Source organism: Pseudomonas sp. B13(2017), assembly GCF_002113245.1.
GTDB lineage: Bacteria > Pseudomonadota > Gammaproteobacteria > Pseudomonadales > Pseudomonadaceae > Aquipseudomonas > Aquipseudomonas putida_Z.
On the sequence record NZ_NEJX01000019.1, the window covers coordinates 57117 to 111900 of the forward strand.

Genomic DNA, 54784 nt, shown 5'->3' on the forward strand with positions numbered 1-54784 from the left:
TTGCGTGCGGGGACCACTGCCACCGTGACCATTCTCGAATAGCTGGGGGTGGGCGATGAGCATGATGTTCGATTTGAATGAGCTGTACCTGTATACCAAGGTGGTCGAGTGTGGCGGTTTCGCATCGGCCGGGCGCGCGCTCGGCCTGCCCAAGTCGCGGCTGAGCCGGCGAGTCGCCAATCTGGAGGACCGCCTGGGGGTGCGCCTGATCCAGCGCTCCACCCGGCAGTTCGCGGTCACCGAAGTGGGGTTGGAGTACTACCATCACTGTATGTCGATGGTCGATCGGGCATTTGCTGCCGAGGACGCGATCCAGCGCAGCCGCGCCGTGCCCAGCGGCATTGTCCGGCTGGCCTGCAGCACCTCGCTGCTGGATGCACGCCTGGCGCCGATGCTTGGGCAGTTCATGGTGCAATGCCCGGCGGTGGAGTTGCTGGTGAAGAGCTACAACCGGCGGGTCGATGTGATCGGCGAGGGCTTCGACCTGGTCCTGAGCGTGCGCCATCAACCGCTGGAAAGCAGCGAGCTGGTGATGCGCAAACTGGCGCAGAGCCGCCAGTGCCTGGTGGCTTCGCCCGGCTTGCTGGCGCAGTACGACCGCCCTCTGCAGCCTGCCGACCTGTTTGAACTGCCCAGCCTTGGCTGGGGGGCGAATGTTCAGGAGTACGTCTGGGACCTGGACGGCCCCGAAGGCGGGGTGGCGTCCATTCGCTTCCGCCCACGGTTGGTCTCCGACGATATCGCGGTGCTGTACCAGGGCGCGCTCGCGGGCGTGGGCGTGGTGCTGCTGCCAGCGGATATGGTGAAGGATGACCTGGCCGCCGGGCGTTTGCTGAACGTGCTGGAGAGCTGGGTACCCAGGATGGGCGAGATAATCGCCCTGTTTCCTTCGCGGCGAGGGCTGACGCCTGCGGTGCGGGAGTTGATCGACTTTCTTGCGGTGGCGTTCGAGCGGTCGGCGTAGCGCCTTTGACCGGGCGCAGCGTTCACCAGGCAGAACGCTGCGGCGCATTTCATCACCTACCGTCCGTTGCGTCGTGCAACTATCATTCAGGCTTTGCAGCCTGTGCAGCAGGGTGGCCACAGGCAATCGTCAATCAGGAGTTTCAATGTCAGAGCGAGCAATCCGCGCTTCGTTTGCAGGCGTGGCGTACCAGGTGAACGTGACAGATGGCCAGCACCAGTGGGCCAGCGATGTTGATGCGGCGGCAGGCGGCGGGGATGTCGGGCCGTCACCCCATGGGCTGTTGCTGTCATCCCTTGGCGCCTGCACCTCCATCACGGTTGCCATGTACGCACAGCGCAAGGAAATGCCGCTGCAAGCCATCGATGTGGATATCCGCATCGAGCAGGAACAACTGGGGCGCGAACCTCGGATCCAGATCGCTCGTGACATTCGCTTGAGCGGGCCGCTGAGCGAGGAGCAACGCACGCGCTTGCTGGAAGTTGCCAATGCCTGCCCCATTCACAAGGTGTTGAGCGGCGAAATCATCATCGCCAGCAAGCTGGTTGGATGAGGCCAGGCGCAGCGTTGCGCCTGCCGGCTGCCGGTTAGAGGAGCAGCACATGGGCACATGCGCCAACTATCCCTTGGCGGGCATGAGGTGCACGGCGATGGCGACCCTCGACGCGAATCGGCGCCTGCTGCTTTGCCCGTTGGGGCTTGGCCTGGTGCTTGCGGCGCCTGCCCAGGCCGACAACGCCCTGGGCCAGAAGGACAACATCTTCACCGGTGTCAATGACCGGCAGGCCGTGGAACTGGGCATCCCGCCCGGGCTGGTCGAAGGCGCGCGCCTGGATGCGCTGGTGAGGAACTACTATTTCCAGCGCGATAACCACTCTGACCTGGTACCCCGCGACCCGACCGAATGGGCCCAGGGTTTTCTGTTTTCGTTCCGCTCGGGCTTCACCGATACGCCTGTCGGGTTGGGCGTGGATGCGCACGCCTTCCTCGGCATCAAGCTCGATGGCGGCGGTGGAAGTGGCGGCGCTGGCTTGCTCCCGCTGGACTCATCGCTCAAGCCGGGTGACACGTTTTCCAGTGCCGGCGCGGCGCTCAAGCTGAGGTACCTCGACACCTTGGTGAAGGCCGGCGACCAATTGGTCGAGAACCCGGTGGTGGCGAGCGGCACAAGCCGCCTGTTCCCGCAGACGTATCGTGGCGTCACCCTGAAGAACCATGGCATCGACGACCTGTGGCTGGATGCCGGGTTCGTGGAATCTACCCGGCTGCGCAACCAGAGCGGCCACTCTCACCTGGTCACCGCCTACGGCGCGCGCAACAGCGCGGGTGTGGCGGCGGACCGCGAAAGCCCTCATACCGGCTGGCTTGGCGCGGTGTATGGCCGGCCGCAAGGGCTGCAGCTGACCGTTTATGGCGGCCAGCTGGAAGACATCTGGAATCAGTACTACCTGGGGGTTTCGCAGGTGTTTCGGGTCAATGATGCGCTGCTGCTCAAACCCTACCTGCACTACTTCAAGACCCAGGACCAAGGGCGCAGCCAGCTGGGTGACATCGATAACGACACCTACAGCGCCGGTATCTCCGCGACAGCCTATGGCCAGACCCTGACCCTGGGCTTGCAGAAGGTCGACGGCCGAACGCCGTTCGACTACATCACGCAGAACGACCGTGTCTTCCTTTACCTGAGCAACTCCCAGCAATTTGCCGATTTCAACGGCCCGGGTGAAAAGTCCTGGCGCCTGCAGTACGAAACCAGCCTGGCGCCGCTGGGGGCGCCCTCGCTGCAGTTCATCGCGGCCTACACCCGTGGCGAGGCCGACCTCACCCGGGTCGACCCAGCAAGCGTCGGTTATGGCTATATCTACAACCCGGACGGCAAGCACGCCAAGCACTGGGAACGCGACCTTGCCCTCAAGTACCAGGTGCCAGCCGGCCCGGCGAAGGACCTGTCGTTGACCCTGCGCTGGGCAACGCACCGCGAGGGTGATGGCTATACCGCGCCCGGCAATACCCGCGGCAACTCCAGTGCCGATGAGTACCGCCTGATCGTCGATTACCCGATCAGCCTGTTCTGATTGCGTGATGTGCGTCGGCCACGACGCACAGGCCCGCTGAAGGGATGATGCTTGGTCATGCAAGTCTGATGTGACATCGATTGGGGCTGCTTTGCAGCCCTTCGCGGGCACGCCCGCTCCCACAAGTACGGTGCAGGCCTCAAGGAATGCACCATCCTGTGGGAGCGGGCGTGCCCGCGAAGGGCCGCAAGGCGGCCCCGGCCTGACATCGGCCAGGCGCCGGCATAGCGCCGGTCATTCCCAGATATGTTCGGCCAGAAAGTCGATCAGGTTGCGCACTGAGGGCAACAGGCCGCGGCGGGAAGGGAACACCGCATGGACGATGCCGCAGCGCGGTTCCCATTGCGGGTTGAGCTCCACCAAGCGGCCGTTTTCCAGGTCCTGGTCAACCACCATGAACGGCAATTGCACGATGCCTACACCGTCAAGCGCCGCCTGCCGCAGTGCGCTCATGTCATCGGTGATGTAGCGCGGCGTGTGGCGGATTTCGGCATGCGCGCCGTCGAGCCCTTCAAGTTGCCAGATGTGGTCCCTGGGTGGCCCCCAATCCAGGCTCGGCTGCTCACCCAGATGCTCTGGTTCGACGGGCAGTTGCAGCGCCAGCCGCTCCACCAGCGAGGGGCTCGCGACCAGCCGCTGCGGGCTCCTGGCCAGTGTGCGCATGACCAGGTCGCTGTCCTCCAGCGGCGGGAAGCGCACCCGCAGCGCCAGGTCGAGGCCTTCGCCCAATACATCCACACGGCGGTTGGTGGGTTCCAGGTGCACCTTCACTTTCGGATTTTCGGCCATGAATCGACTGACCAGCCCGCCAACCCGGTAATGCAGCAGGGTTGTCGGGCAGCTCATGCGCACGGTGCCCTGGGGCTCGGCGCGGGTGCGTTCGACCACCCATCGGGCCGCTTCCGCTTCCACCAGCATGGCCCTGCAATGCTGGAAGAACTCCTGGCCCGTCTCGGTCACCGAAAAATGTCGGGTGGAACGCTGGAGCAGGCGTACGCCCAGGCGCTCCTCCAGCTGCAGGATGCGCCGGCTGAGTGTTGATTTCGGAATGTTCAGTGCCCGCCCGGCCGGTGCGAAACCGCCGTGCTCGACGACTTGGGCGAAGTAATACAGGTCGTTCAGGTCTTCCATGTTCGATCGTTCACCAGATGGAACTCTGTGACCAATCTATCAGCTCTACCGCATGCAGCGTGAGAGCTGCCGCCGTTGCCGCTGGGCAACACCAGCTTCCTGGATGGGGTCGTACGGCCAGGCATGCTGTTCGAACTGCCGCGAAGGGCCGCAAAGCGGCCCCAATTTGCTTAGCCTCACTGCACCTCGCACGCTTCCTGCGAAGGCACACCGTAGGACACGTAGTACGCCAACCCCACGAAGATCGCCCCACCCACCGCATTCCCCAGGAACACGGCCACCAGGTTCTCCGCCAACTGCCCCCAGCTCAGGTACCCGGCAAAGATCGCTGCGGGAATCAGGAACATGTTGGCTACCACGTGCTGGAAACCGATGGCGACGAACGCCATGATCGGGAACCAGATGCCGAGAATCTTGCCGCTCATTTCACGGCTGGCATACGACAGCCACACTGCCAGGCACACCAGCCAGTTGCAGCCGATTCCGGACACGAAGGCGTGGAGGAAGTCGGCGTTGGTCTTGCTGGTCGCAGCCGCCAACATCTTGTTCAGGTAGGCCCCCTCGGTCAGGCCCAACAGGTGACCGAAGCACCCGGCAACGAACAGTGCACCGAACAGGTTGGCGACGGTCACCAGCAGCCAGTTGCGCGCCACGGCGCCTGGGCCGATACGCCGGGCGAACATCGCCAAGGGCAGGCTCATCATGTTGCCGGTGAGCAGTTCGCCACCGGCCAGGATCACCAGGATCAGGCCGATGGGAAATACCGCGGCACCCAGCAGTGTGCCGAACGAGGCCCACTGTACCGGGATCATGGTGCTGACGTGGATAGCCAGGAGAAACCCCAGCGAAATGAATGCACCTGCGAGAAACCCCAGGACCAGTGTCGCATGGGTGGATAGATGGGCTTTTTTGACGCCGCTCTCGATGACGAGCTCGGTGATACGGGTGGGGCTATTGACGGACATTTTTGCAAACTCGAACACAGTGACGGCGACGCAACTGGCAGGCACGCCGTGGTGGGGCTTGATCAGTACGGGGTAGGCTGCGCAGCTGGCGCAAAGGTGTAACGCGCACCTTTGGGCCAGCGGCGAAGAGGGCGGCAAGCTACATGAGGCAATTTGACGCGGTCAAATCGATGGAATGGATGAGCTGATAGACCGCGTCGATGAGGCCCGCAGGTCAGCGCGCGTAGATCAGCTTCCCGGCAAACCAGGTCTGCAGCACTTGGGTATCGCGCAGCGTTTCGGCATCGACGTCGAGCACGTCGCGGTCGACCACGATCATGTCGGCCTGCTTGCCAACCTTGAGCGAACCGATCTGCTGCTCCAGGCGCATGGTGCGGGCGGCGTTGAGTGTATAGGCCTGGAACATCACCTGGCGGTCGATGGCTTCAGCGGCGTTGAGCACACCTTTGGGCCCCTTGCGGCTGATGGCCTGGTAGATCGCCTGCCAAGGGTCCGGGGTGGTGATCGGCCAGTCGCTGGCGCCGGCAAGGGTGGCGCCATGCTTGAGCAGCGAACGGGCCGGGAAGGTGTGCATGAAGGCCATGGCGTTCACGTACGGCTTGACCAGCTCCATGTTCGATTGGTCGGCGCTGGCCCAGTACAGCTGCATTGCTGCAATCACGTCGAGCTGCTTGAAGCGGGCGTATTCCGTGGGGTTGACCATCTGCAAGTGGGTGATGGAATGGGGGATGCCGCTGTGGCGATCACGCCGTGCCTGCTCGATGCCGTTGAGCGCCTCGCGCACGGCGCGGTCGCCGATGGCATGCACGTGCACCAGCCAGCCACGGGCGTCGGCGGCACTGACCAGCTCGCCAAAGTGCTTCGGGTCCAGCAGCAGTTCGCCGTGCTTGCCGGAGTTGCTGTAGGGCTCGAGCATCGCCGCCGTTTGCGCTGGCGCTTCGGCAACGCCGTCGGCAAACACCTTGATGCCCGGCAGGGTGAGGTTGTGCACGCCGAGAAATTGCCGGCGTACCTTGTCCAGTTCGTCCAGCTCGGCAGGGCGGGCCCTGGAATCGGCCATCAGCAGGGCGGCGACGTGGGCGGTCAGCTCGCCGCGCGCGGAGAGGTCCTTGTACACCGGCAGTACGCCCAGCGAATGGTTGTTCACATCAGCCCCCGGCAGCTCGTTGGCCAGCGGGTCCATCCAGCCGGTGATGCCCAGCTGCTTGTAATGGTCAAGGGCCATGCGCCCTGCGCTCAGCAGGGTGGCGTGGGGCAGCGCGGGCAGCAGGTCGGTCACCGGGTAGTAGCTGGCATCGGCGAGGAAACCGTTTGGGGTTCCGTCCGGGTGTTGGCCGATGGTGTTGCGTGCCTCGGCAGGCAGGGCAGCGATGGTGTCGGCATCGATTGCGGTGCGCTTGAGCATGGCCTGGTTGGCCCAGCCGGTGTGCATGTCGTTGGCGGCGAACAGGATCGGTTGCTCGGCCCATTCGCCGTGGTTGAAGCGCTGTTCCAGCGCCGGAATGTCATTCCAGTAGGTGCCCGGTACACCACCGATGACAAGGAACTCGCCGCGCACGGCCTTGCCGTCGCTGCGCCACTGGCGCAGGCGCCGTTCCAGTTCGTCCAGGGCAACCTGCTCGCCGGCGAGGTCGGCCAGCACCAGTTGCAGGCCACCCTTGATGGCATGCGAGTGGGCGTCGAGCATGCCCGGCATCAGCACCTTGCCACCCAGGTCGATGACCCGGGTGCCTTTGGCCTTCAGGCGTAGCACGGCCTGGTCGGAACCTACCGCGACGATTTTCTCGCCTTCGACGGCCACGGCCTGCTGCAAGGGCTGGCCGGGCTCGGCGGTGTAGACCTTGGCGTTGTGCAGGATCAGGTCCACTGCCGCGAAACCCGGCATGCAGGTGCAGGCCAGGCCGGCGCTGATTGCCATCTTCAGGAGCTGCTTCATGCTGTGCCTCGTTGTTGTCGTGATGGCGCCGCAGCCTAGCCAGGGGGCCAGGGCGGATAAAGGCGAGGGCAGGCACAACTTTTTTCGTGATGGGGAAAGAATCCCGAGCCCGTATTTGCCAGGCTGCAAGCAGCGGACCTTGCCGTGCCTATTCAAATCGCCGGCATTTGCGGGTTTGATAGGAGGGGCAGATACTCGCCACCCTCGCATCACTCCCACCGTTTGTGCCGAACAGGAAGAAACCATGGACAAGATGATGGCCCTGACCATCTTCGTCGCTGCCGCCGAACACGGCAGCTTCAGCCGTGCGGCCGAGCAACTGGGCAAGACGCCGTCTGCCATCACCAAGGCTGTTGCGCACCTGGAGAGCGAACTGGGCGTGCGCCTGTTCGAACGCACCACCCGGCGCATGGCGCTGACCGAGGCCGGTACCTTGTACCTGGAAGGCGCGCGCCAGGCGTTGATGCACCTGCAACGGGTGACCGAGGAAGTGGAGCAGTTGCAGCACGCGCTGCGCGGTACCCTGCGCATTACCGCGCCACCGTCGTTCGGCCCCGCGTTTCTCAACCAGGTGTGTTGCCGCTTCATGCGCGAGCACCCGCAGGTGCGCCTGGAGGTCAACCTCAACGATGCCAACGAAGACCTGATCGATGGCGGCTACGACCTGTCGCTGCGCGACGGCCCCACCGACCAGCCGGAGCTGATCGCCCAGCCGCTGATCGAGAACCGCGTGATCCTTTGCGCCAGCCCTGCCTACCTGGCCCGACACGGCGAGGCGATCACTCTGGAGAACTATGCCCAACACGACTGGCTGCTGTTGCGCCACCCGCTGCTCAATCGCAGCTTCTGGTGGATCGAACACGGCGGCCAGACGCTGCGTGTGCGTCAGCCCACCCCTCGACTGGTGAGCGACAACTTCGACTTCCTGCTGGCTTGCCTGCTCGATGGGCAGGGCTTGCAGTTCGTACCCACCTGGTGTGCCGCCCCCTACCTGGCCAACGGGCAGCTGGTGGAGGTGATGCCCGACTACTGGCGGGCGCTGAGCGCATTCGGCCCCTGGGTGCACGTGCTGTACCTGCCGCACCGGCGCAATACCCGCAAGGTGCAGGCGTTCATTGCCTTGCTGCATGAGCACCTGCACGGGCAAGGCGCGCAGGCGCTGGCACGGGGCTGAGTTTTTCCGTCGGGGCACAAAAGTTGTGCGGGTTGTGGCGATGATCGATTGGGGGAGGCCTCGTTAGGCTAGCGGGGCTTGCCTGACCACCGCGGCCTGTACCAGGAGTTCTCCGCCTTGAAGATCCACACCCATGTCAGCGACATCCGCAACCCCCTCGAGCGTGGCCGCCAGATTGGTGCGCGCTTCGCCGAGCAGATCCGTACCACCACTGCACTGTACCTGGGCTTTTTCCCGCGGGTTGGCGTGCCCTTGAGTGAGGCGCAGCGCATCGGCGAAAACAGCTTGGCAGCCCTGGAAGCCTGGAGCCCGGGCCTGGCCGCTGAAGTGGCCGGTATGGCCAGCGGTGCCGAGCTGCCGCTGTGGCAGCTGGCGAGCCTGAACGCCCGCACTGAAGTACTGGCGGCCCGAACCCGCCACAGCGAATGCTCCACCACCGTGCATGCACCCCGTGGCGCGCGTGCGCCGCAGACCCTGCAGACCTGGGATTGGCATGACAGCCTGTGCCCCCATGGCCTGATGTTGGCGCTGCACACCGAGCGCGGCATGAACGTCAAGCTGTTCTGCGAGTTCGGCATGCTCGCCAAGCTTGGTGTGAACAGCGCGGGCCTCGGCCTGCACTTCAATATCCTCCACCACACCAGCGACAACGACAGTGGTGGTGTGCCGGTACACGCCATCGCCCGGCGTCTGCTGGAGGAGGCCAGCAGTGTCGAGGAGGCCATCGAGCTTGCTCGTTCGGCGCGGGTCAGTGCCTCCACCGTGCTGACAGTGTTCTCCCGCCAGGACCGCAGCCCGCGCGCGGCCAGCATCGAATTGAGCCCCGCTCGCACCGCCTTGGTCCTGCCACGGGAAGACGGCTGGCTGCTGCACACCAATCACTTCCTCGACCCACAGCTGAGCCTGGGCGAGCAGGTCGCCGACCGTGCCGATACGCAATGCCGCCTGGGCCACCTCGAGCAGGTGGTCGGCCAGATGGCCAGCGCTGACCTGCGTGCCCGGGCCGAGGCCATGTGCGGCGCCGAGGGCGACAGGGCGCCGATCTGCTTCCACCCGGACATGGCCATGCCCGATACCGAACGCTGGGAAACCTTGCTCAGCGTCGGCATCGACACCGAACGCTGTGCCCTGCAGTACGTGGCCGGCACGCCTGTGCAACTGGCCAAAGCCGGCTTCGACACTTTCTGAGCCAACCCGGTGCCGCCAGCTCAAGGCGGCGCCGCTGAACGAGAACAACAACAATGCATGCGCAACATTCCCACCCTGCGTCATCCCGTTCCGCCTTGCGAACCTTCTGCGTCTCCGGACTGGGAACGGCGCTGGAGTTCTATGACTTCATCATCTACGGCACCGCCGCCGCACTGGTGTTTCCCCAGGTGTTCTTCCCGCAGATGGACCACCTTACAGCCACGTTGGTGGCCTTCAGCGCTTTCGGTGCGGGCTTTCTTGCCCGACCGTTGGGTGGCCTGGTGTTCGGCCACTTCGGTGACCGCATCGGCCGGCAGAAGGTACTGGTTGCCACCTTGCTGCTGATGGGCATGAGCACCTTCCTCATCGGCTGCCTGCCCGGCCATGCCAGCGTCGGTGTGGCCGCGCCGATCCTGCTGGTGCTGCTGCGCCTGGTCCAGGGCTTTGCGGCTGGCGGGGAGTGGGGCGGTGCCGCGCTGTTCGGCATCGAGTCTGCGCCACCGGGGCGGCGCGGGCTGTGGGGTAGCTTCACAAGCATGGGGATTGGCGTGGGTGGCATCCTCGGGGCTGGGGTGTTCGCCATCGTCAGCGCGGCCTTTGACGACAACCTGGTCGATTTCGCCTGGCGCATCCCGTTCTGGCTGGGCGGTACCTTGGTGCTGATCGGCCTGTACGCGCGCCTGAAGGCACCGGCGGCGGCCACCACGCCCGTGACCAAACCTGTACATGCACCGTTGGCCGCGGCCCTGCGCCAACGTCCGCGGCAGCTGTTGCTGTGCACCGGGATCGCCTTCGGTTACTGCACCATCGCCTACATCGGCAGCACCTTCTTCCTGACTTACGCCACACAGGTGGGCTTTGGCAGCACCGAGGCGTTGATGTTCGACCTGGCGATGTCGGTCGCCATCGTGCTGTCTGCGCCGTTGTTCGGCTACCTGTCGGACCGTTTGGGGCGGCGCACGGTGATGTGCTTTGGCGCAGTGGCAATGGCCGTGGGGCTGTTCGTGTTCTTTTCCCTGGTGGGCATGAAGAGCTTCGCCATCGCCTTGTGCGCCTACAGCCTGACCGGCCTGCTGATGGGCGCGACCCAAGGGCCTATCCCGGCCTTCCTCGGCGAGCAGTTCCCGCGCAGCATGCGCTACTCGGGTATCTCGGCCAGCTACCAGATCGGCGCCGCGCTGGGCGGCGGCACCGCATCGAGTATCGCCACGGCAATCCTGATCCTCACCAACCATGACCCGTTGGGCGTGGCGCTGTATGGCGCGGGGGCACTTGCACTGGTTGCGGTGTGCTCGCTCATGCTGCGCGAGACATCGCGGTTGAGCATGGCGCAGATCGATGAGGAGGTGCCGGGGCGCGTGGCGTCTGTGGCATTGGGCAGTCATTGAGGATATTTTCGCTGCCTGCCATCACCCAGGACAAATTTGAGGGTGTTGGCAGGCTGAAGGCGACAGACGGGCTGCTGGCCGCGCGAGGCGATCGAAATGGGTCTGGTCTTGGCCTGACTGATGCCACTTCAGCCACGGCCACTTGCAAAACGAGATCTGCGAAACTGCGGAATAGAGCATTCAAAGTCACTTGCGAAGTTTGGATCCAGTTGTCGATAAAACTTTCCACTCGGTCAAATTACAACAACTTAGCAAACTAACTAACTTGATTTAGTGTACCGCCTGTCGGTCGTTTTGCTCGAGAAATGAACGATTTGGGTGACGCTGACTCCTATTTGCCAGCAGGTGCCTTCAATGTGATTGCACCTCGCGCCTTTCCCCCAGAACTTATGGACGTTCAACCTCATCGGCATCGCAGGGATGCTCATGGGGCTTTTTTTTTCCTGAATAGTGGAGCAATGCCATGCCCAACCGAGGCTCTTCGGGTGAGCCACCGTGTGTATTGAATAATGATCTGCTTTTTCATTTAACGATTCGAATTTGGCTTTGCCGCTGCGATTAAATCGTTCGCACGCCTATTGCAAGGTCATCTAGCGCTAACGCATTACGTGGAGAAAACGTCGTGGAGATTAATACAATTATTAGCCTGTTCGGGCAGAAAGAATCCATGGAGCTGGTGCGGTTGTCGGTGATTTACGTTCATTTACTGGCCTGTTGCATTGCCATCGGCCTGGTATTCGCCAGTGACGCCGAGATGGTCAGGAACTTGTTGAAAGGTCAAAAAGAGGCCGGGCATGACAGTAAGCATATGACGAGCTTGCAGAAGTCCGTGGCCAATGCCCTGATATTCTTGTGGCTCACGGGCGCCGCAGTGATTGGAATTGACTACCTTGATAAAGGTATGAACTATTTTGCCAATCCGAAACTTCAAGCGAAGGTCATTATTGTCATGTTGCTGACCTTCAATGGCATGCTGTTGCATCGTTATGTATTGCCTGCCCTGCTCAAAGCGGGCAACTTGCTGGACCTTAATTTTGGCGTGCGGATGTTCGCACTGTTCTCCGGCGCGCTGTCGGGTGTGTCCTGGTTGTATGCAGCCATGCTGGGCGTTGGCCGGCCACTGGCCTGGAAATACTCGCTGACCGAGTTGCTGCTGGCTTATCCGGTACTGATCCTGCTTGGCTTTGCCATGATGGCTGCCCTGACCCAGTGGGCACGCAACCGCAGCCAGGCCGAACCGGTTCCGGCGCCTGTCTGGCGACTGGCTGGCATTCCTACCTGATTGCCTGAGTAACGCTTCAATTACGCCGCGAGCCGGGAAACCTGGTTCGCGGCGAGCTCGTTTCAGGCGCAGCCTCTGGGCGGTTCGGCTGGCGGTTGGTAAAGGCCCGAAGTGATGTGTCGCCTGATCCGGCCTCTTCGCGGGCGCGCCCGCTCCCACAAGGTCCCGGTTAATTCAATGAGTTATGTGCAGTTCTGTGGGAGCGGGCGTGCCCGCGAAAGGGCCGGAACAGGCAGTCGAGAAATTTCAGGACTTTCACTTCTACCAAGATTGCGAACCAGCCCCATCCGCTGACGGGTCAGGCGCGAACCAATTGAAATATCGCCGGTAGCAGTTGCCCATCGTCAGGCGGCAGGCCGCCTGCATTGGTTTTTTGCGCTCGTTGCAGCGTGGTGGCGATGGTGATTTCCGTTCGCGACTCGATACTCCGCGCCACACCTCCCACCGAGCCTTCACCGAAGCCCAGCAGCGAGCAGCCGTTGTTGATGAGCACGAAGAATACGATCACCCAGAATGGGCCGCAGTTCATGGTGCAAGCCCTAGGGCGTCGATGGCTGCGCAAGAAACGATGGAAACTCTATCGCCAAGGTCCGCTACATCAGCGCCTTGTCTCATTGAGTTGAAAATGGGGGAAGCCATGTACCCGCTCCAGATGTTGCTTGTGGAGCTAATGGTGACGGCGCGGTGATTCAATGAAAAACGATGCTCAGTGATCCAGGATATCGATCCGCTTGATCATAGAACGTAGCGATCAGCGTTGGATTTGAACGTCGCTGCATGGTTGAGGCTCTTAATGCAAAGGACACCGTGAGGGCTCCCTTATGAGCATTGAACGCAGTATCCCCGAGCTCGAGGCCTGGTACGCCCAGTACGACGACATCAGTTACCGCCGTGAGTCGCCGGATGCCTACCACCATGAACTGCTGCGCACCGCCGAGGCTTTGCGTGACGATGGCGCCATCGATTGGGACGACTGGCTGGCACTCAAGGCATTGGCCGATGACGCCCATGTGCGTGCTCTGGAAGATGCCGTGCAGGCCCACGTCAGCGACCCCGACGCATGAAAGCGCTGAAGATTGCCACGTTCAACATCAACGGCATTCGTAGCCGGCTGCCGGCACTGCTGGCCTGGCTGGAGCGGGAAAAGCCCGACATCGCCTGCCTGCAGGAACTCAAGGCGGCGGATCAGCAGTTTCCTCGCCAGGCGCTCGAAGCGGCGGGTTATGGATGCCTCTACCAAGGGCAGCCTTCGTGGAATGGCGTGGCCATTATGGCGCGGGGCAGCGAACCGCTGGAAGTACGTCGTGGCCTGCCTGGCATGGAGGACGACAACCAGAGCCGCTACCTCGAGGCAGCGGTGCAGGGAGTGCTGGTGGCATGCCTGTATCTGCCGAACGGCAACCCGCAACCGGGGCCGAAATTCGATTACAAGCTCCGCTGGTTCGAAAGCCTGATCGCCCATGTGAAAGGGCTGCATGACAGTGGTCATCCCGCGGTGCTGGCGGGCGATTTCAATGTGGTGCCTACCGACATGGATATCTACAACACGCGCTCCTGGATGAAGGATGCGCTGCTGCAGCCCGAATCACGTGCGTGCTACCAGAAACTGCTGAATCAAGGCTGGGTCGATGCCATTCGTCATCTGTATCCGGACGAACGCATCTATACCTTTTGGGATTATTTCCGCAACCACTGGGCCCGCAACGCCGGGTTGCGTATCGACCACCTGCTGCTCAACCCCGAGCTCGCGCCTTACCTGAAGCGGGCTGGTGTCGATGCCTGGGTGCGTAACGAACCCAAGGCCAGCGACCATGCACCAGTCTGGATCGAGCTGAGCACGCGTCGTCGGCCGTAGGGCAGTTCGAGCGAACCTTCAACTACCGGAACTACCGCTGGAGCCCGAACCACCGGAGCCTCCGGTCCCGTTGCCGCGTTCCGATCCATTGCTGTCACTACCCGATCGGTCGGTAGTGCCATCGCCACCGGTATTGTCAGTATCATTGCTATCGGTGCCGCCAGAGCCCGTCCCCATGGCATCCGCAGGCGTGCCGGAGCCGGTCGCTCCGCCTTGGCCGTTCATGTGCCCACTGTCATGCGGCTGCGTACCAGGAGCACGCTGATCGTTAAGGTCGGTGGCTGCCAGCACCACAGGTGCGCTGACCCCCAGGTACAGCGCGAGCAGTAACGAATGAGGCTTCATGATCTTCATGGCGATACTCCGTTGCGGGTTGGTCACCTTCTGTTCGGCCTGCATCACCCACGGGCGTGCCGTGAAATCGACGGAATGCATGGAGCGCTGACATGCACGGGGGCGGGTTACCCCACGTGAATACTTTGAGGCCCGCGCTTCGATTCCTCTGGCAAGGCCGTGACCTTGATCGCGCGTACCGGTACGGCGAATTTTGCACCGACCTTCGAAAAGCGCTCGAGCAGGTGGAAATTGATCGCTTGCTGGATGTCCATGTACAGGTTGTAGCCCGGGTCTTTGACGATATACACGCACTCGAATTCCAGCGCCTCCTTGCCGAAGCCGCGCAGGTGGGCACGGTCGAAGCGCACCTGCTGTTGTGCCTTGATCGCTTCCTCGACGATGGCGGGTGCCTTTTTCACGGCCTCGGTTGGCGTGTCGTACGACAGGCCGAACTCGAACACGATCCGTCGTTCCTGCAGGCGCTTGTAGTTCTGGATGGTGCTGCTGATCATGCTGGCATTGGCCATGACGATCTGCTCGCCGCCCAGGCTGCGGATGCGTGTAGTCTTCAGCCCTACGTGCTCCACCGTGCCGGCCAGCGGGCCGATGACGATGAAGTCGCCCACCTCGAACGGCTTGTCGACGGCTATGGACAACGAGGCGAACAGGTCGCCGAGGATGTTCTGCACGGCCAGTGCAACAGCGATACCGCCTACCCCCAGGCTGGCGACGAAGGCGGTGATGTTCACGCCCAGGTTGGACAGCATCGCCAGTAGCACCACTGACCACAACAGCACCCGCGCGCCCCATGCCGACAGCGTGGCCAGCGCGCTGCCCTGGTTCAAGCCGTCGGTGCGATGCCGGGCGAAGTAGCGACTCAGGCCCAGGCCGATGGCGCGGTTGGCCCACAGCCCGATCTGCAATGCCGCGACCACGAACCACAGGCTACCGACCCGGGTCAGCCAGCGCTCGGGCAGGTCGAGCATGCTCAGGCCCACCAGCAGCGAGGCAAGGAACAGCAGAAAATTGCTGGTCCCGGCGAGCACCTTGGCCAGCACCTGGCTGAGCGCACCGTCACGCTCGGACCAGCGCCTGACACGATGCAGCATGAAACTGATGGCCGCCCGCGCCACGAGGAATGTCAGCAGCGCTACCGTCAGTGCCAGCAACAAATTGAGAACGGAAACTCCGAACAGTGTGGTATCGGTGAACAAGGCGATGATGCGATCACTCATGAGACACTTGCCTCCTTGCGCAGGATTGGGTGACAGGGGGAGCGGCATTGCCGGCGAAGCAGGCAACGCCACTCGTTAGGTGAGCCTCAGCCGTCGGACTGCTCCTCTGGCGGCACCTGGCCTTCGGGCCAGTCGGGCGCTTCCTGCTCCTGTTCCTGTTCAGGCACAGGCTCGCCTGGGTTGTGGGGTACTTCGTCCACGTACGGGTCGGGTGTGTTGGGTTCGATCATGGTCTGGCTCCTCGCCGTTGGGCTTTCAGGCATGGGCCGGGCTTTCAGCCCGACTCCACGGCAGTGTTTTTCTTCCAGCCCCGCAGGTTCATGGCGCACAGGCAGCCCTGCAGGAGGATCAGCGCCCAGGCTTGCGCCTGCCACCCCCAGGCGGCCCACAGCACGTTGCTGGCAATGAAGCAGCAGAAACCCAGCTTGCGCCGGCCTGGGCGCCGTGAGCCGATGCACCAGGCGGCAAGTACCGTCAGGACCATGGCGGGCCATTCAAGAAAGTCGATCCAGGCCTCCATCACGCGGCACGCTGTTCGCCCTTGAGCAGTTTCTTCTGCGCTTCCATGGCCTGGCCGAGCTCATCCAGTTCCTGCTTGCCCAGCAGCTTGCGGGCGGTCGGGAACAGCTCGCTTTCTTCCTCCTCGATATGGTGTTCCAGCAGTTCCTTCATCACCTTGACCCGCCCGGCGAACTCGACGGTACCGGTCTCGGTTTGCAGCAGGTCCGGCAGCACCAGCGAGTCGACGGTGCGGTGCTCTTCCTTGGCTTCGTAATACATCTTCGCTTCTTCCTTGCCGCCGGCCTGCTTGATGGCCGGGTACAGGAGCTCTTCTTCCAGGGCGGTGTGGATGCTTACTTCCTGCTTGATGCGTTCGAGCAACTCGGCGCGCTTCTTCACTGCGCGCTCAGTGGTGGAGGACAGTTCCTCCAGCAGCTTCTTCACCAGCTCATGGTCCTGGATCAACAAATCGATAGCGTTCATGCAACACCTCTTAGGGGCTGGAAAAATCACGATTGCCTTCGATGGAGTAGGGCCCGCGCGCCAAGGTTCAAAGCGGATGATCAACGTACTGGTTTCGCGAAAGGCTGCACCCACAAGGAACCACGCAGGTTGCACCAGCCCGGCAGGGTCACTCCTGCGGGATGATCGAGATCTTGCCGTTGCGCTCGACGATGGCGAACTTGATCTGCCCGACGCTTTCGATGCCCTGGCTGTCCCGCGCCGATTCGAGAATGTCGTCTTCGGTCAGCCGCGCCCGCCGCATTCGGTGGTGGAGAAAGCGCCCATGGTCCACGACCAGTGTCGCGTGGCCGTCGACCAGCCGGGCCAAGCGCTTGGAGTTGAGCTTGGCCAGCGACAGGCCGACATCCAGGACGATCAGTGTGGCGATCACCAGCATGGCGTTGGTGAACGAGAAGTCCTCGCCGAGCAATGCCTGCTGGGTTGCTTCGCCGATGATCAGCAGCAGGACGAAGTCGAAGGTGGTCAAGTCTGCCAGCGAGCGCCTGCCAGCCACGCGAAACAGCAGCATCAGCGCGATGTACATGCCTGTCGCACGGAGAATGGAGTCCATGTCGCGCTCCTACGGGTAGAGAAAGGTCGAGAAATGCACTGCGCTGCCCGGGCCGGCGCTGACAACTCCTTCGAGCGTGCCGACGTATTCGCTGCGCAGGGTGAGGTAGAGGGTGGCGATACCCTCTTTGCTGGTGCCAAGCTGGAGCAGAAGCGACCTGCCATGGGAACGCGACACTTGCGGCTCTGGCTGCAGCGTTTCGATGCTGGCTTCGCGTAGCAGGGTCCCCCCGAGCAACAACATCACAGGCTCCCCGGCAGTACCGCGAACCGTGATGCGCAGGTTGTCGGTGGTGCCGCTGCGGCTGAGGCGCTGATACTCCACATGCACCCGGCCGTCCTCACTCATGACCTGGGCGTCACTGAGCGGACCGTTGCCGAACAACCCGGCCAGGCCCAGCAGCACGACCAGCACCAGCGCGTACCATCCCACCCGTTCGAAACGCCAGACCCGCTGCTGCATTCGCATGTCTTCTTCGACGGGGTGGTGCCTTGAAGCCAACTCGTCTTCGTCCATGCTCGTAGCCCTTCACGTAGCCCCTCAGGCGCGCTCACCGCGCAGCCAGCGTTGGTGGTAATGGGCCAGGTGCGACAACCCGTAGAGCGCGCCTTGGCGGATTACCTCCGCGCGCTCGCCAAAAAAGCGCTGGCTGCGAGTGAACACGGCCAAGGGCTCGCCGGCAAAGGCCCAGGCAAAGCACACCGTGCCCGGGGCGATGGCATCCTGCGGCTCCGGCCCGGCGACACCCGTGCTGGCGATGGCGACGGTGGCGTCGCTGTCTTTCAATGCGCCGAGCGCCATCTCCCAGGCTACCGCCTCGCTGGTCAGGCCGTAGCGTTCGATAGTCTGCGGGCTGACGCCGAGCAGGCGTTTCTTGGCACTGGGCGAGTACACCACGTAGCCGCTTTCCAGTACCTCACCGGTCCCCGGCACTGCTGCCAGCAGCGCAACCATGGCGCCGGCTGTGCAGGATTCTGCCGTGGTCAGCACCAGCTTGTGGGCCTTGAGGTAATCAAGGGCCTCGAGTACGGGGTCGGTCGTCATGGCCGGTCACTCGTGCGTTGTTTTTTGGTGGACGTGTTTCCTGCGGGATTGGTTCATTGCTTGTGTACCACCCATCAATGGTGGGGAAAGCTTCCTGAACTTTGTTCCGCTTGCTGGCTTCCTCTGGGTAGTAGGGTGGTAGCGCGGGCCACGCGCTGCTGCCGGAACAACCGGAGGAGAAGCGATCATGACCGAGCCTGTGACGTATTTCTGGATCGCGGTGGCGGCGATCATTGTGTTGCTCGATCTGTGGGCCATCGTCAGTGTTCTCCGCAGTGACAAGAGCGATGTGACGAAGGCGATGTGGGCACTGTTGCTGTTGGCGCTGCCCATTGTCGGCCTTGCCATCTGGGGCGTGCTTGGACCGCGTGGAATCAAACGCGGTACTGGGCCGTCGTCGCCTGAACATAGCAAGGGGTAGGAGGGGAAATGAAGAAAGGATCGGAGACACCTCGCGGCGGAACCCAAGGTGAAGAAGAACGGGACAATGATGCGCAGCGTCCTGATGGGTCAACTGGCACGCCCCATGATTCCACTGCGCAGAAAACAGCTCGTGATCAAACGCAACGCAAGCGGTCCGCGTAACCTGTGGGAGCGGCTTTAGCCGCGAAAAATTCAACGCGGTGCATGGCACCGGCTGCGCCGGTGTTCGCGGCTAAAGCCGCTCCCACAGGGTCCCTGCTAATTCAATGAGTCATGGGCAGTTCGATCATCGCTGTATCCCCCCGAATGCATGGTCAGGTCCCAATGTACCGGCGGCAGCGCCCGGCACGAGGATGACCTTGCGGCAGTCGTCCTGCTTCTGGTCGAACAACTTGTAACCCAACGCCGCTTCTTCCAGGGCCAGACGGTGGGTGACGATCAATTCCGGTTCCAGGCGCCCGGCCTCGATATGTTCGAGCAGTTCAGGAAGGAATTTCTGCACGTGGGTCTGGCCCATCTTGAACGTCAGGCCCTTGTCGAAGGCATCACCGAACATGAAGGCGTGGATAAAACCCGCATAGACTCCAGGCACGCTGACCACGCCGCCCCGGCGCACCGCGGCGATGCTCTGGCGCAGCGCCTTGCCGCTGCTGCCCTCGATCTTCAGCGTGGTCAGTACTGTTTCGGTGGTACTGCCCTTGGCCTCGAAACCGACCGCATCGATGACGGCGTCCACGCCGCGCATGCCTGGGGTCAGGCGGATGATGCTGTCGGCCGGGTCATCATCCTGCTCGAAGTTGATCGGCACCACACCGTAGGCGTCGCGAGCGAACGCCAGGCGGTAGTCATTGTCGTCGACCATGAAAATGGTCTGGGCGCCCAGCATGCGCGCGCAGGCTGCGCTCAGCAGGCCGACTGGCCCGGCGCCATAAATGGCTACTGTCGAGCCGGGGCCGACCTGCGCATTGGTAACGGCCTGCCAGGCTGTTGGCAGGATATCCGAGAGGAACAGCACCTTGTCGTCCGGCAGGGCGGTAGGCACCTTGAACGGGCCGACGTTGGCCTTGGGCACCCGCACGAAATCCGCCTGGCCGCCGGGCACGCCGCCATACAGATGGCTATAGCCGAACAGTGCGGCCCCGGGCGGGATGCCTTTCTTGTTGATGATTGCACCGCGGCCGGTGTTGGTGGTTTCGCAAGCGGCAAACTGGTCGAGTTGGCAAAAGAAGCAGCTGCCGCAGGCGATCACGAAGGGAATCACCACGCGGTCACCGACCTGCAGGTTGGTCACCCCGCGGCCGGTATCTTCGACGATGCCCATGAACTCGTGGCCGAAGATATCACCCGGCTCGGTCTGTGGAATCTTGCCATGGTAGAGGTGCAGGTCGGAGCCGCAGATGGCGGTAGCGGTGACCCGGAGGATGATGTCGTCCTCGTCCTGGATGATCGGGTCGGGGACATTGTCGACCCTGACGTCCTGGGTTCCGTGATATGTCAGTGCTCTCATTGGTTCATCTCCTGCAGTGGCGGGTCCGGGTGGTCTATGCAGGGGAAGCCAAGGGGGGAGGTAAAGTTCAGCTGGAATCATCCACTGGCAAGTTTCAGTGCAACCGGCCCCAGCCAACGTAACGAAGTCGCTGGGGGTGACATGGCATCAGCTGAAAACAGCTACCGGAGGAAACTTTAGCTGCCCTGTCAGGCTCAACCGTGCTCAAGCCGAGCGTAAAGCCATGAACAATAATCCAGCGTCGCAAACAAGCTTTGCCCCGTCGGCCACGCCAAGGCAGGTTGCGGGCTTGCTGGCATCGGCCACGTTGATGGTGCTTGCCTCGGGAGTTGCGCCGCATGACCGTGCAGATTGGTGGCTGGAAAACGTTTTGCCGCTGGCACTCCTGCTCACCTTGGCTGCAACCAGCCGCTATTGGCGCTTTTCGTGGCATGCCTACCTGGCAATCATGGTGATGCTGGCGATTCATGAGCTAGGCGCGCATTTCACCTATGCCAAGATTCCCTATGACGCTTGGCTGCGTGCGCTTACCGATCACTCTCTGAATGCCTGGATGGGCTGGCAACGCAACCAGTTCGATCGTTTGGTGCATCTGAGCTACGGCCTTCTGTTCGTCTTGCCGATCAGGGAACTGCTCCAGCGCCAGGCCCTTTTGCGGGGCGGCTGGTTGGCGTTGTGCGCTGTTTCTTTCGTGCTTGCGACATCGGCGCTGTACGAACTGCTGGAATGGATAGGCGGCCAATACCTGGGCGATGACCGGGCACAAGCCTTTCTCGCGACCCAGCAAGACCCTTGGGATGCGCAAAAGGACATGGCCTTGGCTTTGCTCGGCGCACTTTTCACCTTGTTGATCCAGTGGTTTGGGTCACGCAAGCTTTGGGGTAGAAAAGTAGTGTTTGTGGAGTAGAGGCACAGCTGACGGGGCAGGACTTATCGCTGTGTAGGAGCGGCCTTGTGTCGCGAAAGGGCTGCGAAGCAGCCCCAGGGTTTCGGCGCAGACGCATAAGTTGCTGGGGCTGCTTCGCAGCCCTTTCGCGACACAAGGCCGCTCCTACAAGGCCAGCAGGCAGTATCCAGCGCGATCAGAACTTCAAAAGGCCTCTCCATCACTGGAAAGGCCTTTCGCAATCAGCCTGTGACCAGCGAAAATCCCTAAAGTTTCCGTTGGGAAAACAGTAAGTTGGAGAATTTCTCCAAGTCGTGTCACTCGTCGGATTTCCATTGTAAGGCCCTGTGCAGAGCCTCAGGATCGCCTCCGTATCCCTCTGAGGCTTTCACATATGAAGTACTCCTCGATTCTCTTGTTGTCACTTGGCCTGCTGAGCGGCGTTGCGTCGGCAGGCGGCAATACCGGAGCAGGTATAGGTGGCGCATTGGGTGGAGTATTGGGCTCGGTAGTCGGCCAGTCGATCGGCGGCAGCACCGGCTCGGCAATCGGCGCCGGCCTGGGGGGCGCGGCCGGTGGTGCGGTGGGTGCCGACAAGCACAGCCGTGGCGAGGCGGCCATTGGCGGCGCACTGGGTGCAGCTGGCGGCAACGTGGTGGGTCGCCAGATGGGCGGCACCACTGGCAGCATGATCGGCGCAGCAGCCGGTGGCGGTGTGGGTGGTGCCTTGGGCAACCACATGGGCCGGGAATACGATGACGAGAGCGGGCATCGCTATCGTGATTATGACGACGATGACGATGATCGGGGCTGGCGTCGCCACCGCCACGACCGTGGCCATCACTACGGCTGGCGCAACAAACACCGCCACGACGACTGATCCGGCCGAGGCGGTTACGCTGATTCTTTACCTGCTTGGGGCCGCTTTGCGGCCCTTTCGCAACACAAGGCCGCTCCCACAAAGGCTCTGTTCCATGCGCGACAGCGCAGCCATGAGGTAGGGGGCTGTTGTGGCCTGCCGTGTCTAGTTCGCTGGCAAGAGGATCACGAAGTTCTTTTTCATGTCTTCCAGCACGGTCCATTTGCCCTTGGCACCCGGTTCGATGATGAATGTGTCGCCAGCGGCCAGTTTGACCGGGGCGCAACCCTCAAGCTCGATGACGCAGCATCCACTCAGGACATGGCAGAACTCCCAAACCTTGTAGTCGATGCGCCACGCTCCGGTGCTGGCTTCCCATTCTCCGGAAATGCGACCTTGCTGTTCATCGTGATAGTACTTGGACGTCAGCGTATGAGGGGTGCCTTCCACCACCTCTTCAAAAAAGGGAAGGTCGCGTATCGGTTGGATATCCAGTTCGCGGAACACGGTCAGTTTCTTGTTCATGGCTTTTTCTCGAGCACGTTTTGGTTAGGGCGATACATCAAATAGGCTTCACCGGTTACGCCCAGCATCGGGTGCGGAACGATCTGGCAGGTTTTAACAATTTGAAAACCGTGACGTTCGTAGAAGCGGCGTGCACCGTGGTTTTCTGCATAATCGATCAGGCATAGCCCATTCAGGCCCGACTCCTCGGCGCGCTGCTGGGCGTGGCGAAGAAACTGGACGCCCAGCCCCTGGCTGCGCCAGGCCTCATCCAGGGCCAGGCTGGATATGTACAAGGTGTCGGGTATTTCCATGTCGGAATAAGGCGCGAGGACCGGGTCTGTCTCGACAGGCCTGTCAGGGGTCTCGCGCAAGGCATAGCTATGCATCATGCCGATGACACGCCCCTCGGAGGTGGCCATCAGGCAGTTCTTGTAGGAAAAGTCGCCCTGTTCCCTGGCATAGCGAGACGCACCGACGCTCAGCAATGCTTCCCCAGGTGCGGCAAGCTTGCTCCATATGTAATCGGCCATGCCCTCCGATGTCAGTTGAAAGAAGCGCGCAATATCATGCGCGTCCGAGGCTTGAGCGGGCCTGAAGTCGATAGGCATGTACAGTGCTCCCATGGGATCGGGTGGTCAGTTTTCAAGGATTACGCCTTTGGCAGGGAGGCAGGGTAGGCGGGTTGAACGGTGCCCATCATGCTGTGGGCGAACACCGTCAGCACGGTGTGCGACGCTGTCCCATGCGCAAAGGCATTCCCCCCATCGCCGGCAAGCGCGGCTCCCACAGGTACAGCGCATGCATGAAGGCTGGTGATATTCCCGGGGAAGATTGCCCAGCCCCTTTGGGCTGCGCTGTCGCGCAGAGAACAAATATCGCTCATCTGATGCGTCCTTTGTAGGAGCAGCCTTGTGCTGCGAAGAGGCCGTTACAAGCAACAGAGCGTGGATCAGTGTCCGCGCTGGGTCTAACTGATTTTGTAAGCGCGACGCGTACTCTGTGGGAGCGGGTTTACCCGCGAAGCAGGCGCCGCGGTGGATGGCACCGGCTGTGCCGGTGTTCGCGGGTGAACCCGCTCCCACAATGATTTCTGTTGGGCAGAACGACAGACAAGGATCGATTGTGGGCAGCTGTGGATCACCCCTTTACCTTTTCCTCTTCGCTAGCCTGGAGCACCCCGGCAGCATGCCTTGGCAATGCGATAGAAATCAGGGCAGCCAGCAGAACAAATACTGTGGAGATCCACAGGCAGGCTCCCAGCCCGTAAGTCTGGAATACCCAGCCGGAAAGCAGCGTACCGACCAGCCGCCCTAGCGCGTTGGACATGTAATAGAAGCCCACATCCAGCGATACCCCGTCTTCCTTGGCATAGCTGACGATCAAGTAGCTGTGCAGCGACGAATTCACGGCGAACAGCACGCCGAACAGCATCAGCCCGCCCAGAAGCACCACCTGCGTCGACCAGCCTGCCGACAGGCCCAGGGCGATAAGCGCCGGCAGCCCGGCAAGGGCAATCGCCCAGATGAAGGCCGCGCGACCGTCAGGCACATGGCCGCGTTTCTTGCCAGTGATGTGGGGCGCAAGCGACTGGACGATGCCGTAGCCGATTATCCAGGCAGCCAGGAAGCCGCCGACCAGCCAGAAGTCCCAGCCAAAAGCCGTGCTCAGATATACCGGCAAAGCCACGACGAACCAGACGTCACGGGCGCCAAAGAGAAACAGCCGTGCGGCCGAGAGAATGTTGATGGCCCGGCTCTTGGACAGCATGTCGCGGAACTTCGGTTTGGCCTTGGCCTTGCCCAGGTCTTTCTTCAGCAGGATCAGGCTGCCGATCCAGATCAATGCCAGTACCGCCGCCATGGCCAGCACCGCCAGGGTGAAGCCGAGCAGGGCGAGCAGGGCACCACCAAGGAAGAAACCCACACCCTTTAGCGCGTTTTTCGAACCTGTGAGAATGGCTACCCACTTGTACAGGGTGCCTTGCTGGCTGTTCGGCACCAGAAGCTTGATGGAGCTCTTGGCGCTCATCTTGTTCAGGTCCTTGGCGATGCCGGACAGCGCCTGTGTCGCCATCACCCAGGGCACTGTCAGCCAGGCTGCTGGCACCGTGAGCATCAGCAAGGCCAGCACCTGCATGCCCAGGCCGATGTTCATGGTGCGGTTGAGCCCCAGGCGGGCGCCGAGGTAGCCGCCCACCAGGTTGGTGATCACGCCGAACACTTCGTAGAACAGGAACAGCGCCGCAATCTGCAGCGGCGTGTAGCCCAGCGAATGGAAGTGCAGTACCACCAGCATGCGCAATGCGCCGTCGGTGAGAGTGAAGGCCCAGTAGTTGCCGGTAACCAGCAGGTACTGACGCACTTGTGCAGGCAGGGCTGACAACGCCTTCATGATCGCCGGTTACTCCGCTGCGCCGACCAAGCGTGCCAGTTCAGCTGCACGGTTGGCGTAGCCCCACTCGTTGTCGTACCAGGCGTAGATCTTCACTTGGGTGCCATTGACCACCATGGTGGACAGCGCGTCGATGATCGAAGACCGTGGATCGGTGCGGTAGTCGATGGACACCAGAGGGCGTTCTTCGTAGCCCAGGATGTCCTTGAGCGGCCCTTCGGCAGCGGCTTGCAGCAGCGCATTGACCTCGGCAACCGTCGTCTCACGCTCCACCTCGAACACGCAGTCGGTGAGCGAGGCGTTGGCCAGCGGTACTCGCACGGCGTGCCCATTCAGCTTGCCGCGTAGTTCGGGGAAGATCTCGGCGATTGCGGTAGCCGAACCCGTGGTGGTCGGGATCAGGCTCATGCCCGAGGCACGGGCGCGACGCAGGTCCTTGTGTGGTGTATCGAGGATGCTCTGGGTATTGGTCAGGTCGTGGATGGTGGTGATCGAGCCGTGGCGGATGCCCAGGTGCTCGTGAATTACCTTGACCACCGGGGCCAGGCAGTTAGTGGTGCAGGAGGCGGCGGTGACAATACGATGCTGCACCGGGTCGAACAGGTGCTGGTTGACGCCCATCACCACGTTCAGCGCGCCTTTCTCCTTCACCGGAGCGCAGACCACCACGCGTTTGACGCCCTGATCCAGGTAGGCCTGGAGCACCGCTACCGACTTCATCTTGCCGCTGGCCTCGATGACCAGGTCGCAGCCCGACCAGTCGGTGTCCGCGATGTTCTTGTTCGCGGTGACCTTGATGCGCTTGCCCTCGATCACCATCGAGTCGCCTTCTGCCCCGGCTTCACGCTGCCAGCGGCCGTGGACCGAATCGAAGTTGATCAGGTGGGCGTGGGTCTCGGCGTCCCCGGCCGGGTCATTGATCTGGACGAATTCGAATTCCGGCCAGCCCCAGGACGCGCGCAGCGCCAGGCGACCGATACGGCCAAACCCATTGATGCCTACTTTGATTGCCATGGTCTTGTTCTCGAGTTGTGACTTCAGATGGATCGTTGATTGACACGCCCGGACAGTTCCTCGGCCGACTCCTTGCGCTCGGAGTAGCGGTCGACGAGGTAGTCGGCGCGGTCGCGCAACAGCAGGGTGAACTTCACCAGTTCTTCCATGACGTCGACGACACGGTCGTAGTACGGGGACGGTTTCATGCGGCCCGCTTCGTCGAATTCCAGGTAGGCCTTGGGCACGGACGACTGGTTAGGGATGGTGAACATGCGCATCCAGCGGCCAAGCACGCGCAACTGGTTGACCACGTTGAACGACTGCGAACCGCCGCATACCTGCATGACCGCAAGGGTCTTGCCCTGGGTCGGCCGTACGGCGCCCATGCTCAGGGGGATCCAGTCGATCTGCGACTTGAACACACCAGTCATCGCGCCATGACGTTCCGGGGAGCACCAGACCATGCCTTCCGACCACAGCACCAGGTCGCGCAGCTGCTTGACCATCGGATGGTCATCCGGCGCGTCATCCGCCAATGGCAGGCCGGACGGGTTGAAGATTCGCGTCTCGGCACCGAAGTGCTCCAGCAGGCGGGCGGCTTCTTCGGTCAGCAGGCGGCTGAAGGAGCGTTCGCGGGTCGAGCCGTACAGCAGCAGGATGCGAGGCTTGTGGGTGGACTGCTGCTCGATCGCCAGTTTCTCGGCTGTCGGCACATCGACCAGGTCGTTGTCGATGTTGGGAATGTGGTGTTCGGTCATGGTTTCACTCTGCAGGGCAGTGATGGATGGTCAGCAGCAGGTAGCCACGCGCTGAGGGCGGTCACCCATGGTGTCCAGTCGTTTGGCGCTGGTGCTCAACCATTCGCGATTGGCCCCCAGCGTTGTTACCAGGACATCGCGTACCCAGGTGGGCAGTTCTGGATGCAGGCGGTAGTAAACCCACTGGCCCTGACGGCGGTCTTCCAGCAGGCCACAGGTGCGCAGTTGTGCGAGGTGGCGGGAAACCTTGGGTTGGCTTTCTTCCAGGGCGCAGATCAGTTCACAGACGCACAGCTCTTCCTCACGAGCGATCAGCAGCATCATCCGAATGCGGTTCTCGTCGGCGAGGCATTTGAAGACCTGGGTCGGGGTCAGCGAGTCAGTCATGGCAGTTCTCGGTGTTTGCTTTTCATGCTTGATATATATGGTTTTTCAAATATACGATTTTTCGCATGTATTGCAAGGCCTGCCAGATTGATTTCTGCAGACGAAAAGAAGGCCTTGCAGGAGATCGCCCAGCCCTTTGGGCTGCGCTGTCGCGCAGAGAACTCAATTCGCAAGCGCGACGCGGCCTCTGTGGGAGCGGGCGTGCCCGCGAAAATTCAACGCGGTGGTTGGCACCGGCTGCGCCGGTGTTCGCGGGCACGCCCGCTCCCACAGAGGCCCTGCTCAATCATCCAGCTATATGCAGTTCCATGAGGGCGGGCCAGTCCGTTCCACCGTAGCGTCCTGTCGATCAAGGCTTGACCGCCCACGCTGTGCAAATACGTTTAACATGCTCCAGGCCTGCCCCCATCGTTGAAGAGATCTGTATGGAGTTACGTCAGCTTCGCTATTTCCTGAGTGTTCTGGAGTACGGCAGCCTTGGCAGGGCGGCGGTCGAGCTCGGGGTCGGCGCCTCCGCACTGAGCCAGCAACTGTCGAAGCTGGAGAGCGAGGTGAGTACCCGGCTTTTGACGCGTTCGAGCACCGGCGTAGCGCCGACCGCGGCCGGACTGGCCTTCGAATACCATGCGCGCCTGGCGCTTCGTCAGGCGGAGCATGCTGTCCTGGCGGCACAAAGTGGTCGCATGAGCGGCTATGCCAGCGTGGGGCTGGCACCGACCACTGCATCGATCCTTGGCTTGGCGTTGATCGACAGGATGCGCGAACGCTATCCCGACATCCGGCTGCACCTGGTGGAGATGCTGTCTGGTTATCTTATGAACCAGCTCAATGCCAGGCACCTCGACCTGGCGGTGCTGTTCCAGGCAGAGACGGGGCCGCGGCTGGAGGTACGGGCGCTTCTGACGGAGCGGCTGTTCGTGCTGGTTCCCGCGCCACTGGTCAAGGACGGCTGGGGCGAGTCGCTCACGTTGCAACAGATCGCGACGCTGCCGTTGGTTATGCCAAGCACGCAACACGGTCTGCGAACGACGTTGCGCTCGATTTTCGAGCGGGCAGGGCTGGAGGCCAGCATCGTCATGGAAGTCGATGGTTTGTCGCTGTTGATGGATTGCGTGTGTGCGGGCCATGCCGCCACCATCCAGCCCGGCGCGACGGTGGCCCGGGCGCATCAGGCGGGCCTGCGCGTGTTTGCCATCGATGAAGCACAGGCGCAGCGTCGCAATGTCATTGTCAGCCTGACCGATGACGAGCTCTCGCCGGCAGCGCTGGCAACGCGGATCGTACTGCAGGAGGTCGCTCGGGATCTGGTGGAACAGGGCCGATGGCCTGGGGCCCGGCTGCTTTGACCCGGATTCTGGGTACGCTCATCCAGCCCCTTTAGAAAAACTGAATGCCTCCCCCCGACCATCGCGTTTCGCGGTCTGCGGGCGCTCATTAAAGTCCCCGGTCACGAGGAGCAGCCGAACATTCGGCTCTTCGTGATCTGGAGGCGAAATGATCGATGTGCTAGTCATCGGAGGGGGCAATGCCGCCCTCTGTGCCGCGCTGATGGCGCGAGAGGCCGGAGCCAGCGTGCTGCTGCTCGAGGCCGCACCCCGCGCCTGGCGTGGTGGCAACTCACAACACACGCGTAACCTGCGGTGCATGCATGATGGCCCCCAGGACGTACTGCTCGAGGCGTACCCGGAAGAGGAGTTCTGGCAGGACCTGCTGAAGGTCACAGGTGGCCAGACCAACGAAAAGCTTGCGCGCCTGGTGATTCGCGCATCCTCCAGCTGCCGTGGGTGGATGCGCCGGCATGGCGTGCATTTCCAGCCCTCGTTGTCTGGTGCGCTGCACACCGCACGGACCAATGCCTTCTTCATGGGCGGCGGCAAGGCGCTGGTCAATGCCTACTTCCGCAGCGCCGAAAACCTTGGCGTACAGATACGCTACGACACACCGGTAGCCGACATTGAACTGCGAGACGGACGCTTCGTTGCGGCCCATGTGCCGACACGCGAGGTTCAGGGGCGACAACTGCCTGCCGAGCGCATCGAGGCGCGTACCTGTGTGCTTGCCGCCGGCGGCTTCGAGTCCAACCGTGAGTGGTTGCGCGAAGCGTGGGGGCAGAACGAGCGAGGGGAGTGGCCTTCGGACAACTTCCTTATCCGTGGTACGCGTTTCAATGACGGTGTGCTGTTGCGCCGCATGATCGAACAGGGCGCCGACACGATTGGCGACCCGACCCAGGCGCACATGGTGGCGATCGATGCTCGTGCGCCGTTGTACGACGGCGGCATCTGCACGCGCATCGATTGTGTGTCGCTGGGCGTGGTGGTCAACCGCGATGGCCAGCGCTTCTACGATGAAGGCGAGGATTTCTGGCCCAAGCGCTATGCCATCTGGGGGCGCCTGGTGGCGCATCAGCCTGGGCAGGTGGGGTTCTCTATCATCGACCAGAAAGCCCTCGGGCGCTTCATGCCACCGGTTTTCCCGGGCGCCACCGCCGATAGCCTGGAGGCGTTGGCCGGCCTGCTCGGTTTGCCTGTGCAGGCCTTCCTCGAAACCGTGCATGCCTACAACCGAGCCTGCCAGGTGGGCACTTTCGACCACACCCGGCTGGACGACTGTCACACCGTTGGCCTGGAACCGGTGAAAAGCCACTGGGCGCGCCCGATCGATACGCCCCCCTACTACGGCTACCCGCTGCGCCCTGGCGTGACTTTCACCTACCTGGGGCTGCGCACCGATGAAACCGCCGCCGTCCATTTCGACGGGCGTCCCAGCCCGAACCTGTTCGTTGCCGGTGAAATGATGGCGGGCAATGTACTGGGCAAGGGCTACACCGCAGGCGTCGGCATGTCCATCGGCACCGCCTTCGGCCGTATCGCCGGAACCAGCGCTGCTGCGGCGGCGGGTTACGAACATCCAGAAAAAGAGAAGAGCCATGACTGCGCAACTGCCTGAGCCACGCCAGCCTGACACCGCCGGGCCGGCCCTCGAACTGATCCCGGTGTTGAACGTCGAGGAGCAGGAAGTGGACCGGCAAATGCGGATCTGCAATGCCTGCCGTTACTGCGAGGGCTTTTGCGCCGTTTTCCCGGCGATGACCCGCAGGCTGGAGTTCGGCAAGGCAGATATCCATTACCTGGCCAACCTGTGCCACAACTGCGGCGCCTGCCTGCATGCCTGCCAGTACGCGCAGCCCCACGAATTCGCGGTGAACGTGCCCCAGGCGATGGCCAAGGTGCGCGGGCAGACATACGCCGAGTACGCCTGGCCGGCCCTCTTCGGGCGGCTGTACAGGCACAACGGCACCTATGTCGCCAGTGCATTGGCCGTAGCCTTGTCGCTGTTCCTGCTGCTGACCTTGTTCGTCAACGGCACGCTGCTGCCCGGGCGGTTGGCTGGGAATTTCTATGCGGTCTTCCCGCACAACACCCTGGCGCTGATGTTCGGTAGCGTCTTTGTCGCTGCAGGCTTGGCTCTGGCGGTGGCGGTACGTCGCTTCTGGCGTTCGGTCTCGCCTGCCGAGGCGCTGGCGCAACCGGCAAAAGGGGCTGTGCTTGAGGCATCAAGCGCGGCGTTGACCCTGAAATACCTGGACGGCGGGCACGGCCAAGGTTGCAACAACGCCGATGATCGCTACACGCTCTGGCGCCGTCGCTTCCATCACTTCACCTTCTACGGCTTCATGCTGTGCTTTGCCGCCACGGTGGTCGCCACCGGGTATCACTATCTGCTGGGCCAGCAGGCGCCGTACCCGCTGTTGAGCGCACCGGTGTTGCTCGGAACCCTGGGCGGAATTGGCTTGATTGTCGGGCCGGCCGGGTTGCTGGCGCTGAACCTGCGCAGGGCGCCGGAGCAGGGCGATGTGGCCCAGCGCCCCATGGACCGCGCCTTCATTCTGCTTCTGCTGTTGGTCAGCGCCACAGGCCTCGCCTTGCTGGGCCTGCGTGATACCGCAGCGATGGCGATCGTGCTGGCGCTTCACCTGGGGACGGTGATGGCGCTGTTCATCACGCTGCCCTATGGCAAGTTTGCCCATGGCCTGTTCCGCAGCGCGGCACTGCTCAAGTTTGCAATCGAGAAGCGCCGGCCCAACAAGCTGGGCCTGGGCGGGGAGTGAACCATGAACTCAGCCTGTATTTCCCCTGCGCCGTGCCGAGCCGGAAGCAAGGCATTTCGTTCAACGGTTGGGCCACTTGTCCAGCAGGATCGACACGAACTTCTCCGCTGCCGGCGACAGCGACGCCCCTCTGCGGTAGACCAACCCCAGGGTGCGGGTTACCTGGGGTTCGATCAGCGGCACGCTGACCAGCGTCGGGTGGTCGGCGCTGGGCATGGCCAGGCTGGGCATGGCCGATACGCCCAGCCCGGCCTCGACCATGCCCAGCGAGGTGGACAGGTGCTGAACCTCGTAGAACCACTTGGGCCGCAGGTTGAGCCCGGACAGGGCATGGTCCAGCAGCATCCGGTTACCGCTGAGCCGGCCTACGCCGATCAGGCGGTAGTCGGCCAGTTCTGTCCAGGTGACGGCCTCACGGTTCGCCAGCTTGTGGTCCCTGCGGCAGGCCAGTACGAAATGTTCCTGTACCAGGGAGACGAACTCGATGTCCGGGTGCTGGCCGCTCATCATGTTGATGCCGAAATCGGCTTCACCGCGCAGTACGGCTTCGAGCCCGTCGTTGGCACTGAGGTCCAGCAGACGAATGCGGATCTTGGGGTATTGCTCGTTGTAGTCACGGATCACCGACGGCAGGAAATAGAACGCTGCAGTCGGAATACAGGCGAGGGTTACCTGGCCGGTCTGTCGTTCTGCGAGTTCGCGAATGCTCAGGATCGAGTCCTCGAAGTCATCCAGCAGGCGCCTGGCCTTGGGCAGGAAGTCACGCCCGACGCTGGTCAGGCTGACGCGACGAGTAGTGCGTTCCAGCAACGAAGTGCCCAAGCCTTCCTCGAGCTTCTTGATCCGCCGGCTCAAGGCGGGCTGCGACAGGTGCAACGCTTCTGCGGCTTCGTGGAAGCTGCCGAGTTCGGCGATTTTCACGAAAGATCGTATGTCTTGCAGCTCATATTCCATCTCGGATCGCTCTTGGCAGTCAGTTCTGAATTGATGCTTGGATCGCAACAATAGCTACGATATTTGCATTGGATTGATTTATCCATCCCTGTCAATCTTTTGTCCACAGCATCAATGATGTCCATTGATCAACAAGAGTGCGAAATCATGCAACGAATTCCTTGCGTACTCATGCGCGGTGGCACCTCCAAGGGCCCCTTTTTCCACGCATGGGACCTTCCTGCCAATGTGGTCGAACGCGACGAATTGCTGATCAACCTGATGGGTTCCGGGCATGAACTGGAAATCGACGGCATCGGTGGCGGTAGCCCGCAGACCAGCAAGGTAGCGATTGTCAGCCCCTCGCTGCATGCCGACGCCGACGTCGACTACCTGTTCGTGCAGGTTATGGTCGCCCAGCGCCGGGTCGATACCGCGCCCAACTGCGGCAACATGCTGTGCGCCGTTGGCCCGTTCGCCATCGAGCAAGGTCTTGTCAAAAGTCAGGACGGCAAGACGCTGGTGCGTATTCGCAACCTCAACACCGGCACTTTCGTCAATTCGCTGGTGGAAACCCCCGGCGGCATCGTGCGCTATGAAGGCCGCACGGCGATCGATGGCGTACCGGGCACTGCCGCTCCGGTGCACCTGACCTTCCTCGACGCGGTCGGCAGCAAGACCGGCAAGCTGTTCCCGACCGGCAAGGCCAAGGATGTGATCGACGGCGTTGCGGTCACCTGCATCGACATGGCCATGCCGATGATGGTGGTGGAGGCCAGCCAGCTGGGCGTCACCGGCTCGGAATCCCCGGCCGAACTCGACGCCAACGGCGAACTGCTCGAGCGCCTCGAGGCGTTGCGGCTGAAAGCCGGCAAGGCCATGGGCCTGGGTGATGTCAGCGGTATGGTCATCCCCAAGCCTGTTCTGGTGTCCAAGCCCCGTTATGACGGCACGTTGCAGGTCCGCTACTTCATGCCGCACAACTGCCACCGCGCCTTGGCCATCACCGGAGCGATAGGGCTGGCGACTGCCTGCGTCAGCCCAGGTACGGTGATCGGCGATCTGCTGGGCGAGGGCGCCGTGCAGTTGACCGAAGTGCGTCTGGAACATCCAAGCGGCGGTATCGATGTCGCGCTGTCGCGCAGTGGTGCAGATGGCAAGACGATTCAGGCCTCTGTGGTGCGAACCGCCCGGCGGTTGTTCTCAGGCTTCGTTTACGCGCCTACATTCCGCAGGTTGGCGGGGTAGGTTCAGGCGGTAGTCCAGACCTGTACATTCGCAACAAGCGCATCCGCACAATTTCAACAATGGGTGATGCCTCATGAGACTCGCCAAATCGCTGTACTTCCAGATCCTCTGCGCCGTCCTGCTGGGCGTGGTGGTCGGTCACTTCTGGGCGCAACAGGCCGTTGCGCTCAAGCCCCTGGGTGATGCGTTCATCAAGCTGATCAAGATGATGATCGCGCCGGTGGTCTTCTGCACCATCGTCACCGGTATCGCCGGGATGACCGACAAGCGCTCCCTCGGGCGTTTGATGAGCAAGACCTTGCTGCTGTTCCTGGTATTGACTGTCATCAGCCTGATGATCGGCCTGGCAGCGGTATACCTGTTCCGCCCAGGTGTCGGCATGAACATCGACCCTGCCACGCTAAGCACCGCGGGGCTCGGCCAGTACGCCGCGTCTGCGGCAAAGCTCAGCGTGGTCGACTTCTTCATGCACATCATTCCCGACACCTTCATCGGGGCGTTCAACAAGGGCGAAGTGTTGCCGGTGCTGTTCATCGCGGTGCTCAGCGGTTTTGCCCTGTCGTCCATGGGCGAGAAGGGCAAGCCGGTACTCGATGTGCTGGAATCTGCCTCGACCATGGTGTTTCGCATCTTTGGCTACCTGATGCGCTTCGCCCCGGTCGGCGCCTTCGGTGCGCTGGCCTTTACCGTCGGGCAGTACGGCGTGACGTCCCTGGGGGCACTGGCCAAGCTGGTCGGTACGCTCTACATCGCCTGTGCGTTCTTCGTGCTGGTGGTGCTCGGTGGTATCTGCCGTGCTCACGGCTTCAGCCTGTGGAAGCTGCTGCGCTATTTCCGCGAGGAGTTTCTGGTGGTGCTCGGCACCTCGTCCACCGAGCCCGTGCTGCCACGCATGCTGGAGAAACTGGAGAAATTGGGCTGCAAGAAAGGCGTGGTCGGGTTGGTATTGCCAACCGGTTACTCCTTCAACCTCGACGGTACAGCCATCTACCTGTCGTTGGCGGCAGTCTTCATCGCTCAAGCCTGCAACATCGACCTGAGCCTGGGCCAGACGGTGACGATGCTGGCGATCATGCTGTTGTCGTCAAAAGGCGCAGCGGGTGTGACCGGCAGTGGCTTCGTTGCACTGGCTTCGACCTTGACCGTGATTCACGACATCCCGTTGGCAGGGCTTGCCTTGCTGATCGGCATCGATCGCTTCATGTCCGAGGCGCGTGCCCTGACCAGCCTGGCCAGCAACGCTGTGGCCACGGTGGTCATCTCGCTGTCGGAGAATGCCTGTGAACGGGAAACCTTGCTGCGCCGCCTGAACGGCATTCCGGCTGCACCGGACGAGGCGGATATTGCGCAGGCCGACTGGTCTGCCGAGCCTCGGCATCACAGCTGAAAGCCTCTTCCATCTCCCATTGTTGACTTAAAATCCCACTCAGCATCCTGGCGATGCCGAGTGGGGTAGGGGGCCGTCTGCCTTGCCGATGGCCGCAATAGAATAAAAACAAGAGAAATGACCATGCTCGCACTCCTGGGCCTGATCATGGTGGTGACCTTCACCTACCTGATCATGAGCAAACGCCTGTCGCCAATCGTTGCGCTCACCGTGGTACCCATTGTCTTCGCTGTGATCGGTGGCTTCGCCCCCGAACTGGGCAAGATGATGCTCGATGGCTTGAAAATGGTGGCGCCCTCGGCAGCGCTGTTGCTGTTCGCCATCCTGTTCTTCGGGCTGATGATCGATGCCGGTCTGTTCGACCCGCTGATCCGCAAGATCCTCAAGCGCGTCAATGGCGACCCGGTCAAGATCGCCATCGGTACCGCGCTGCTGTCGCTGCTGGTGGCGCTCGACGGTGACGGCACCACCACCTACATGATTACCTGCGCGGCCATGCTGCCGCTGTACAAGCGCATCGGCATGAACCCGATGATCCTGGCCACGGTATCCATGCTGTCGCTGAGCATCATGAGTGGCATGAGCCCTTGGGGTGGGCCGGCCACCCGGGCCATTGCCGCGCTCGGGCTGGATGCGACCGAGTACTTCATCCCGATGCTGCCGACCGTGATCGGCGGTGCGGCCTGGGTGGTGTTCACCGCCTTCCTGCTGGGCCGTGCCGAGCGCCGACGCATCGGCAACATCGCCCTGGAGTCGGGTGGCGGCAACTGCTACATCAAGGAAATCCTCGGCGAGAGCCCACATAAGCGCCCACGCTTGGCGTATGTGAACCTGGTGCTGGTGATTGCCGTCATGGCAGCGCTGGTGATGGGTGTGATGCATTCCGCACTGTTGTTCATGATCGGTTTCGTCGCAGCGCTGATGATCAACTACCCGCAACTGGATCTGCAGAAAGAGCGCATCCTCGCCCACTCCGGCAACGCCATGACAGTGGTACTGCTGGTATTCGCCGCAGGCATCTTCGCGGGGATCTTCTCGGGCACCAAGATGGTCGATGCACTGGCGCAGACCCTGGTCGACTGGATTCCCGAGGCTTGGAGCCACTGGTTCCCGCTGGTGGTGGCGCTGACCAGCATGCCGCTGACCTTCGTACTGTCCAACGACGCTTACTACTTTGGCGTGGTGCCGATCCTTGCCAACGCTGCGGCCGCCTACGGCATCGACCCGGTTGAAATCGCCCGCGCATCGGTGCTGGGGCAGCCGGTGCACCTGATGAGCCCGCTGGTGGCCTCGACCTTGCTGCTGGTGGGCATGGTCGATCGCGACATCGGCGACTTCCAGAAGGCCACCGTGAAATGGGCGGTGCTGACATCACTGGTCATCACCGCACTGGCCTTGGTCACGGGTGCCTTGTCCTTCTTCGTCTGATCTGCCTCGGGCGCTGCTGGCGCCCACCTCATCCAAGAACAACAACAGAGTATCGAAAATGTCCCGAACTGTTTTCCGTGGGGCCACCTGTGGCCTGCTCTGCGGCTGGCTGCCTGTGGCCGGCGCTGCCGGATTCATCGACGACGGCAAGCTCAAGCTGCAGCTGCGCAACGTTTACTTCAACGAAAACTTCCGCGACGAACAAGGCATGAGCGCCCGCGCTGCTGCAACTGCAAAGAGCGAGCGTGTGGAATGGGCACAGGGTTTTCTGCTCGACTACCAATCAGGGTTCACCCAAGGCCCGCTGGGGCTGGGGCTCGATGCCCTGGGGCTTGTAGGCGTACGGCTCGATTCGGGCCGCGGGCGCAGCGGTACCGGCTTGCTGCCGGTGCATGACGATGGCCGTGCCGCGGACGAGTTCGCCAGTGCCGGTGTGACGGCCAAGGCGCGACTGGGGCAGACCATCGTCAAGCATGGCACCTTGCTGCCCAAGACACCGGTGCTGGTGTACAACGATGCCCGATTGTTGCCGCAGACCTACCAGGGTACGCAGCTGACCAGTACCGATGTCGATGGCCTGACCCTGACCGCCGGCCACCTGGACCGCTTCAAGCAGCGGGACTCCTCGGACAGCACCGGTCTGTTCCTCGATGGTTACAGTGGCGGCGAGTCAGGCGATTTCAGCTTTGCCGGGGCCGACTATGCCATCAGCAAGCAGCTGCGCTTGAGCTATTTCCACGGCCAGCTCGAACACTTCTATCGGCAGGACTATGCCGGCCTGGTACACGATCTGCCGTTGGGTGGAGGGGTGTTCACCACCGACTTGCGCTATTTCAAGAGCCGCGACAGCGGAGCCGCTCATGGCGGCCAGATCGACAATGACATGTTCAGCGGGCAGCTGTCCTATACCCACTCCGGGCACACTGTCGGTGCCGGTTACCAGGTGCTCGACGGCGAGGCTGGGCTGCCGTACATCAGCGGCGCGACGGTTTACTCGTTCAGTAACGTTGGCATAGGCAAGTTCATCGAGGAGGAAGAGAAAACCTGGATGGCGAGCTACGCCTACAACTTTGCAGCGGCCGGTGTGCCCGGGCTGACCTTCATGGCGCGCTACCTGAGCGGGGACAACGGTCGCTCGGCTGATGCCGGGCTCAGCGAGTGGGAGCGTGACGTGGAGCTTGCCTATGTGGTGCAATCCGGGCCTGTGAAAGGTCTGGGTGTGAAGCTTCGCAACTACGTCTACCGCTCTGACTTTTCCCGAGGGCGCGACAGCAACCGGATCTACCTGACCTACGATATTGCGATCTGGTAATGCGGCCGTGCGAGCATGCATGCCTCGAGGTGCTTGCTCGCACGCGTTTCATGCTTTGGACGGCTGTGGCGCTTTCTTGCCCAGTCGGATCAGCTCATTGGAGAAGCACAGGCCGAAGAGAATCAGCCCGGCCCCCAGGTACAACGTGTCCCGCGGTACTTCATTGAGCACCACGAACGCCAGCAGTGCGGCAAACAGCGGCTCGGTCAGCTCCAGCGCCTGGACTTGCGAGGGTTTCAGGTATTCGATGGCCTTGGTGGTACAGAAGAAGCCGAGGATGGTCGGCAACGCGGCCAGCGCCAGCAGTGCCATGACCGCCACCAGCGACAGCTCGCCAATGTTGAACCCATCGGTTGCAGCCGGCATCAGCAGGTAGAGGCTGCCGAAAAACAATAGTTGCCGGGTGAAATGCAGCCCCCCGGAAACGCCCATTCGCTTCATGGCAACCGAAAATGCGCCATAACCGCAGCCTCCGATCGAAGCGAGCACTGCACCTTCCAGCGTAAAGCCTTGTTCCAGGTCGGCGCCAAAAATCACGGCAATGCCAGCTATGGTCAAACCGGCGCCTACCGTCGCGTTGGCGGTGATCGGGTCCTTGAGAACTATTCGCCCCAGTAATATCGAAGATATGGACGCGCTTGCCATCAGGATCACCACGACGCCTGCCGCGGCGTAATGGCTATAGGCCGAGGTTTCAAAGTGGAACAACACAAAAATGCCGAGAAATGCGCAAACGGCAGCATGGAACCACTTGGCCGTATGCAGGGGCCGCTTTAGAAACAGGAGCAATGCTGACAGCAACAGGCAGCCGAGGACTGTTTTTATCAGGGCGATGCTGCTGGAGCTGAATCCACTGTTCATCAACACTTTGCTGAGTACGCCGATCGTTGCATTCAATGCAGCGGCGCAGAGTGCAAAGAGTACGCCTTTGCCGAAATGAGATTGCATTTGTACATTCCTTGTTATTGGCTTTATGCCTTCGCCCGGTCGACATGCAGGCGATTGCGGCCCGCCTGCTTGGCGATATAGAGCGCCCGGTCGGCGCGTTCAATCAGCGATGGTGGGCTGTCGAGGGCCGCTCCATCGGCACAGGCGATGCCGATGCTGGCGGTCACATGCCCGAAAGGGCTGCCTTTGTGAGGGATAGGTTGCAAGGCCAGGCGCTCGAGCATCAGCCTGGCGACGACGACCGCTCCGTCGTTGTCGGTATCGGGCAGGATCACGGCCAGTTCCTCACCCCCGTAGCGTGCCAGCAGGTCGCGAGGGCGGCGGATGCAGGAAGAGAGCAGGGCAGCCATCTGCTGCAGGCAGGCGTCGCCAGCCGGATGCCCGTAGGTGTCGTTGTAGCGTTTGAAATGATCGATGTCGATCATCAGCAAAGCCAGTGTGGTGCCGTTTCGATGGGCGGTGCGGATTTCCTGGGTCAGCGCCTCGTCAAAGCAGCGCCGGTTGGCAAGCCCCGTGAGCGCATCGTGCATCGCCAGGCTCTCGAGCTGCTGGTTGCTGTCGAGTAGCCGTTGCTGGGTCAGTCGAAGCTCGCTTTCGACCGCACTGCGCCGGCTCATGGCGCGAATCAGCAGCCAGCCAATGGCCCCGATCAGTGCCAGCAGCGCAGCGACCACCAGTGACGACAGCAGCGCCTCGAGCCGCCAGGCCGAGAGTGCTTCCTGCTTGCCCAGCGCGACCGTTGTCACCAGGGGTAGCTTGTCGCTCTTGCGAAACGCATAGAGGCGCTCCACGCCGTCCAGGCTGGAGGTGAACGATGCGGTGCCCGCTGGCTGGTCAACGAGATACTTGGTAAAGATGGGCGACTTCGAAAAGTTGCGACCCATGTCCTGTTCCCGAAACGGGTAGCGCACCAGCATGGAACCGTCGGTGTAGGCCAGCCCGATGGCACCGTCATGGCCGACATCCAGTTTGCCGAAAAGCTGCAGGAAGTTCTCCACGCCAAGCGTCATGGCGACAACGCCGGCGAACTCGCCGTGGTCATCGTTGAATCGCCGGCTGATGGTGATCACCCATTCCTGGTTGACGCGGCTACGGATTGGCAGGCCGATGAAGGGGTCGCGGGATGGGTCGTCACGGTGGTGGATGAAAAAGGCTCGATCGCTGCTGTTGGCACCGACGGGTGTCGGCTGGTTGGACGACATCAGCCAGCGTCCGTCCCTGGCGTAGATCATGATGCCGCTCATCGGCGGCATCAATGGTTGCTGGCGCTTGACCAGTTGATCCAGACGTTCGATCTGCGCAGGCCCGGCGCCCTCGGTTTCCAGGCGCTCGACCAGCCCGAGCAGCAGCATCGAGCTCTGCCGGACGATACCCTCCGAATAGGTGGACAGTGCCTGGGTCAGGTTCAGGCCATGGACATTGACGTCTTCCAGGGCGCGCTCGCGAGAAGCCATGACCTTCCACAGCGTTAACGATGCGAGAGAGCAACCGATGACCGATAGCAGTAGCACAACGAGGTGGATGTCACGCTTCACGTCAATTCACACGCCTTTTTCCCTAAAGACCAAGTTGAGCGTCGACACGCTTTAACTAACCAGACGGTCAGGAAGTAACCATCCGGTTCATGCGCAATAATATAACACCGAAGTTGCTGGAGTGTTCGACAGAATTACGCGCTCTGTCAGAACCCGTTTGTTATCTTCCGCCAGGTTTTGCAGAAGTGTGGACATGACGAGAGGGCAAGTAACTCTGGACGTAGCGCACGGTCTTTTCCAAAGTTCGCGCCATGTCGGGATGTGCCAACTGATACTTTCGTTCCAGTTGCTGGCTGTCCCTCATGTCGAAGCGCTGCGTCTGGATGAAGTTCAATGACTCGGCGCTGATCGACAATCGGGTGGCCAGGCCGGGAATCGCCAATAGCCACTTCAGCAACCCTATGGGTACATGGCGGCGGGGGGCCTTTATATCCAGCATTTGTGCCAATTGCTCGAGCATACCCTGCAGGTTCGGGGTGTGCTCATACAGCGCAAGGACCTGCCGGTTGGCCATCGACGGGTCGAACGCCACGCAGGTCATCATATTTACCAGGTAATCGACGCTGACCAATGGCAACCAGTGCCTGGCGGAACCAGGGACAGCCTTGAACCGGCCCAGTGCCAGGTTTTGAATGAGGTCGGCCAGAGGTTGCCCTTGAGGGATATGCCCGCTCTCGCTATGGCCACACACCGTAGCAGGATGAACGATCGTGTAATCCGCGCCTGCCTCCTGCATGTAGCGGATGACTGCAAAATGGGACTCCAGCTTGCTGCCTTCGTAGCCACCCACACGACCGTAGACTGCGGGCCAATTGGTGTTTTCAGGGCGCTCGTGATCAACCCCGATACTTGAAAGATGAGTAAGGTTCTGCAGCATATAGCCGCCCAACATCAGCAAGCGGATACGCTGGCTCGCCGCGAGCCTGGCGACTCTCAGCGCACCTTGTACATTGACTGCGCGGGCCTGCTCCATTGTCAGGCCCCAGGTAAACTGCGCCGCGAGGTGGAAGACCACAGCGACTGAAGCTACGCATTGCCTGTCTGTTTCGCTGAGTCCAAGTCCATCCCTGCTGATGTCTCCTTCAACTGCATTTATATATGCAGGGTTACCTCCCAGTTGGCTTACTTGCGCTTTGAGGCGTTCGATATTTTCAGGGTTGCGCATGAGCACCCAGGTCTTGTGCCCTGTCGCAGTAAGGCGGGCCAGTAGGTGTTGGCCGACAAACCCACTGCCGCCGGTAACGAAGCATTCCACGCTCATATCTGAATCCTTGTCTGGATGATTGGCGCAGGCTAAGGTGTAGAGCGTACTCTACAGTCAAGGAATTTTTACTGTGAATGTTGGAGAGTTGGAGCGCCGGAGTGGCGTCGGCCGCCATACATTGCGTTATTACGAGCAACTCGGGCTTATCGTGGCCCACCGCCAAGCCAACAACTACCGTAGCTACAGCGACCAGACCGTTGTTGATCTGGCCTTTATTCAAAGTGCCCAGAGCGGCGGTTTCTCGCTCGCCGAGATCGGCGACATCCTTGCGGCCAAGCGGGGTAATACGATCGATTGCGCGCAAGGCGCGATGTTGGTAGCCAGCAAGATGGCCGACATTCAAGCGAAGATCACCACGCTGCAAGCCGCCTATGTCCTTCTGGACGCGGAGCGTGCAAAGCTTGAAGCCAGTGCCATTGCCAATGGGCTGACCATTCCTCACCTTCCTGCGATTTAGCATGGCTCGACGCCGTAGCTTGTTTATTCGCAATTATTTCTCATTTACACTTGTGTCTTGTTTCGGGGCCTACCTCTTATTCAGGATGCATCGTGTCGTTCGATCCCGCCAAACCGACGCTGCTGTCTACATTGGTACGTCACTATGACGATCTGGTGGACCACATTCGCCGACGCTTCGGCGACAGAAGCATGGCGCGCGATGTAGTGCATGACGTGTGCGTGCAGTTGCTTGAGCGCGGTGAGAAAGACGACGTCCGAACCCCACTGGCCTTGCTACGAAAAATCTCCCACGACACCGCCGTGAGTCGCTATCGTAGCGATCGCCGCCGAGGCGCCTGGGTAGAGGCTATCTCCGAGCTGCCTGAGGTGGCCTGCCCGGCAGCCACCCCGATGACCAGGTATGACAGCGAGCGCGAGTTTCAACTGCTCGTCGACGCTATCACAGACCTCCCACCTCGCTGTCAGGCTGTTTTCGTCATGCACAAGATTCACGAAATCCCCCAGGCAGAAGTAGCCGCTCGCCTCGGTATCTCCATCAAGACAGTGGAAAAGCACCTGCGCCTGGGGTTGGCGGCGTGCAGGCAACGGCTTGGGCGCGATGAGGTGCATCCATGACCAAGCAGCCCGAACAGGCGCCGCTGGACGAGGCCCTGGGGCGACATCGTGAAGAGCTCAAGCAGCTGTTCCCCATGCCGCCGTCCAGGCCTGCGCCCTCGAAAGCGGTGAAGTCGGCAGGTATCACGCTGGCGGTTGCGATCGCCTTTGCAGCCCTGGCGTGGCTGAACCCTGCCTACAAGAGCGAGCGTTTCGCTACCGCCATTGGTGAGCGGCGCGCTGTGCTGCTGAGCGATGGAAGCAAGCTGCTGCTTGACAGTGGCACGCATGTCGATATCAGTTGGCGTCTGCTCAGCCGCGAAGTCGACCTGCGCGCAGGGCAGGCGCTTTTCGATGTGTCCTCGGCCGTGTACCGCCCCTTCGTGGTGTCCGCTGGCCTGGCGAAAGTCGAGGTGCTCGGTACGCTGTTCAATGTTCGCCGCCTGGATAACGACGCGGTGCGTGTGACCTTGGCCCGTGGGCGCGTGGACGTCGCGGCGGCTGCAGCACAAGCGCCTGTCACCCTCAGGCCAGGGCAACAGGTCGACTCGATTGGCGGGCAACTGATGCCGGTTGCGAAGGCTGATGCCTCCAGGGCGATGGCATGGAAAGATGATCGCATCGTGTTCGAGCAGACGCCGCTGGATGAAGCGGTGTCGTTGCTGCGCCTCTATCGCAAGGCCCCCATCGAGCTGAGCGACCCAAGCCTGGCCGCACTCAAGGTGACAGGGGTGTTCGAGGCGCACAATGTCGACCTGCTACTGGATCTGCTGCCAAGCATCCTGCCCGTCGCCGTGCTGCAACAAGGGGATGGCAGCGTCCGGATTCAACCCAAATCGACAAGAAAATAATTCTCAGGCGCAGGTAGGGTTTCTCGATCCCCATGGCGGCTACTGAAAAAGCCCAACCATAAAAAGGAACTCGAGAAGTGCATTTCCCCCTCTGCAGTCGCCAACTACGCTTGTCATTGCTCGCCAGTAGCCTGCTCATCGCAATGTCGGCCCAGGGCCGGGAAAAGGTGAACATGGATCTCCCCGCCGCGCCGCTGGGCGAGGCCATCAATGCGCTCGCACAGCAGTCTTCGGTGCAGATCATCTTTGCCAGCGATCTCGGTGCAGGCCGAAACGCGCCTGCGGTGAAAGGGCGGTTCACACCTGAGGAAGCACTTCAAACGCTGCTCAAGGACAGTGGCTTGCAGGTACAGGCCAAGGATGAGCGCACGTTCGTCATCGTCGCGCAGGGTGCCCCTGCATCCAGCCCCGCAACCCAAAGCGTGCCGGTGGAAATGGCGCAGATGGAAATCACCGCCTCGCGCACCAGCAGCAGCCTGGTTTCCGCAACGCGGCAATCCACCGTTCTGGAGCATGAACAACTGCAGGAGCTGCGCCAGGGTTCAGAGAGCCTGGCCACGGTACTCGCCAAGGCGATTCCTGGCATGTCCGACTCCAGCCGCACCGTCACCGAGTATGGCCAGACCCTGCGCGGGCGCAGCATGCTGGTCATGGTCGACGGGGTGCCGCTCAATACCAACCGCGACTCTTCGCGCAACCTGGCCAACATCGACCCGGCACTGATCGAACGGGTCGAAGTCATCCGTGGCAGCAGCGCCATCTACGGCAGCGGCGCCACGGGGGGCATCATCTCCATCACCACACGGCCTGCTGGTGGCGAAAACCGTGCCGAAACCAGCCTGAGCGCCACCTCGCCGCTCACCCGCCTGGGCAGCGATGGCCTAGGGGGGCAGTTCCAGCAGTATTTCGCAGGCTCTCAGGGCGCGGTGGACTACTCGTTCGACTTCGGTACCCGCCACATTGGTGCCTCGTACGATGCGCATGGCGACCGGATCGCCCCGGAGCCCAGTCAAGGCGACCTGTTCGATTCGAACATCTACAACATTGGCGGCAAGCTGGGGCTGCACATCGACGAGAACCAGCGAATCCAGCTTGCAGTCAGCCACTACGACGCCCGCCAGGACACTGACTACGCTACAGACCCAAGTGTCGCGAAACTCCCCGCTGGCTCTGTGCCGGCCAATGCGGTCAAGGGCCTGGACCTCGATGAGCAGAACCGCATTCGCAACACGCTGGTGAACCTGGAGTACGAGAATCTCGACATTCTCGGAAGCCGGCTTTCTGCCCAGATGTACTACCGGGACTACTTCACCCGCTTCACCCCGTTCGACGCCCGGGCCGTTGCCACCCGCGGCGGCAACATCGACCAGATCATGCAGAACAGTGAAGTCTTCGGCAGCCGCCTGACCCTGCGCACGCCACTTGGCGACAGCGGCAGTACCGAGCTGGTGTGGGGTGGCGACTATAACCAGGAGCGCAGCGACATGCCGCTCGACGTCTTCGACCCGGCGGCTTATGACGCCAGTGGCGGTTTGGTTTTCGACAAGACCGGCAAGCTCACCTACATGCCCCCGCTGAGGACGCGAAGCGCCGGTGCGTTCGCCCAGCTGCAGCATCGCTTCGACGAGCATTGGTCTATCGACGGCGGCCTGCGCTACGAATACTCCACCGCCGAGTTCGATGACTTCGTTCCGTTGTCTGAATCCGCGGCTGCCTCCCCGGTGGCGGTGAAGGGTGGCGACATTCATTACGATGCGGTGCTGTCGAACCTGGGCATCGTCTACTCACCGGTACTTGGCCAGGAAATCTACGCCTCCTTCAGCCAAGGCTTCCAATTGCCCGATGTGGGCATTCAGCTGCGCAATGCGCGCCGTGGTTTCGACATCGACGCATCGAACCTGGAGCCGGTCAAGACCAACAACTATGAGCTTGGCTGGCGAGGAGAGCTGGGCAGCAACACCCTCGGCACCTTGGCGCTGTTCTACACCACCTCCAAGCTGGGGGATGTGCAAAGTTTCAACAATGGCCTGATTCTGACCCGCACCAAGGAGCGCATCTACGGCGCTGAAGCCAGTGCCGATTGGCTATCGGACGATGCGGTGTGGGGCGCAGGGGGGAGTGCGACCTGGATGCGCGGGCGAGAAAAACCGGACGGCAAAGGCTGGCAAGACATGACCGGCTATCGCGTTCCGCCGCTGAAGCTGACCGCCTACGTGCAATACAAGCCGACCCTGGATTGGAGCAACCGCTTGCAAGCCACGTTCTTCGACGCCAAGGACTACAGGCTCGATGGCGTGGACAGCTTTGGTCGACATCAGGTGAGCAGCTATACGACAGTCGACCTGGTCAGCCAGTACCAGATCTCCACTGACGACAAGGTGAGCGTCGGCATCCAGAACCTGTTCAACCGCGACTACTACCCGCTCTACAGCCAGTTGCTGCGCAATAACAACAACACCAGCCACTTGCCGGCACCCGGCACTGTGTTGACTGCCAGCTATACGCACAATTGGTAAGGTGCTGAGCAATCACCGGGCCGGTATCGAGCCCGGTGGTCATTTACATGTTTCGCTCTACCAGGCATGAGGAAGGTGGAGCGGACTATCTATATTGGGCAGATAGCGCTCAGTGCCAATGCTGTCGGCCTGGGGACAGTGTCCGGACAGTTTGCGTTGCTGCTGTACAGGTAAAGCCTGCGGGCTACCCACTGAAAGCGGCAGTTGATCGTTGCATGGCGAATCAAAGGAGAGCGCACATGGACTTGCTCATTACCGCGGCAGCCCCTGAGGACCTGGCAGGCATCGCGGCTGTGACGGTGAAGGCCTGGCAGACAACGTTTCAGGGCATCCTGCCGGATGCATTTCTGGCCGGATTGACCATCGAGGCTCAGCAACAACGGCATCGGGCCATGTTCGCCGTTAGTGGAGTGATCTACCACGTGGCCAAGGTAGCGGGCGAGATCGTCGGCTTCTGCTCGGGAGGGCCGAACCGAAGCCCGGGGTTCGGGGAGGCTAACGAGCTCTATGGTCTTTATCTGCTGCCGCATTGGCAAGGGCAGGGCGTTGGGCGGCAGCTGCTGCTGGCCGTGGCGATGCAGCTTCAAGCGCCGGGCCGGCAAGGTTTGCTCGCCTGGGTGCTGACGGATAACCCGAATCGGCACTTCTACCGACGCTGCGGTGGCCGGGAGGCGTCTGTACGGTCCATTGAACTGGCAGGGCAATCGTGGTCGTTGACTGGCTATCGTTGGTCGTCTGCCCCTCCAGCCGATACCCGAGTGTTCAATCCAGACCATTACCTTGAAACGCTCGGTGGGCGCGTGTTCAGCCAATCGCGCAACGCCGACGCTTGGCGGCTCACCCTGCTGGCGCTGGAGGCTGCGCTAACGCGCAGTGGCCCGAAAGCGCGATTGCTGTTGGTCGTGGGCATGCAAGCTGCGGGGAAAACAACCTGGATCGAGCAGCATCGTGGGGCAGGGGATGATAACGGTTGCCTGTACTTCGATGCAGCACTGCCGCGGCGCGTGCATCGTGTGCCAATCCTGGCGTTGGCCGCGCGCATTGGCGTGCCGGTCTCGGCGGTCTGGGTTCGTGCCTCGGTGGAGCAGGCACTGGCACGCAATGCGTTACGCCGCGCGGATCATCAAGTGCCGCGGGAGAGTATCGAGGCAGTTGCGGCTGCGTTCGAGCCGCCTTGCAGGTCAGAGGGGTTTGTCGAGGTTATCGAATCAAAGTCGCGGTGGTAAGCGGCAGAGCTCGGCCAAGAGCGGAAGTGCGGGAAGTAGCATTGCATACGAGTATTCATGGACTAACCTCAGGGGGACTTGCTGCCAAGGTGTCATCTTCCGACCGGCCGCCATTTGACGTTGGTCAAGGAGCCTTATGAAGACCTTTTTGCTAAGGGCGGTCCTGTTCGTTATTTTATTTATCTTTGCCTTGCTCTGCCTGCTCGCGTCTCTTAATTTGTACAAGGAAGTAGATGAGGCGAAGACTTGGTGGAAATTGAAAGCCACTGTCGCTACTGCCTCCATTTCCGAGCAGGTGCACAGTAAGGGTACCACCTATTGCGCTCTGGTAAATGTGACCTTCGAGTTGGGCGGACAGCAATATACGTATCCTCTCGAAACATCAAATCGGCCCTGCAGGAGCAGCCTGGAGTCGGTTGAAAGATCAATTGCAACATTCAGGGAGGGAAAAGTGATCGAGGTTCTTGTCGATCCAGCAAAGCCGGGCAGGGTCAAGCCTGGGTCTCTCTCACTAGGTGGAGCCTTCTACCTTGTCACCGTCTTGGGCGCGCTAGCCTCTATTGGGGCTGTCGCTATTCTGAGGTCTTCTGTCAGGAGCTCTGTCAGGAGCTCTGTCAGGAAACCTGCCAGGAAACCGGTCAGGTTGACTCAATCAGAAAGCGTTTCACAATCAGCCTTGAGCAAGAAAGAGGTTCAGGAAAAAGTTCGCGAATTACTCGACGCCAACATTGCAAAGTCGGAAGTGTTCTCACAACTCTCAGGGCAAGGTGTGAAAGACAGTCAACTTGCCTACTTTATCGCCTCGTATGCAGATCCAGTTCGCTGTGACGAGCATGATCGCAAGGTCAATATTCTCATTACGATCATGCTTGTTCAGGCTTTGATTGGATTTATTCTGGGAATGACTCAAGGCGCCGGGATCGGGCCAGCGGCCAAATGGATTGTGAGTATCTCAATGATCTTGATCCCCTTGCTGTGGGTCTGGGGCTTCTACAACCATCGCGTCGTTGCCTACAACGCGTACATACTCCTTGCGCTACCCCAATTCCCAAAGACACTTGCTGGGTTTGCATCCAATCCGGCAACAACCACTGTCTCATTGGTTATCAGTATTGTTATGCTGGCTTTTGTCTGGTACGTCCGAGGAAAAATCTTTCCGGACTTCGCCTTCGTCACCCCCAGGAAAGTCAAAGGCAAGTACTTCTTTACGGACTGACCCGTCATGCTGACGGAACTGTCCGAATGGCGGTCCGAGTCTGTGAGTTCAATGTTCAGTGGCTCGATGACCTCGACCGGTTATTCGGATCCCGACGGTATTGACCTCAGGTTAAGTTTAGGTTCTAGAGTGTCGTCCGGACTCTCGCTGCTTCCGGAAACGAACTCACAAAGGACCAGGAATGGACACTCCGACCTCACTGCTGATTTTCCAGATCACCTGCTGCATCGGCTTGAGCCTGTGGCTGAGTATCAGCCTGATCAACAACCTGCATGCCTTTGCCAGTTCGGCTGGGGCGATCGGGGCGACCATGTCGATGGCGCCGCTGGCCCAACCGCCCGCAATCAGCCTCCCACTGCTGGGGCGAGCGATGACCTCTCCCTCCCTCCATCGCCTGGCCCTGTCGATCATCGTGCTGATACAGGCAGCCGCCGCCCTCACGGCCTGGGTCGGGTGCTATGAACTGGTGCTTGGCGCCGGCCTGGAGGCTTCACTGCCCTGGTTGAACCTGGCCTTGAGCGCAACGCTCGGGTTCCTGCTCGCCATGCTGCTGGGCGGGATATGGTTCGGCTACTGGATCCGTCAGGAAGGGTTGCAACTGACCCATCTGCTGCTGATGGTCTGGGTCCTGCTGCACTTCGTCGTACTCAATGTCCGGTGGAGTTGATCGGTCGATGGATACTTGCAGGATGCCAGGAAGGAGCACCAGATGAAGACGATGATCGTAGGTGCCAGCAGAGGGTTGGGCCGTGCCTTGCTCGAAGGGCTCGGCAAGCCAGGGGACACGCTGATCGGCGTATCCCGCAAACAGCCGGTCGACCTGGCCCTTGCCTCGGGCATCGATCTGCACTGGATCGATGCCGACCTTGCCAAGCCAACGGCGGCTGTAGCACAGATCGCGGATCGAACACCTGCCGATCTGGATGTCCTGATCTGCAACGTGGGCATTTGGGAAGAACACGCCTTCAGCGAGCACTACGCATTCCTCGACGACAGCGACGAATCGATCACCAGGCTGGTCGAGGTGAACATCACCGCCACGCTGCTTCTGCTCAAGCGGCTGGTGCCAAAGTTGCTAGGTGCGCCCCGACCGCAGTTGATCCTCACCGGTTCGACCTCGGCCCTTCGCCAGAGCGGGCGCCCGGAGGTGGCATTCGGCGCCTCCAAGTTCGCCCTCAACGGCATGGCTGATGCGCTACGCGAAGGCTTCAGGGATGACAACCTGGCGGTGACCGTGCTTCACCTGGGTTACCTGAATACCGACGACTCCCTGAGCACGCCATTGGCGCAAGCCGCAGCACGAGGCGAACGGCGCCAGGTACCGGTGCATGATGTGGTCACCATGGTCGACGCGCTGTTGCGCTTGTCCGAGGCTTCGTTCGTAAGGGAGCTGATCTTGCCGGCGATCGGCGATGAGCGCTTCTGACGCCAAAGCTGCCATTCAGCACTCACGTTTGGTGGCTGTGCTGCCTCCGGTACTCGCCCGGTGTCATGCCTGTCCAGGCTTTGAAGGCGCGCAGGAAAGAATTGGCATCCATGAACCCGATCAGGAACGCAATTTCTCCTGGGGACAGGGTTGAGCGAGACAGGTAATGGCAAGCCAGGCCCTGACGCGTGTCATTGAGTATCTCCTGATAGTTCAGCGCCTCGTCTGCAAGATGACGCTGGAGTGAGCGCTTGCTCATCGCCAGACGACTGGAGACATCATGGATGCTGCTCCGCCCGCTCGGCAGCATATCGAGCAGCGCGCTGTGTACTCGTTCTTGGGTGGTCGCGCCGGCTTCGAGCTTTGAAAGCCGCGTCCGGAGTTCCGGCTCGAAGAATTGCCACATGGCAACGTTCTCGGTAAGGAAGGGGCGCGCAGCATCTTCTTTGGAGAAGCGAATACGATTGCAGTTGCCTTGTCGCAAGATACATCCCAGGAACTCTTCGCACGGTTTTGCTGGTTCGGGCAGCGCAACCAGCTCTGCCTCCAGCGGGGTGATCGTTTGCCTTGTGGCGAGGCGCGCCAGGTGGGTTAGGAAAACCAGTTCCATCGCAAGGAGGCTGCGCGGGAGCGGACGGTCGTATCCATAGCACTCGATAAAAACCTCGGTGTAAGCGTCGTGGAAGACTACATCCAGTGCCAAGGGACCACACAGACGCTTGTACTCAGCAAGCCGGGTGAGCGCTACGTTGAAGTCCGGGCTGCACAGGCAAGCAAAAAGAGCCGGATCGAAGGCTTCGACTGAAACGGCACCACCGAGTCGCAGTGGTAGATGCGACTCTCCGACCAGCTGCTCAAGGCTTTCGAAAAGTCGAAAATACTCAGGTGGCGAGAGCACGGAGTCCTTGCGGCTGAATAGATCAGCCGGTAGCTCGGCCAAGGCCAGCAGGTCCCCAGGCGCTACTCCCAAATCAGCAATGATCACCTTCCACCCAGCATGCACGGCGAAGTTCTTGGCTTGTTTCATTATCGAGGCATCTCTTTGCAGCGCATTGCCTTGGCACGCAAGTCAGCAAGGCGAACGGGCAGGGCTTCTCTGGCCTTCTCAGGATGCCTTTTCCATTGCCTTGCGGGACATCCTGAGCACCAGTTTGCGAGGCAACAGCGGAACAATCCAGTCGAGCATGACGCGCAACTTGCCTTCATTGAACGCAACCAGTTCACCGCGCTCCATGGCCTGGTAACCGCATTGCGCCACGGATTGTGCCGTCCTGGCATTGTTCCAGGCATCCACACCCTGCAGATCACCTGCGGCGACGAAACCTGTTGCGACCGCGCCCGGGCACAGCGCAGTGGCGGTTACACCGTATTCCCGGGTTTCCTCGGCGATAGCCTGGGTGAAGGATGTCACGAATGCCTTCGTGGCGTAATAAACCGCCTGCAGGGGGCCTGGTATGAACGAGGCGGTCGACGAGACGTTGAGAATACGCCCGCGTCGACGCAACACCATCGCCTTCAGATAATGATGGGTCAGAGCGGTAAGCGCGGTCATGTTCACTTGCATCATGGCTAGATCGCCAGCGATGTCGCGTTCGACGAACTTCCCGTGGCCACCGAACCCGGCGTTGTTGATCAGAACGTCGATGGACAACCCCAATGCTTCGGTGGCAGCGAATACCCGATCTGCTGCGCCAGGATCGGCCAGGTCTTCCACGATTACATACACTTTCACGCCGTATCGAGTCTGAAGTTCCTGCTTGATGGACTCCAGCTTGTCACGCGAGCGCGCTACCAGGACGACATCGCCACGCTTGGCCGCATGGAGGCGTGCCAGTTCCAGTCCGATGCCACCCGAGGCGCCAGTGATCAATGCGGTGTCGGTAACCATGTTTTCTCCTTGCTTGGTGCAATACGTTTGGGCAAGGAGATGCTACGGTACGGGTTTGGGGATGGCACTAGCGCAAGATGCCATGGCTGATTCCGATTGCGCCAAGCTGTGGTTCGCGCAACGCGAGCCAAGCGTTATCCATTACTTGATAGCGACTGCTTTCTAGCCGAAGCAGACATCAGATGTAGCCGCAGTCGAGCCGCAGCTGGCATGCTTGTTGATCGCTAGCGGGAAGACGCAGGGAGTCTACGATGGAACGGTCTTGCATTACTTATTACCTGGAAATGACCTCGGCTTCCGAGCTGCAGGAAAAACCACAGCGTCACGACCTTCAGATCATCGAATGTGAAGTGCCTCAGGCGGAATTCAATCGGTTTCTCTACAAGCTGGTAGGAACGCCCTGGGAGTGGGGCGATCTTGATAGCTGGAGCAGTTCCGAATGGCAGGCACTCGTTGAACAGGAGTGCCACCGTACCTGGGTTGCCTATCACCGCGGCGCGATAGCCGGCTATTACGAGCTTTATCGCCCCGATGGCTGTAACTGCGAAATCCGCTACTTCGGGTTGGCACCGCAGTTTCTAGGGTGCGGCTTCGGCGGGGCACTCTTGAGTCACGCTGTTCGATCTGCGTGGGAATGGCAAGGTACAGAGCGGGTGTGGGTACACACATGCACGTTCGACCATCCTGCCGCGCTTGGAAATTATCAGGCGCGCGGATTTCGTGTTTTCAAGCAGGAGGAGACGCAGCCAAGCCAATGAGCGGCGACGCCAGACTGCGAAGCTCGCCATGGAAGAAGGCGGCCGTTCACGAGTGGCCGTTTTCGACCCAAAGCGGACATCTGTAACCGGGGCCGCTTCGCGGCCCATCGCCGGCAAGCGCGGCTCCCACAAGTACAGCGCATGCCTGAAGGCTGGTGATACTCCTGTGGGAGCCGGCTTGCCGGCGATGAAGCCTGCACTGACTACAGAGCTTTGGATCAGTGTCCGCCTTGGGTCGATAGCTGCCGGTCGGGGATGACCGGTTTCGACCCAGAGCAGTCGTTCGAGGCGTCTACGAAAACCAGAGTCGATTCGGTGCGACACCAACCGCTCAGCATCTGGAGGGGTGCGAACCAGGTTTATAGCCTTCAATCACAAGGACTTGTGAGACTTCACAGTCCGGATAGATCCACTTGCCCCAGTTGGCCAAAACCCACTCCTTGCTGAGGCCAAGGCATTCGGCATTGCTCTCCCTAGGTAGCCAAACCAGCGGCAGGCCGGCCTTATAGCCAGTGGTAACCATCAGCCCAAAGCGACGATCCTCGTCCAGTGTTTCAAAAACCATGAAATCGACAACATCTTCATACGGGTATGAACCCTTGGCTCTGAATACGGTTCCACGACTGAAAACCTCATTTGAGCATTCAAGAAGTGTTGTCATAAAATTCACTTTTCCTTATGTACAGGCAGCCCAAGGCTTTGAGCAGTTTACGACAACTCGTGGCTCAAACGCCTGCTGGGAGGCTGAAGATAGAGTTCGTCGAGCGGCCGCTCTGGGTCTAAAGCTGCTGGTCGTGGAGAGCTCGGTTAGGTATTTGGGCATTGAGGTCGATGACGCTCTGGAGATGGCGGAACAGACTGAGGTTTGACGATGTTATCTCTTTTAGCACCGGGATACAGGCCGGAGCCTTTTGAGGGGAGTTACCAGCGGAATCCAAAACTCTTCTATTTGAATACTTGCCTGCGCCTGAAGGTGCGCCTCTGCTACTAACCAGTTACTGACATTGAAAATCAAAACCCTTGTCCCGCTGGGTCCTTGAAAGGCATCCAGCGGAACAGGGGTAGAACATTTGGTATCAGTAGTTCCAGAAGCCTGCAATCCACCGGAAGGTATCACCATCAATGGCTACGCGGCCAACCGAAGGGAAGGGCAGGTGGGTGGCGACGAACAGTTCGCCACTTGCCGCCGCCTCGCGCAGCAGGCGCACGCGCACTTGGACCGACTCTTCCGGGTCGTGCTCGAAGCCGTTGTGCCATTCCGGGTGGTCGAAAGCCACCGGGAACAGCGCGTCGCCGGCGAAGGTCAAGCGCTCGCCGGCGGAATCGACGTAGACGATGCAATGGCCGGGGGTGTGACCGCCGGTAAGCTTGGACACCACGCCCGGCGCAACCTGGTGTTCGTCCTCGAAGATGTGCAGCCGGCTTTCGTAATGCGCCATGAATTCATTGGCAGTGCGACGCAGGACATCTGGGACTGGCTGCGGCATTTCGGTCAGGCTGAAGTCCGGGATCTTCCAGAAGTCGACTTCGGTAGCCGTGACGTGGATGCGCACCTCAGGGCTCAGACCGTTCTTCACAGTGTCGGTCAGCAGCCCGCCGATGTGGTCCATGTGCATGTGTGTGATCACGATATCGGTGATCGACGACAGCTCGATGCCGGCATCCTTCAGGCGCTTGGGGAGCTGCCCGGCGCGGGGGAAACCGGGGAACTGGTTGCCCAGGCCGGCGTCGATCAGGATGGTCTGCTCACCGCTGCGCACCAGCAGCACGTTCAGTGCCCAGTCGAACATGTCCGGGCCCAGGTACATCTCCTTGAACCACGCCGCGCGCTCTTCCGGCGTGGCGTTGGTCGACATGGTTTCGGTCGGCAGCGGCAGCACGCCGTCGCTGACCACCAGCACGTCGATCTCGCCCACGCGCAGGGCGTAGCGCGAAGGCACCAGTTCCTGGGCCGGGGTGGTGGCATCGGGCTGGGCGAAGGTATTCAGGTGCATGGTCATGGTGGTCTCCTGTTGCTTGTTAGGTCCGGTCCATCAGGCGAATGGCGCTCCCTCGGGGCCAGGGAGTGCGGGCGGAGCGAATAAAGTGGATAGAGCGATCAGGCCACCGGGATCAGCGGGTCAGCGGCGGCCAGGGCGGCGCGGCGGTCGGCGGCCGGCGGGTAGATCCAGACGGTATTGATCTGCGTCTTGAGTTCCTTGGCCTCGGCCTTCACCAGCTTCAGCTGGCGGTCCCAGCCTTCGGTATACACGGCGCCCCAGGCGCCGAGGTCTAGGCAGGTGACGTACTTGGGCTGGCGGTACTGGGTCGGGGCAACGCCAAGCAGGTCGGCGGCGGCGTTGTTGCCGGCGTGGCGTCCGAGGCTGATGGCGTGCTGGCAGGACATCGCGGCGAAGTTGCCGATATCGTCGGTCGCGGCGTAGGCGACGTCACCGGCGGCGAAGACGTTCTGCAGTCCACGAACCTTGAGGTTGCCGTCCACGTGCAGGCGGCCCTGACCATCACGTTGGGCTGTCAGCTGTTCGGTCAGCGGGCTTGCGCGGAAACCCACAGTCCAGATTACTGTGTGGCTCTCGATGTGGCGGCCGTCGGCGAGCGTCACGCCGTTGGCGTCCACGGCCGCGACGGTGGCGCCGGTGATCCATTCGATGCCCAGGCTGTCGGAGGCCTCGATGATCGATGGGCGGATGCCTTCGCCCATTACCGCGCCGATGCGCTCGCCGCGATCGACGATGACCACGCGGACATCCTGGTCTTCACCCAGTATCGCACGCAGGCGGGCCGGCATTTCGGTGCCGGTCTCGATACCGGTGAAGCCGCC

Annotated in this window: 57 protein-coding genes and 1 pseudogene (2 of these 58 only partly in view); 30 read left to right on the forward strand and 28 right to left on the reverse strand. The window is 61.3% G+C overall.

What is annotated here, in order from left to right:
- The 4 genes from CAG44_RS21885 to CAG44_RS21900 all read left to right on the forward strand — a co-directional run.
- Positions 1–42, forward strand: the 3' portion of a protein-coding gene (locus tag CAG44_RS21885) for an HlyD family secretion protein (protein ID WP_085588350.1). 897 nt of this gene lie to the left of the window's left edge; only the last 42 of its 939 coding nucleotides appear in the window; its start codon lies beyond the left edge, outside the window; its stop codon occupies positions 40–42.
- Between the two features lie 22 nt (positions 43–64).
- A complete protein-coding gene (locus CAG44_RS21890) occupies positions 65–964 on the forward strand; it encodes a LysR substrate-binding domain-containing protein (protein ID WP_085588352.1) in 900 nt (299 codons plus the stop codon).
- 145 nt (positions 965–1109) lie between these two features.
- Positions 1110–1517 carry an OsmC family protein gene (locus tag CAG44_RS21895; protein WP_025339542.1) on the forward strand — a complete coding sequence of 136 codons (408 nt, stop codon included), beginning with the start codon at positions 1110–1112 and terminating at the stop codon, positions 1515–1517.
- A gap of 97 nt (positions 1518–1614) precedes the next feature.
- Positions 1615–3039 carry an OprD family outer membrane porin gene (locus tag CAG44_RS21900; RefSeq protein ID WP_085692976.1) on the forward strand — a complete coding sequence of 475 codons (1425 nt, stop codon included), beginning with the start codon at positions 1615–1617 and terminating at the stop codon, positions 3037–3039.
- Positions 3040–3273: 234 nt separating this feature from the next.
- Here CAG44_RS21900 and CAG44_RS21905 read toward each other — a convergent pair whose 3' ends face one another.
- On the reverse strand, positions 3274–4170 hold the full coding sequence (locus CAG44_RS21905) for a LysR family transcriptional regulator (protein ID WP_085692977.1): 897 nt from the start codon (positions 4168–4170) through the stop codon (positions 3274–3276).
- 66 nt (positions 4171–4236) lie between these two features.
- Between CAG44_RS21905 and CAG44_RS29190 the strand changes: the two are divergent.
- Positions 4237–4311 (forward strand): annotated as a pseudogene (locus tag CAG44_RS29190) (hypothetical protein); the annotation flags it as partial.
- Positions 4312–4346: 35 nt separating this feature from the next.
- Here CAG44_RS29190 and CAG44_RS21910 read toward each other — a convergent pair.
- The gene (locus CAG44_RS21910) at positions 4347–5135 is read right to left on the reverse strand and encodes a formate/nitrite transporter family protein (RefSeq protein ID WP_085663382.1); all 789 of its coding nucleotides are present in this window, start codon (positions 5133–5135) and stop codon (positions 4347–4349) included.
- 214 nt (positions 5136–5349) lie between these two features.
- Positions 5350–7071, reverse strand: a complete 1722-nt coding sequence (locus CAG44_RS21915) for an amidohydrolase (RefSeq protein WP_085692978.1) — start codon at positions 7069–7071, stop codon at positions 5350–5352.
- Positions 7072–7315: 244 nt separating this feature from the next.
- Here CAG44_RS21915 and CAG44_RS21920 point away from each other — a divergent pair, with 244 nt between their 5' ends.
- The 4 genes from CAG44_RS21920 (at position 7316) to CAG44_RS21935 (ending at position 12103) form a co-directional block, all read left to right on the forward strand.
- Positions 7316–8245, forward strand: a complete 930-nt coding sequence (locus CAG44_RS21920; protein ID WP_085588106.1) for a LysR family transcriptional regulator — start codon at positions 7316–7318, stop codon at positions 8243–8245.
- A gap of 117 nt (positions 8246–8362) precedes the next feature.
- Positions 8363–9433 carry a C45 family peptidase gene (locus tag CAG44_RS21925; RefSeq protein WP_085692979.1) on the forward strand — a complete coding sequence of 357 codons (1071 nt, stop codon included), beginning with the start codon at positions 8363–8365 and terminating at the stop codon, positions 9431–9433.
- A 53-nt stretch (positions 9434–9486) separates the two neighbouring features.
- Positions 9487–10821: an MFS transporter gene (locus CAG44_RS21930; protein WP_085692980.1), complete on the forward strand. Its 1335-nt coding sequence runs from the start codon at positions 9487–9489 to the stop codon at positions 10819–10821.
- A 667-nt stretch (positions 10822–11488) separates the two neighbouring features.
- A complete protein-coding gene (locus tag CAG44_RS21935; protein ID WP_085692981.1) occupies positions 11489–12103 on the forward strand; it encodes a hypothetical protein in 615 nt (204 codons plus the stop codon).
- A gap of 298 nt (positions 12104–12401) precedes the next feature.
- Here CAG44_RS21935 and CAG44_RS21940 read toward each other — a convergent pair whose 3' ends face one another.
- Positions 12402–12596 carry a hypothetical protein gene (locus tag CAG44_RS21940; protein ID WP_178076936.1) on the reverse strand — a complete coding sequence of 65 codons (195 nt, stop codon included), beginning with the start codon at positions 12594–12596 and terminating at the stop codon, positions 12402–12404.
- A 328-nt stretch (positions 12597–12924) separates the two neighbouring features.
- Here CAG44_RS21940 and CAG44_RS21945 point away from each other — a divergent pair, with 328 nt between their 5' ends.
- Entirely contained in the window at positions 12925–13167 is a 243-nt protein-coding gene (locus tag CAG44_RS21945; protein ID WP_003257678.1) for a hypothetical protein, read from the forward strand.
- Positions 13164–13958, forward strand: coding sequence for an exodeoxyribonuclease III (gene xth / locus CAG44_RS21950; protein WP_085692983.1), 795 nt, complete (start codon positions 13164–13166; stop codon positions 13956–13958). The genes CAG44_RS21945 and xth overlap by 4 nt, the downstream gene beginning before the upstream one ends.
- 18 nt (positions 13959–13976) lie before the next feature.
- Here the strand turns inward: xth and CAG44_RS21955 are convergent, their stop codons facing one another.
- The 8 genes from CAG44_RS21955 to CAG44_RS21985 all read right to left on the reverse strand — a co-directional run bounded on the left by CAG44_RS21955 (position 13977) and on the right by CAG44_RS21985 (position 18149).
- Positions 13977–14393 carry a hypothetical protein gene (locus tag CAG44_RS21955; RefSeq protein WP_085692984.1) on the reverse strand — a complete coding sequence of 139 codons (417 nt, stop codon included), beginning with the start codon at positions 14391–14393 and terminating at the stop codon, positions 13977–13979.
- A gap of 26 nt (positions 14394–14419) precedes the next feature.
- Positions 14420–15529 carry a mechanosensitive ion channel family protein gene (locus tag CAG44_RS21960; protein ID WP_085588117.1) on the reverse strand — a complete coding sequence of 370 codons (1110 nt, stop codon included), beginning with the start codon at positions 15527–15529 and terminating at the stop codon, positions 14420–14422.
- 86 nt (positions 15530–15615) lie between these two features.
- On the reverse strand, positions 15616–15759 hold the full coding sequence (locus CAG44_RS28860) for a hypothetical protein (protein WP_158091154.1): 144 nt from the start codon (positions 15757–15759) through the stop codon (positions 15616–15618).
- Positions 15760–15803: 44 nt separating this feature from the next.
- Positions 15804–16049 (reverse strand): hypothetical protein, encoded by a 246-nt coding sequence (locus CAG44_RS21965; protein WP_025339513.1) that lies wholly within the window; start codon positions 16047–16049, stop codon positions 15804–15806.
- Positions 16049–16513: a hemerythrin domain-containing protein gene (locus tag CAG44_RS21970; protein WP_025339512.1), complete on the reverse strand. Its 465-nt coding sequence runs from the start codon at positions 16511–16513 to the stop codon at positions 16049–16051. Before CAG44_RS21970 ends, CAG44_RS21965 begins: the two co-directional genes overlap by 1 nt.
- A gap of 148 nt (positions 16514–16661) precedes the next feature.
- A complete protein-coding gene (locus CAG44_RS21975) occupies positions 16662–17105 on the reverse strand; it encodes a DUF421 domain-containing protein (RefSeq protein ID WP_004376294.1) in 444 nt (147 codons plus the stop codon).
- 9 nt (positions 17106–17114) lie between these two features.
- A complete protein-coding gene (locus CAG44_RS21980; protein ID WP_085588119.1) occupies positions 17115–17621 on the reverse strand; it encodes a hypothetical protein in 507 nt (168 codons plus the stop codon).
- 24 nt (positions 17622–17645) lie between these two features.
- Positions 17646–18149 carry a CinA family protein gene (locus CAG44_RS21985; RefSeq protein ID WP_085588121.1) on the reverse strand — a complete coding sequence of 168 codons (504 nt, stop codon included), beginning with the start codon at positions 18147–18149 and terminating at the stop codon, positions 17646–17648.
- A 187-nt stretch (positions 18150–18336) separates the two neighbouring features.
- On the opposite strand from CAG44_RS21985, the gene CAG44_RS21990 reads away from it, so the two are divergent.
- Positions 18337–18570 (forward strand): PLDc N-terminal domain-containing protein, encoded by a 234-nt coding sequence (locus CAG44_RS21990; protein WP_085588123.1) that lies wholly within the window; start codon positions 18337–18339, stop codon positions 18568–18570.
- A 288-nt stretch (positions 18571–18858) separates the two neighbouring features.
- On the opposite strand, the gene CAG44_RS21995 is transcribed toward CAG44_RS21990, so the two are convergent.
- Positions 18859–20079 (reverse strand): zinc-dependent alcohol dehydrogenase, encoded by a 1221-nt coding sequence (locus CAG44_RS21995; protein WP_075045504.1) that lies wholly within the window; start codon positions 20077–20079, stop codon positions 18859–18861.
- A 223-nt stretch (positions 20080–20302) separates the two neighbouring features.
- Between CAG44_RS21995 and CAG44_RS22000 the strand changes: the two genes are divergently transcribed.
- The gene (locus CAG44_RS22000; protein WP_085692985.1) at positions 20303–20986 is read left to right on the forward strand and encodes a DUF2238 domain-containing protein; all 684 of its coding nucleotides are present in this window, start codon (positions 20303–20305) and stop codon (positions 20984–20986) included.
- A gap of 373 nt (positions 20987–21359) precedes the next feature.
- The gene (locus CAG44_RS22005; protein ID WP_085692986.1) at positions 21360–21845 is read left to right on the forward strand and encodes a glycine zipper domain-containing protein; all 486 of its coding nucleotides are present in this window, start codon (positions 21360–21362) and stop codon (positions 21843–21845) included.
- A gap of 144 nt (positions 21846–21989) precedes the next feature.
- On the opposite strand, the gene CAG44_RS22010 is transcribed toward CAG44_RS22005, so the two are convergent.
- From CAG44_RS22010 to CAG44_RS22040, 6 genes are all read right to left on the reverse strand, one after another.
- Positions 21990–22349 (reverse strand): cupin domain-containing protein, encoded by a 360-nt coding sequence (locus CAG44_RS22010; RefSeq protein WP_085588129.1) that lies wholly within the window; start codon positions 22347–22349, stop codon positions 21990–21992.
- Complete coding sequence (locus tag CAG44_RS22015) at positions 22346–22939, reverse strand: GNAT family N-acetyltransferase (RefSeq protein WP_170929327.1); 594 nt, start codon at positions 22937–22939, stop codon at positions 22346–22348. Before CAG44_RS22015 ends, CAG44_RS22010 begins: the two co-directional genes overlap by 4 nt.
- Before the next feature lie 529 nt (positions 22940–23468).
- A complete protein-coding gene (gene arsJ / locus CAG44_RS22025) occupies positions 23469–24722 on the reverse strand; it encodes an organoarsenical effux MFS transporter ArsJ (protein ID WP_085692989.1) in 1254 nt (417 codons plus the stop codon).
- Between the two features lie 9 nt (positions 24723–24731).
- On the reverse strand, positions 24732–25736 hold the full coding sequence (locus CAG44_RS22030; protein ID WP_085692990.1) for an ArsJ-associated glyceraldehyde-3-phosphate dehydrogenase: 1005 nt from the start codon (positions 25734–25736) through the stop codon (positions 24732–24734).
- A gap of 23 nt (positions 25737–25759) precedes the next feature.
- Complete coding sequence (gene arsH / locus CAG44_RS22035; RefSeq protein WP_085692991.1) at positions 25760–26476, reverse strand: arsenical resistance protein ArsH; 717 nt, start codon at positions 26474–26476, stop codon at positions 25760–25762.
- Positions 26477–26506: 30 nt separating this feature from the next.
- Positions 26507–26863, reverse strand: a complete 357-nt coding sequence (locus tag CAG44_RS22040; protein WP_025339501.1) for a metalloregulator ArsR/SmtB family transcription factor — start codon at positions 26861–26863, stop codon at positions 26507–26509.
- A gap of 425 nt (positions 26864–27288) precedes the next feature.
- On the opposite strand from CAG44_RS22040, the gene CAG44_RS22045 reads away from it, so the two are divergent.
- The 3 genes from CAG44_RS22045 (at position 27289) to tcuB (ending at position 30974) form a co-directional block, all read left to right on the forward strand.
- On the forward strand, positions 27289–28209 hold the full coding sequence (locus tag CAG44_RS22045) for a LysR family transcriptional regulator (RefSeq protein WP_025339500.1): 921 nt from the start codon (positions 27289–27291) through the stop codon (positions 28207–28209).
- A gap of 148 nt (positions 28210–28357) precedes the next feature.
- Positions 28358–29812 carry an FAD-dependent tricarballylate dehydrogenase TcuA gene (tcuA, locus tag CAG44_RS22050; protein WP_025339499.1) on the forward strand — a complete coding sequence of 485 codons (1455 nt, stop codon included), beginning with the start codon at positions 28358–28360 and terminating at the stop codon, positions 29810–29812.
- Positions 29793–30974 (forward strand): tricarballylate utilization 4Fe-4S protein TcuB, encoded by a 1182-nt coding sequence (gene tcuB / locus CAG44_RS22055; protein ID WP_025339498.1) that lies wholly within the window; start codon positions 29793–29795, stop codon positions 30972–30974. The genes tcuA and tcuB overlap by 20 nt, the downstream gene beginning before the upstream one ends.
- Positions 30975–31034: 60 nt before the next feature.
- On the opposite strand, the gene CAG44_RS22060 is transcribed toward tcuB, so the two are convergent.
- Positions 31035–31928: a LysR family transcriptional regulator gene (locus CAG44_RS22060; RefSeq protein ID WP_013972231.1), complete on the reverse strand. Its 894-nt coding sequence runs from the start codon at positions 31926–31928 to the stop codon at positions 31035–31037.
- A 147-nt stretch (positions 31929–32075) separates the two neighbouring features.
- Between CAG44_RS22060 and CAG44_RS22065 the strand changes: the two genes are divergently transcribed.
- The 4 genes from CAG44_RS22065 (at position 32076) to CAG44_RS22080 (ending at position 37282) form a co-directional block, all read left to right on the forward strand.
- Positions 32076–33155 (forward strand): 4-oxalomesaconate tautomerase, encoded by a 1080-nt coding sequence (locus tag CAG44_RS22065; protein WP_085692992.1) that lies wholly within the window; start codon positions 32076–32078, stop codon positions 33153–33155.
- A gap of 73 nt (positions 33156–33228) precedes the next feature.
- The gene (gene dctA / locus CAG44_RS22070) at positions 33229–34542 is read left to right on the forward strand and encodes a C4-dicarboxylate transporter DctA (RefSeq protein WP_025339496.1); all 1314 of its coding nucleotides are present in this window, start codon (positions 33229–33231) and stop codon (positions 34540–34542) included.
- Between the two features lie 123 nt (positions 34543–34665).
- Positions 34666–35970 (forward strand): CitMHS family transporter, encoded by a 1305-nt coding sequence (locus CAG44_RS22075; protein WP_013972233.1) that lies wholly within the window; start codon positions 34666–34668, stop codon positions 35968–35970.
- Between the two features lie 58 nt (positions 35971–36028).
- Positions 36029–37282 carry an OprD family porin gene (locus tag CAG44_RS22080; RefSeq protein ID WP_085588141.1) on the forward strand — a complete coding sequence of 418 codons (1254 nt, stop codon included), beginning with the start codon at positions 36029–36031 and terminating at the stop codon, positions 37280–37282.
- A gap of 48 nt (positions 37283–37330) precedes the next feature.
- Here the strand turns inward: CAG44_RS22080 and CAG44_RS22085 are convergent, their stop codons facing one another.
- The 3 genes from CAG44_RS22085 to CAG44_RS22095 all read right to left on the reverse strand — a co-directional run bounded on the left by CAG44_RS22085 (position 37331) and on the right by CAG44_RS22095 (position 41026).
- Positions 37331–38230, reverse strand: coding sequence for a DMT family transporter (locus tag CAG44_RS22085; protein WP_085588143.1), 900 nt, complete (start codon positions 38228–38230; stop codon positions 37331–37333).
- 23 nt (positions 38231–38253) lie between these two features.
- Entirely contained in the window at positions 38254–39765 is a 1512-nt protein-coding gene (locus CAG44_RS22090; protein ID WP_178076937.1) for a sensor domain-containing diguanylate cyclase, read from the reverse strand.
- Between the two features lie 160 nt (positions 39766–39925).
- Positions 39926–41026 carry an SDR family oxidoreductase gene (locus tag CAG44_RS22095; RefSeq protein WP_085692994.1) on the reverse strand — a complete coding sequence of 367 codons (1101 nt, stop codon included), beginning with the start codon at positions 41024–41026 and terminating at the stop codon, positions 39926–39928.
- Between the two features lie 73 nt (positions 41027–41099).
- On the opposite strand from CAG44_RS22095, the gene CAG44_RS22100 reads away from it, so the two are divergent.
- The 8 genes from CAG44_RS22100 to CAG44_RS22135 all read left to right on the forward strand — a co-directional run bounded on the left by CAG44_RS22100 (position 41100) and on the right by CAG44_RS22135 (position 49317).
- Entirely contained in the window at positions 41100–41486 is a 387-nt protein-coding gene (locus CAG44_RS22100) for a MerR family transcriptional regulator (protein ID WP_050706059.1), read from the forward strand.
- Positions 41487–41578: 92 nt separating this feature from the next.
- Complete coding sequence (locus CAG44_RS22105) at positions 41579–42103, forward strand: RNA polymerase sigma factor (protein ID WP_025339489.1); 525 nt, start codon at positions 41579–41581, stop codon at positions 42101–42103.
- Positions 42100–42933 carry a FecR family protein gene (locus CAG44_RS22110; RefSeq protein ID WP_085588153.1) on the forward strand — a complete coding sequence of 278 codons (834 nt, stop codon included), beginning with the start codon at positions 42100–42102 and terminating at the stop codon, positions 42931–42933. Before CAG44_RS22105 ends, CAG44_RS22110 begins: the two co-directional genes overlap by 4 nt.
- Positions 42934–43010: 77 nt before the next feature.
- The gene (locus CAG44_RS22115; RefSeq protein ID WP_085692995.1) at positions 43011–45449 is read left to right on the forward strand and encodes a TonB-dependent receptor; all 2439 of its coding nucleotides are present in this window, start codon (positions 43011–43013) and stop codon (positions 45447–45449) included.
- A 239-nt stretch (positions 45450–45688) separates the two neighbouring features.
- Complete coding sequence (locus tag CAG44_RS22120) at positions 45689–46675, forward strand: GNAT family N-acetyltransferase (RefSeq protein WP_158091155.1); 987 nt, start codon at positions 45689–45691, stop codon at positions 46673–46675.
- A 136-nt stretch (positions 46676–46811) separates the two neighbouring features.
- Positions 46812–47891, forward strand: coding sequence for a DUF3592 domain-containing protein (locus CAG44_RS22125; protein WP_085692997.1), 1080 nt, complete (start codon positions 46812–46814; stop codon positions 47889–47891).
- A 181-nt stretch (positions 47892–48072) separates the two neighbouring features.
- On the forward strand, positions 48073–48558 hold the full coding sequence (locus tag CAG44_RS22130; protein WP_025339485.1) for a DUF2165 domain-containing protein: 486 nt from the start codon (positions 48073–48075) through the stop codon (positions 48556–48558).
- Between the two features lie 42 nt (positions 48559–48600).
- On the forward strand, positions 48601–49317 hold the full coding sequence (locus CAG44_RS22135; RefSeq protein WP_025339484.1) for an SDR family oxidoreductase: 717 nt from the start codon (positions 48601–48603) through the stop codon (positions 49315–49317).
- A 22-nt stretch (positions 49318–49339) separates the two neighbouring features.
- Here the strand turns inward: CAG44_RS22135 and CAG44_RS22140 are convergent, their stop codons facing one another.
- Entirely contained in the window at positions 49340–50344 is a 1005-nt protein-coding gene (locus tag CAG44_RS22140) for an AraC family transcriptional regulator (RefSeq protein WP_085692998.1), read from the reverse strand.
- Between the two features lie 78 nt (positions 50345–50422).
- On the reverse strand, positions 50423–51205 hold the full coding sequence (locus tag CAG44_RS22145) for an SDR family oxidoreductase (RefSeq protein ID WP_085588165.1): 783 nt from the start codon (positions 51203–51205) through the stop codon (positions 50423–50425).
- Between the two features lie 251 nt (positions 51206–51456).
- Here CAG44_RS22145 and CAG44_RS22150 point away from each other — a divergent pair, with 251 nt between their 5' ends.
- Positions 51457–51963, forward strand: a complete 507-nt coding sequence (locus CAG44_RS22150; RefSeq protein WP_025339481.1) for a GNAT family N-acetyltransferase — start codon at positions 51457–51459, stop codon at positions 51961–51963.
- Between the two features lie 331 nt (positions 51964–52294).
- Here CAG44_RS22150 and imm45 read toward each other — a convergent pair whose 3' ends face one another.
- The 3 genes from imm45 to CAG44_RS22165 form a co-directional block, all read right to left on the reverse strand.
- Positions 52295–52624, reverse strand: a complete 330-nt coding sequence (gene imm45 / locus CAG44_RS22155; protein ID WP_085588167.1) for an Imm45 family immunity protein — start codon at positions 52622–52624, stop codon at positions 52295–52297.
- A 415-nt stretch (positions 52625–53039) separates the two neighbouring features.
- Complete coding sequence (locus tag CAG44_RS22160; RefSeq protein ID WP_085588169.1) at positions 53040–53963, reverse strand: MBL fold metallo-hydrolase; 924 nt, start codon at positions 53961–53963, stop codon at positions 53040–53042.
- A gap of 98 nt (positions 53964–54061) precedes the next feature.
- On the reverse strand, positions 54062–54784 hold the 3' portion of the coding sequence (locus tag CAG44_RS22165) for an NAD(P)/FAD-dependent oxidoreductase (protein WP_085588171.1). 480 nt of this gene lie beyond the right edge of the window; 723 of the gene's 1203 nt are visible here — the last part of the coding sequence; its start codon lies beyond the right edge, outside the window; its stop codon occupies positions 54062–54064.

What these genes read in the sequence shown, in the direction of transcription:
- CAG44_RS22075 (WP_013972233.1), top strand. Translation starts at nt 34,666, where the DNA reads ATGCTCGCACTCCTGGGCCTGATCATGGTGGTGACCTTCACCTACCTG.
- CAG44_RS22005 (WP_085692986.1), top strand. Translation starts at nt 21,360, where the DNA reads ATGAAGTACTCCTCGATTCTCTTGTTGTCACTTGGCCTGCTGAGCGGC.
- CAG44_RS21890 (WP_085588352.1), top strand. Translation starts at nt 65, where the DNA reads ATGTTCGATTTGAATGAGCTGTACCTGTATACCAAGGTGGTCGAGTGT.
- CAG44_RS22045 (WP_025339500.1), top strand. Translation starts at nt 27,289, where the DNA reads ATGGAGTTACGTCAGCTTCGCTATTTCCTGAGTGTTCTGGAGTACGGC.
- CAG44_RS21955 (WP_085692984.1), bottom strand. Translation starts at nt 14,393, where the DNA reads ATGCATTCCGTCGATTTCACGGCACGCCCGTGGGTGATGCAGGCCGAA.
- CAG44_RS22080 (WP_085588141.1), top strand. Translation starts at nt 36,029, where the DNA reads ATGTCCCGAACTGTTTTCCGTGGGGCCACCTGTGGCCTGCTCTGCGGC.
- CAG44_RS22110 (WP_085588153.1), top strand. Translation starts at nt 42,100, where the DNA reads ATGACCAAGCAGCCCGAACAGGCGCCGCTGGACGAGGCCCTGGGGCGA.
- CAG44_RS21945 (WP_003257678.1), top strand. Translation starts at nt 12,925, where the DNA reads ATGAGCATTGAACGCAGTATCCCCGAGCTCGAGGCCTGGTACGCCCAG.
- CAG44_RS21935 (WP_085692981.1), top strand. Translation starts at nt 11,489, where the DNA reads ATGGAGCTGGTGCGGTTGTCGGTGATTTACGTTCATTTACTGGCCTGT.
- CAG44_RS22030 (WP_085692990.1), bottom strand. Translation starts at nt 25,736, where the DNA reads ATGGCAATCAAAGTAGGCATCAATGGGTTTGGCCGTATCGGTCGCCTG.
- CAG44_RS21895 (WP_025339542.1), top strand. Translation starts at nt 1,110, where the DNA reads ATGTCAGAGCGAGCAATCCGCGCTTCGTTTGCAGGCGTGGCGTACCAG.
- CAG44_RS28860 (WP_158091154.1), bottom strand. Translation starts at nt 15,759, where the DNA reads ATGATCGAACCCAACACACCCGACCCGTACGTGGACGAAGTACCCCAC.
- tcuA (WP_025339499.1), top strand. Translation starts at nt 28,358, where the DNA reads ATGATCGATGTGCTAGTCATCGGAGGGGGCAATGCCGCCCTCTGTGCC.
- CAG44_RS21915 (WP_085692978.1), bottom strand. Translation starts at nt 7,071, where the DNA reads ATGAAGCAGCTCCTGAAGATGGCAATCAGCGCCGGCCTGGCCTGCACC.
- CAG44_RS21900 (WP_085692976.1), top strand. Translation starts at nt 1,615, where the DNA reads ATGGCGACCCTCGACGCGAATCGGCGCCTGCTGCTTTGCCCGTTGGGG.
- CAG44_RS21930 (WP_085692980.1), top strand. Translation starts at nt 9,487, where the DNA reads ATGCATGCGCAACATTCCCACCCTGCGTCATCCCGTTCCGCCTTGCGA.
- CAG44_RS21905 (WP_085692977.1), bottom strand. Translation starts at nt 4,170, where the DNA reads ATGGAAGACCTGAACGACCTGTATTACTTCGCCCAAGTCGTCGAGCAC.
- CAG44_RS22085 (WP_085588143.1), bottom strand. Translation starts at nt 38,230, where the DNA reads ATGCAATCTCATTTCGGCAAAGGCGTACTCTTTGCACTCTGCGCCGCT.
- CAG44_RS22130 (WP_025339485.1), top strand. Translation starts at nt 48,073, where the DNA reads ATGGACACTCCGACCTCACTGCTGATTTTCCAGATCACCTGCTGCATC.
- CAG44_RS21995 (WP_075045504.1), bottom strand. Translation starts at nt 20,079, where the DNA reads ATGAGAGCACTGACATATCACGGAACCCAGGACGTCAGGGTCGACAAT.
- CAG44_RS22160 (WP_085588169.1), bottom strand. Translation starts at nt 53,963, where the DNA reads ATGACCATGCACCTGAATACCTTCGCCCAGCCCGATGCCACCACCCCG.
- CAG44_RS21975 (WP_004376294.1), bottom strand. Translation starts at nt 17,105, where the DNA reads ATGGACTCCATTCTCCGTGCGACAGGCATGTACATCGCGCTGATGCTG.
- CAG44_RS22065 (WP_085692992.1), top strand. Translation starts at nt 32,076, where the DNA reads ATGCAACGAATTCCTTGCGTACTCATGCGCGGTGGCACCTCCAAGGGC.
- CAG44_RS21990 (WP_085588123.1), top strand. Translation starts at nt 18,337, where the DNA reads ATGACCGAGCCTGTGACGTATTTCTGGATCGCGGTGGCGGCGATCATT.
- CAG44_RS22135 (WP_025339484.1), top strand. Translation starts at nt 48,601, where the DNA reads ATGAAGACGATGATCGTAGGTGCCAGCAGAGGGTTGGGCCGTGCCTTG.
- xth (WP_085692983.1), top strand. Translation starts at nt 13,164, where the DNA reads ATGAAAGCGCTGAAGATTGCCACGTTCAACATCAACGGCATTCGTAGC.
- CAG44_RS22015 (WP_170929327.1), bottom strand. Translation starts at nt 22,939, where the DNA reads ATGCCTATCGACTTCAGGCCCGCTCAAGCCTCGGACGCGCATGATATT.
- CAG44_RS21985 (WP_085588121.1), bottom strand. Translation starts at nt 18,149, where the DNA reads ATGACGACCGACCCCGTACTCGAGGCCCTTGATTACCTCAAGGCCCAC.
- CAG44_RS22040 (WP_025339501.1), bottom strand. Translation starts at nt 26,863, where the DNA reads ATGACTGACTCGCTGACCCCGACCCAGGTCTTCAAATGCCTCGCCGAC.
- CAG44_RS21970 (WP_025339512.1), bottom strand. Translation starts at nt 16,513, where the DNA reads ATGAACGCTATCGATTTGTTGATCCAGGACCATGAGCTGGTGAAGAAG.
- CAG44_RS22060 (WP_013972231.1), bottom strand. Translation starts at nt 31,928, where the DNA reads ATGGAATATGAGCTGCAAGACATACGATCTTTCGTGAAAATCGCCGAA.
- CAG44_RS22010 (WP_085588129.1), bottom strand. Translation starts at nt 22,349, where the DNA reads ATGAACAAGAAACTGACCGTGTTCCGCGAACTGGATATCCAACCGATA.
- CAG44_RS22140 (WP_085692998.1), bottom strand. Translation starts at nt 50,344, where the DNA reads ATGAAACAAGCCAAGAACTTCGCCGTGCATGCTGGGTGGAAGGTGATC.
- CAG44_RS21910 (WP_085663382.1), bottom strand. Translation starts at nt 5,135, where the DNA reads ATGTCCGTCAATAGCCCCACCCGTATCACCGAGCTCGTCATCGAGAGC.
- CAG44_RS22000 (WP_085692985.1), top strand. Translation starts at nt 20,303, where the DNA reads ATGAACAATAATCCAGCGTCGCAAACAAGCTTTGCCCCGTCGGCCACG.
- CAG44_RS22120 (WP_158091155.1), top strand. Translation starts at nt 45,689, where the DNA reads ATGGACTTGCTCATTACCGCGGCAGCCCCTGAGGACCTGGCAGGCATC.
- tcuB (WP_025339498.1), top strand. Translation starts at nt 29,793, where the DNA reads ATGACTGCGCAACTGCCTGAGCCACGCCAGCCTGACACCGCCGGGCCG.
- CAG44_RS22150 (WP_025339481.1), top strand. Translation starts at nt 51,457, where the DNA reads ATGGAACGGTCTTGCATTACTTATTACCTGGAAATGACCTCGGCTTCC.
- arsJ (WP_085692989.1), bottom strand. Translation starts at nt 24,722, where the DNA reads ATGAAGGCGTTGTCAGCCCTGCCTGCACAAGTGCGTCAGTACCTGCTG.
- imm45 (WP_085588167.1), bottom strand. Translation starts at nt 52,624, where the DNA reads ATGACAACACTTCTTGAATGCTCAAATGAGGTTTTCAGTCGTGGAACC.
- CAG44_RS21920 (WP_085588106.1), top strand. Translation starts at nt 7,316, where the DNA reads ATGGACAAGATGATGGCCCTGACCATCTTCGTCGCTGCCGCCGAACAC.
- dctA (WP_025339496.1), top strand. Translation starts at nt 33,229, where the DNA reads ATGAGACTCGCCAAATCGCTGTACTTCCAGATCCTCTGCGCCGTCCTG.
- CAG44_RS21960 (WP_085588117.1), bottom strand. Translation starts at nt 15,529, where the DNA reads ATGAGTGATCGCATCATCGCCTTGTTCACCGATACCACACTGTTCGGA.
- CAG44_RS21980 (WP_085588119.1), bottom strand. Translation starts at nt 17,621, where the DNA reads ATGGACGAAGACGAGTTGGCTTCAAGGCACCACCCCGTCGAAGAAGAC.
- CAG44_RS21965 (WP_025339513.1), bottom strand. Translation starts at nt 16,049, where the DNA reads ATGGAGGCCTGGATCGACTTTCTTGAATGGCCCGCCATGGTCCTGACG.
- CAG44_RS22145 (WP_085588165.1), bottom strand. Translation starts at nt 51,205, where the DNA reads ATGGTTACCGACACCGCATTGATCACTGGCGCCTCGGGTGGCATCGGA.
- arsH (WP_085692991.1), bottom strand. Translation starts at nt 26,476, where the DNA reads ATGACCGAACACCACATTCCCAACATCGACAACGACCTGGTCGATGTG.
- CAG44_RS22095 (WP_085692994.1), bottom strand. Translation starts at nt 41,026, where the DNA reads ATGAGCGTGGAATGCTTCGTTACCGGCGGCAGTGGGTTTGTCGGCCAA.
- CAG44_RS22125 (WP_085692997.1), top strand. Translation starts at nt 46,812, where the DNA reads ATGAAGACCTTTTTGCTAAGGGCGGTCCTGTTCGTTATTTTATTTATC.